Source organism: Gemmatimonadota bacterium (genome assembly GCA_026702745.1).
Taxonomy (GTDB): Bacteria; JAAXHH01; JAAXHH01; order JAAXHH01; family JAAXHH01; genus JAAXHH01.
The window spans coordinates 1-46,621 of record JAPPBT010000007.1 but is presented as its reverse complement, the minus strand read 5'-3'; the positions used below and the strand labels follow the sequence as shown (position 1 = coordinate 46,621).

36 protein-coding genes are annotated in these 46,621 nt (G+C 61.5%); 18 read left to right on the top strand and 18 right to left on the bottom strand.

Translation table 11 applies throughout. The annotated features are described in order from the left end of the window. Positions 1-463: phytanoyl-CoA dioxygenase family protein (locus OXH56_01520; protein MCY3553977.1), on the bottom strand; the 463-nt coding region annotated here is incomplete at its 3' end. Positions 464-504: 41 nt separating this feature from the next. Then, complete coding sequence (locus tag OXH56_01515; GenBank protein MCY3553976.1) at positions 505-1,362, bottom strand: hypothetical protein; 858 nt, start codon at positions 1,360-1,362, stop codon at positions 505-507. Positions 1,363-1,725: 363 nt separating this feature from the next. Here OXH56_01515 and aceE point away from each other — a divergent pair, with 363 nt between their 5' ends. Beyond that, positions 1,726-4,407, top strand: coding sequence for a pyruvate dehydrogenase (acetyl-transferring), homodimeric type (gene aceE, locus OXH56_01510; GenBank protein ID MCY3553975.1), 2,682 nt, complete (start codon positions 1,726-1,728; stop codon positions 4,405-4,407). Positions 4,408-4,517: 110 nt separating this feature from the next. Here the strand turns inward: aceE and trxA are convergent, their stop codons facing one another. Together trxA and OXH56_01500 are read right to left on the bottom strand one after the other, a co-directional pair. Beyond that, positions 4,518-5,333: a thioredoxin gene (trxA, locus tag OXH56_01505; GenBank protein MCY3553974.1), complete on the bottom strand. Its 816-nt coding sequence runs from the start codon at positions 5,331-5,333 to the stop codon at positions 4,518-4,520. 104 nt (positions 5,334-5,437) lie between these two features. Continuing rightward, positions 5,438-6,133, bottom strand: coding sequence for a cytidylate kinase-like family protein (locus OXH56_01500; protein ID MCY3553973.1), 696 nt, complete (start codon positions 6,131-6,133; stop codon positions 5,438-5,440). A 64-nt stretch (positions 6,134-6,197) separates the two neighbouring features. On the opposite strand from OXH56_01500, the gene OXH56_01495 reads away from it, so the two are divergent. Together OXH56_01495 and accD are read left to right on the top strand one after the other, a co-directional pair. Continuing rightward, positions 6,198-7,010, top strand: a complete 813-nt coding sequence (locus tag OXH56_01495; GenBank protein MCY3553972.1) for a purine-nucleoside phosphorylase — start codon at positions 6,198-6,200, stop codon at positions 7,008-7,010. Positions 7,011-7,046: 36 nt separating this feature from the next. Continuing rightward, positions 7,047-7,922, top strand: a complete 876-nt coding sequence (accD, locus tag OXH56_01490) for an acetyl-CoA carboxylase, carboxyltransferase subunit beta (GenBank protein ID MCY3553971.1) — start codon at positions 7,047-7,049, stop codon at positions 7,920-7,922. Positions 7,923-7,995: 73 nt separating this feature from the next. Here the strand turns inward: accD and purF are convergent, their stop codons facing one another. Then, positions 7,996-9,405 (bottom strand): amidophosphoribosyltransferase, encoded by a 1,410-nt coding sequence (purF, locus tag OXH56_01485; protein MCY3553970.1) that lies wholly within the window; start codon positions 9,403-9,405, stop codon positions 7,996-7,998. Positions 9,406-9,635: 230 nt separating this feature from the next. On the opposite strand from purF, the gene ndk reads away from it, so the two are divergent. The 3 genes from ndk (at position 9,636) to OXH56_01470 (ending at position 14,541) form a co-directional block, all read left to right on the top strand. Next, positions 9,636-10,097, top strand: coding sequence for a nucleoside-diphosphate kinase (gene ndk, locus OXH56_01480; protein ID MCY3553969.1), 462 nt, complete (start codon positions 9,636-9,638; stop codon positions 10,095-10,097). Between the two features lie 21 nt (positions 10,098-10,118). Continuing rightward, on the top strand, positions 10,119-12,335 hold the full coding sequence (locus OXH56_01475) for an ATP-dependent RecD-like DNA helicase (GenBank protein MCY3553968.1): 2,217 nt from the start codon (positions 10,119-10,121) through the stop codon (positions 12,333-12,335). A 181-nt stretch (positions 12,336-12,516) separates the two neighbouring features. Then, positions 12,517-14,541: a peptide transporter gene (locus tag OXH56_01470; GenBank protein MCY3553967.1), complete on the top strand. Its 2,025-nt coding sequence runs from the start codon at positions 12,517-12,519 to the stop codon at positions 14,539-14,541. Between the two features lie 19 nt (positions 14,542-14,560). Here the strand turns inward: OXH56_01470 and OXH56_01465 are convergent, their stop codons facing one another. The 3 genes from OXH56_01465 to OXH56_01455 all read right to left on the bottom strand — a co-directional run bounded on the left by OXH56_01465 (position 14,561) and on the right by OXH56_01455 (position 17,782). Continuing rightward, complete coding sequence (locus tag OXH56_01465; protein ID MCY3553966.1) at positions 14,561-15,493, bottom strand: dihydrodipicolinate synthase family protein; 933 nt, start codon at positions 15,491-15,493, stop codon at positions 14,561-14,563. A 122-nt stretch (positions 15,494-15,615) separates the two neighbouring features. Next, entirely contained in the window at positions 15,616-16,713 is a 1,098-nt protein-coding gene (locus tag OXH56_01460) for a mandelate racemase/muconate lactonizing enzyme family protein (GenBank protein ID MCY3553965.1), read from the bottom strand. A gap of 277 nt (positions 16,714-16,990) precedes the next feature. Beyond that, complete coding sequence (locus OXH56_01455; protein MCY3553964.1) at positions 16,991-17,782, bottom strand: MBL fold metallo-hydrolase; 792 nt, start codon at positions 17,780-17,782, stop codon at positions 16,991-16,993. A 226-nt stretch (positions 17,783-18,008) separates the two neighbouring features. Here OXH56_01455 and OXH56_01450 point away from each other — a divergent pair, with 226 nt between their 5' ends. After that, positions 18,009-18,668 carry a protein-L-isoaspartate(D-aspartate) O-methyltransferase gene (locus tag OXH56_01450; protein MCY3553963.1) on the top strand — a complete coding sequence of 220 codons (660 nt, stop codon included), beginning with the start codon at positions 18,009-18,011 and terminating at the stop codon, positions 18,666-18,668. Between the two features lie 649 nt (positions 18,669-19,317). Here OXH56_01450 and OXH56_01445 read toward each other — a convergent pair. Further along, entirely contained in the window at positions 19,318-23,889 is a 4,572-nt protein-coding gene (locus OXH56_01445) for a RecQ family ATP-dependent DNA helicase (protein ID MCY3553962.1), read from the bottom strand. A 27-nt stretch (positions 23,890-23,916) separates the two neighbouring features. Continuing rightward, entirely contained in the window at positions 23,917-24,924 is a 1,008-nt protein-coding gene (locus OXH56_01440; GenBank protein MCY3553961.1) for a hypothetical protein, read from the bottom strand. A 354-nt stretch (positions 24,925-25,278) separates the two neighbouring features. On the opposite strand from OXH56_01440, the gene OXH56_01435 reads away from it, so the two are divergent. The 8 genes from OXH56_01435 to dgoD all read left to right on the top strand — a co-directional run bounded on the left by OXH56_01435 (position 25,279) and on the right by dgoD (position 35,050). Then, positions 25,279-26,193 carry an SMP-30/gluconolactonase/LRE family protein gene (locus OXH56_01435; GenBank protein MCY3553960.1) on the top strand — a complete coding sequence of 305 codons (915 nt, stop codon included), beginning with the start codon at positions 25,279-25,281 and terminating at the stop codon, positions 26,191-26,193. A gap of 53 nt (positions 26,194-26,246) precedes the next feature. Beyond that, a complete protein-coding gene (locus tag OXH56_01430) occupies positions 26,247-27,791 on the top strand; it encodes a D-aminoacylase (protein ID MCY3553959.1) in 1,545 nt (514 codons plus the stop codon). A gap of 20 nt (positions 27,792-27,811) precedes the next feature. Next, positions 27,812-29,614, top strand: a complete 1,803-nt coding sequence (locus OXH56_01425) for a M3 family oligoendopeptidase (GenBank protein ID MCY3553958.1) — start codon at positions 27,812-27,814, stop codon at positions 29,612-29,614. Positions 29,615-29,712: 98 nt separating this feature from the next. Beyond that, positions 29,713-30,462 (top strand): NUDIX domain-containing protein, encoded by a 750-nt coding sequence (locus OXH56_01420; protein MCY3553957.1) that lies wholly within the window; start codon positions 29,713-29,715, stop codon positions 30,460-30,462. 56 nt (positions 30,463-30,518) lie between these two features. Then, the gene (locus tag OXH56_01415; protein ID MCY3553956.1) at positions 30,519-31,925 is read left to right on the top strand and encodes a sulfatase; all 1,407 of its coding nucleotides are present in this window, start codon (positions 30,519-30,521) and stop codon (positions 31,923-31,925) included. 145 nt (positions 31,926-32,070) lie between these two features. Beyond that, the gene (locus OXH56_01410; GenBank protein MCY3553955.1) at positions 32,071-33,066 is read left to right on the top strand and encodes a Gfo/Idh/MocA family oxidoreductase; all 996 of its coding nucleotides are present in this window, start codon (positions 32,071-32,073) and stop codon (positions 33,064-33,066) included. Positions 33,067-33,090: 24 nt separating this feature from the next. Continuing rightward, positions 33,091-33,888, top strand: coding sequence for a sugar phosphate isomerase/epimerase (locus OXH56_01405; protein ID MCY3553954.1), 798 nt, complete (start codon positions 33,091-33,093; stop codon positions 33,886-33,888). Between the two features lie 58 nt (positions 33,889-33,946). Then, a complete protein-coding gene (dgoD, locus tag OXH56_01400) occupies positions 33,947-35,050 on the top strand; it encodes a galactonate dehydratase (GenBank protein MCY3553953.1) in 1,104 nt (367 codons plus the stop codon). Between the two features lie 56 nt (positions 35,051-35,106). On the opposite strand, the gene OXH56_01395 is transcribed toward dgoD, so the two are convergent. From OXH56_01395 to OXH56_01360, 8 genes are all read right to left on the bottom strand, one after another. Further along, positions 35,107-35,874 (bottom strand): sugar phosphate isomerase/epimerase, encoded by a 768-nt coding sequence (locus OXH56_01395; GenBank protein MCY3553952.1) that lies wholly within the window; start codon positions 35,872-35,874, stop codon positions 35,107-35,109. After that, complete coding sequence (locus tag OXH56_01390; protein ID MCY3553951.1) at positions 35,871-37,310, bottom strand: sulfatase; 1,440 nt, start codon at positions 37,308-37,310, stop codon at positions 35,871-35,873. Before OXH56_01390 ends, OXH56_01395 begins: the two co-directional genes overlap by 4 nt. Continuing rightward, positions 37,307-38,089 (bottom strand): aldolase/citrate lyase family protein, encoded by a 783-nt coding sequence (locus OXH56_01385; protein MCY3553950.1) that lies wholly within the window; start codon positions 38,087-38,089, stop codon positions 37,307-37,309. Before OXH56_01385 ends, OXH56_01390 begins: the two co-directional genes overlap by 4 nt. A gap of 34 nt (positions 38,090-38,123) precedes the next feature. After that, positions 38,124-38,687: a PadR family transcriptional regulator gene (locus OXH56_01380; protein MCY3553949.1), complete on the bottom strand. Its 564-nt coding sequence runs from the start codon at positions 38,685-38,687 to the stop codon at positions 38,124-38,126. Positions 38,688-38,909: 222 nt separating this feature from the next. Continuing rightward, positions 38,910-39,731, bottom strand: a complete 822-nt coding sequence (locus OXH56_01375) for an RraA family protein (protein MCY3553948.1) — start codon at positions 39,729-39,731, stop codon at positions 38,910-38,912. A 110-nt stretch (positions 39,732-39,841) separates the two neighbouring features. Further along, positions 39,842-40,663 (bottom strand): prohibitin family protein, encoded by an 822-nt coding sequence (locus OXH56_01370; protein MCY3553947.1) that lies wholly within the window; start codon positions 40,661-40,663, stop codon positions 39,842-39,844. A gap of 148 nt (positions 40,664-40,811) precedes the next feature. Beyond that, complete coding sequence (locus OXH56_01365; GenBank protein ID MCY3553946.1) at positions 40,812-41,840, bottom strand: alcohol dehydrogenase catalytic domain-containing protein; 1,029 nt, start codon at positions 41,838-41,840, stop codon at positions 40,812-40,814. Between the two features lie 19 nt (positions 41,841-41,859). Then, the gene (locus tag OXH56_01360; GenBank protein MCY3553945.1) at positions 41,860-42,888 is read right to left on the bottom strand and encodes a zinc-binding dehydrogenase; all 1,029 of its coding nucleotides are present in this window, start codon (positions 42,886-42,888) and stop codon (positions 41,860-41,862) included. 210 nt (positions 42,889-43,098) lie between these two features. Here OXH56_01360 and OXH56_01355 point away from each other — a divergent pair, with 210 nt between their 5' ends. The 3 genes from OXH56_01355 (at position 43,099) to OXH56_01345 (ending at position 46,590) form a co-directional block, all read left to right on the top strand. Next, positions 43,099-44,190 carry a membrane dipeptidase gene (locus OXH56_01355; protein MCY3553944.1) on the top strand — a complete coding sequence of 364 codons (1,092 nt, stop codon included), beginning with the start codon at positions 43,099-43,101 and terminating at the stop codon, positions 44,188-44,190. Between the two features lie 126 nt (positions 44,191-44,316). Next, the gene (locus tag OXH56_01350; protein MCY3553943.1) at positions 44,317-46,029 is read left to right on the top strand and encodes a peptide ABC transporter substrate-binding protein; all 1,713 of its coding nucleotides are present in this window, start codon (positions 44,317-44,319) and stop codon (positions 46,027-46,029) included. A 111-nt stretch (positions 46,030-46,140) separates the two neighbouring features. Next, a complete protein-coding gene (locus OXH56_01345) occupies positions 46,141-46,590 on the top strand; it encodes an FAD-dependent oxidoreductase (protein MCY3553942.1) in 450 nt (149 codons plus the stop codon). Positions 46,591-46,621: the final 31 nt, after the last annotated feature.

Here is a 46,621-nt window from a genome sequence, read left to right as displayed (position 1 = left end):
CCGTCTTTGACGGCGAGAGGGGCCAGAAGCTGGCGTCCTGGTGCCAGTTGACGATCTTTCCGTCCCCCGGCAGCTTGCAGAAGAAGTGGGCGCCCCAGCCCACGACGTCGTCGCCAAGCAGGTCGCTGATGTAGGCGACGATGCGCGGATCGTTCATGATATCGTGCACCATGCCCGATTTCAGGTGGGCCGAAATGATGGAATAGTTGTGGTCGCCCCGCGCCATGACCTGCTCGATCATGCCGTCGAACTCGTCCCTGATGGCACCAATTTCTTCGTCCGAGTATATTCTGAAGGGCTTCAAGTAGCCCTGTTCGTTGAAGGTATCGATCTGTGCGCCCGTCAGCACCGCCGGATGGTCGTTGCGGACCGGATGGTACCGCAGGTCGCGGGACATGCGGATCAGATCTTCCGGGGTCGGCATCTGCTTGAAACGGGTGTCCTGCAGGGTCGTCTGCGCCATGGAACCGCTCCTTGTGTTGGCCGTCGGCCGGATCGAAGGCCTCAGCGCTCGTTCGGGGTCCTCAGGATGACGTTCTCGGTTTTCTTTTCCCAGGTTTCGTTGTAGACCAGGGGCCGCGGCCTGCGCGGCGGATAGTCTGGAGGGGGATTCTCCAGGTCGTTCAGTTCCAGGCGGTCACGCCCCCGGGGCGCCTCGTACCAGTGTTTCTCCCGCTCCGCCGCCTCGATCTCCCTGCGGAGGATGAACTCCGCGTGATCGAAACCGGAGATCGCCGCGTCGGCCAGGAACACGCGATGCACCTCGCTGCCGTCCCAGGTTTTCAGGTCCGGCAAAACCACGGGACCCGTGCAGACCTGGAACTCGGCGTCTTCCTCGTTAATATTGATCAGATCCACGGGAAACTCAAGGGTTACCTTCACATTCCGGTCCGGTTCGAGGTAAGTGATCTTTCCATTCATGAGATCCCGGCTGATCGTCGCGTTCACGACGGCGCGCGCACTGGTCAAGGTGTCTTCGGAATCGTAATGCCTGATGTCGATATCGTGGCCCTTGAACTGCTCCTCCAGCGGGGTTCCCCCGGTTTCGGCGGGTTCGGTGCTTGGTCTCCTCGATATGGGGATGCTCAGACTCCGGCTGAAGACCATGCGCCATTCGTCGCTGGGAATCTGGAAGAGGTTACGCCGGGCGATCGTATATTCCGTGCGGCAAGGCGCACCAAGGTACAGATCGGTCTTGTTTCCCAATTCGAGGTCTTCCACGGTACAGGACGCCTCCAGATGGAACCGCACCTGGTAGGCCTGTCCCGGTATCCCAACGAACCCTCCGGTGTACTTGTAGACCGGATCGGGTTTCCAGGGCCGGGATCTCCAGTGGAAGGAGGAGCGGTGGAAAGCGATCATGGGTGTGGATTCATTGGCGTTGGGGTACCGGGTCAACCAGGCCTGAAACGGGTGTCTCGGGCTTGTTTCGTTTCCATGCGGCAATGTCCCATAATGACGCATTCGACCCACGCAGGCAATACAAAACTGATGCCTCGCCGGATGGTCCGCGACCGTGATTTCTGTTGCGAGCGAAGTACGGGAACGCTACATTGAATGTACGTTTCATTCGGTTAGAGACGAAGCGCAGACCCGATAAATAACGGCGTGCAACCGCGATAAACAACGACGTGCAGGCCCGAAAAAAAACGCCGCGCGGTTCCGGCACGCCACGGGCGCAGCCATCGTACACAGCCATAGTACACAGCGGTCCACGGACTGGATATGACGCAGGATTCCTCACGCTCGGAGTATGAAATTGACCTGGATCGCGTAGAGTCATTGGAATGGCTCGAATCGCTGGATTACGTACTCCAGCATTCCGGACCGGGCAGGGTGCGCCAGTTGATCGCCCAGCTCCAGGCCCACGCCCGCGGCAAGGGCGTCCGGCTCCCCTTCGCAGAGAACACGCCTTACATCAACACCATCCCGCCCGACCAGCAGCCGCCCTATCCCGGCAGCGACGAACTCGAGCACCGGATCCGCAACATCATCCGGTGGAACGCCATGGCCATGGTGGTCCGCGCCAACACGGCCGACAAGTCCTTAGGCGGCCACATCGCCACCTACGCCTCGGTCTGCAACCTCTACGAGGTGGGATTCAACCACTTCTTCCGCGGACCGGGCGAAGGGTACGACGGCGACCAGATATTCTTCCAGCCGCATTCCTCGCCGGGCATCTACGCCCGGGCCTATATCGAGGGGCGGTTCAACGAACAGCACCTTGACAATTTCCGCCGCGAGTTGCGCCCGGGCGGGGGGCTCTCTTCATACCCCCATCCTTGGCTCATGCCCGACTTCTGGATCTTCCCCACGGCCTCCATGGGCTTGAGCGCCATCATGTCCATTTACCAGGCCCGGTTCAACCGGTACCTGGAAGACCGCGGTCTCAAGCAGGGCAACGGCTGCAAAGTCTGGGCGTTTCTCGGCGACGGGGAAACGGATGAACCCGAGGCCCTTGGCGCCATTACCCTGGCGGCGCGCGAGAAGCTGGACAACCTGATATTCGTGGTCAACTGCAACCTGCAGCGGCTGGACGGCCCGGTGCGGGGCAACGGGAAGATCATACAGGAACTCGAAGCCGCTTTCCATGGGGCCGGATGGAACGTCATCAAGGTCATCTGGGGCAGCGGCTGGGATCCCCTGCTTGCTCATGACGACGAAGGGCTGCTCGTGAAGCGCATGGGCGAGATCGTCGACGGCCAGTACCAGAAGTACACCGTTTCGGACGGCAAGTACCAGCGGGAGCATTTCTTCGGCGTGCATCCCAAGCTCATGGAGATGTCCAGGCTGCTCACCGACGAGCACGTGCGGACCATCATCCGGGGCGGCCACGACCAGGAGAAGATCTATGCGGCGTACAAGGCGGCGGTGGAACATCCGGGCGCGCCGACCGTCATCCTGGCCAAGACGATCAAGGGATACGGCCTCGGCGAGTGGGGCGAGGGCAAGAACACGGCCCACCAGCAGAAGATGATCGACGAGGACGGGCTGCGCCATCTGCGCACCGAACTGGGCATCCCCCTTTCCGATGACGAGGTCCGCGAAGCGCCGTATTTCAGGCCGTCGGCGGACAGCGCCGAAATGGAGTACATCCGGGAACGGCGGGAGAGTCTCGGCGGCTACATTCCGCGGCGCAACGTCGTGAATCCCGGTCTGCCCTCCGCGCCGACGGACGAGGTGTTCGACGAATTCAAGGCGGGAACGGACGGCCGCGAGGTCTCGACGACCATGGTGTTCACCCGGATGCTGTCGCGCCTGCTGCGGGAACCCGAAATCGGCAAGCTGATCGTCCCCATCGTACCCGACGAGGCCCGGACCTTCGGCATGGAAGCCCTTTTCCGCCAGTGCGGAATCTATTCCCACGCCGGCCAGCTCTACGAACCGGTGGACATCGACACGCTCCTCTACTACAAGGAGGCGCAGGACGGCCAGATCCTCGAGGAAGGCATCACGGAGGCGGGCTCCCTGTCCTCCTTCGTGGCCGCCGGGACGGCCTATTCGACCCACGGCGTCAATACGATCCCCTTCTTCATCTTCTATTCCATGTTCGGCCTGCAGCGCGTCGGCGACCTGATCTGGGCCGCCGCGGAAATGCGCACGCGGGGCTTTCTGCTGGGCGGAACGGCGGGACGGACGACGCTGAACGGCGAGGGGCTCCAGCACCAGGACGGCCAAAGCCACCTGCTGGCCGACCCGGTCCCCAACCTGCTGACCTACGATCCGGCTTACGCCTACGAGTTGGCGACCATCATCAAGGACGGCATACGGCGCATGTACGTCGACCAGGAAGACCTGTTCTACTACATCACCGTGCAGAACGAAAACTACGCCATGCCGTCCATGCCGGAAGGGGTGGAAGAAGGCATCCTGAAAGGCATGTACCGGCTCAGTTCGCTGAACGGGGGCACGGCGAAGGCCCACCTCTTCGGAAGCGGTTCAATCATCAACGAATCGCTGAAGGCCCAGGAGATGCTGGCGGAAGACTTCGGCGTGGAAGCGGACGTCTGGAGCGTCACGAGTTACAAGCAGCTGCGCCGCGACGCCATGGAGGCCGAGCGCTGGAACCTGCTGCACCCTTCGGAAGCGCCCAGGGTGCCCTATGTCACGGCATGTCTCGAGGATACTGGAGGCGTGTACGTCATGGCCTCCGATTATGTCAGGACGCTGCCGGATTCCATCGCGCGCTGGGTGCCGGGCCCTGTGGTCTCGCTGGGGACGGACGGATTCGGGCGGAGCGACAGCCGGCCGGCGCTGCGTAACTTCTTCGAGATGGACGCCCGGTTTATCACCCTCGGCACCCTCAACGCCCTCGCCCGGAAAGGCGACCTCTCTCCGGAGGTCCCGGAGCGGGCCATGCGCAAGCTGGAAATCGACCCCGAAAAGGCCAATCCCCTGGACGTGTGATACATCTTTGACCGACGTCCGCGCGTGTGCGACAAGGCGCGAGAGCGTGGGTTAGCGTGTGATCAGGCGTTCGGCCGGGCGCCCGGCCGCGTCCCGCCGACCAGGTGTGATCAGGCGTACAACGCGTTGCTGAACGCTCGGCGGTACTGCCGCGTGGTGGGATGGTCCTCGCCGAGCATGCCGAAAATGGCGACGCAGCTTCTCCTGGCCCCATCGTCGTCATAGGTCCGGTTCTTCTCCAGCACCTCGATGAAGCGCTGCAGGGCCAGGTCGTATTCCTCCCGCCTCAGATGCTCAATTGCCTGGACATAGACGGGCCGGACCGGGGTGTCCTCGAGGTTTTCGGGCGTGTCCAGGTGAAGGAAGAGTTCCGCGATGGTCCGCAGCACAACCGCCGAGTCGTGGTATTCCGTGCCCGGTTCGATGGGCTTCAATAGCTCCAGGCTCTGGCCGGGGTCTTCATCCAGCCAGGTCCGCGCCAGACAGACCGCCGCCTGCTCGTTGTCCGGCTCGGCTGCCAGTACAGCCTCCAGCATCTCGCGGGACGCGTCCCGGTCGCCGGCTTCAAGCAGCCGGAGCGCCTCTTCCAACTGCCTCGCATGGGGACTGGGCAGGGCTTTCCTGAGCCACTGCTCGATCATGGGCTCCGGCAGCGCACCGGTAAACTCGTCCCGCACTTCGCCGTCGACGAACATCTTCACGTTAGGGATCCCCTGAATCCCGTATTGCCGGGCGATGTCCGTGTGCTCCTCCGTGTTGACCTTCACGAGTTTCCACCGGTCCCAGTGGCGTTCGGCGAGGGATTCGATTACGGGACCCAGCATCTTGCAGGGGCCGCACCATTCCGCCCAGAAATCGACCAGCACGGGGACCGTGTGGCTCTGTTCGACCACTTCCTTGTTGAAGTCCGATACTTCGTAATTCATAGCCGTTCCTTACCGGTTTGCGGTCCGCGCTGCAGCGGCCGCCGGTTGACACATATGCTGACCGGGGTTATCTTTCTTGGCGGTTCATCAGGGTGAACGGGCTTTCATTCGTCGTCGCCGAAGAGTCTGCGGCGGAAGTCGATCACGATGTCGGCCATGTTCTCCCACGACGTGCGGGACGTGTTGAAGACCGCGTGGTACAGCGTCGGGTCCTTCCAGTCGCGATGGTAGTTGTGCTGAAGGTACAGCGACCGCTGCCGGTCCTTTTCCTTGATGAGTTCGGCGGCCCGGTCCCGCGAGAGGTTCATCTCGTCCATAATGACGTCGACCCGGTACTCGAATGGCGCGACGAACAGGGTGTGGAAAACGTCCTTGCGGTCCGTCAGGATGCACTGGCACCCGCGCCCTACAATGATGACGTGCTGCCTGTCGGCCAGCGAACGGATGGTATCCTGGAGGATCTGGAGGTATTCGTCCCGGTCCAGGAAGGTGTTCTTCAGGGAGGTGGGGTCCTTCGTCCCCTCGTCGTCGCCGGGAACGTAGGGCCAGATGAGGGGCGGGTATTCCGGGGAAAGGGAGTAGACGGTCGAAGGGGTGAACAGTTCGCCGAGAAAGCGCCGAATGGGCGATTCGCCCACTTCATCCAGTTGCTCGACGACATCCTCCGAAACGCCCGCGGCATGGGCGGTTTCGGCGATAAGTTCCTTGTCCACGCAATCATAACCGAGGCGGTCAGCGACGATCCTCGCAACGTCCCTCCCACCGCTGCCGTATTCCCGGGCGACCGTAATGATGCTCATGATGGACTCCTTGTTGCATTCAGCCGTCGAAGGAGACGAGGTAACCGTTTGAAAGTGCCGCGCCATGCCCCGTCATGATCCGTTGGACGCGACTGCGGACTTCCTGGGTTCGAAGGGGTTCGCGGCCGCCCGCTTCGGCATGATCCTGGGTACCGGATTCGGGTCGTGCGTCCGGGCGGTCGAAAAGAAATCCGTTGTTCCCTACGGTTCCATCCCCCATTTTCCCGTATCGACCGTTAAAGGCCACGAGGGCAACCTGGTCTTCGGCGCTTTGGGCGATGCATCCGTGATTTTGATGCAGGGACGGATCCACCTGTACGAGGGTTACGACGCGCGGCAGATCGCCTATCCTCTCGAGGTAATGCGCCGGTTCGGTGTCGAAGTGCTGCTCGTGACCAACGCCGCAGGCGGACTGAATTCCCGGTACGTGGTGGGAGACCTCATGGTCGTACGGCAACATATCCATCCCATCGGCGTTAAACTGATGGGAGACTTGACATCGGATACGGACGGCGAACCCTGTTACAGTGCGTCTTTGAGGGATTCGCTTCTACAGATCAGTATACAAAGAAACCAGCACGTCCAACAGGGAATTTTGGCTTGGATGCCTGGACCTTCCTTCGAGACCCGCGCCGAAATCGCACTGCTGAAATCACTGGGCGCGGACGCGGTGACCATGTCGACCGTCCCGGAAGCACTGGCGGCCCGGCGACTCGGAATGAGGACCGTGGCCGTATCGTGCATATCCAATGTGTGGACGGGTCAAGCAGGTGAAACCGTCGACGCGGATGACGTGGTGACTACGGTCGAATCGGCGGCAGAGCGATGCTCCGATCTGTTCCGTGGGTTTTTACTCCGGATGGCAACCCGCGTTTAGGTTGGTTTTGGTACCACAGCGTTAAGCGAGTGAACTATGGCCTGGTTTGAGAGAAGACAGCGGGGACTGAGCCCGCAGAAGCGCAAGGAAATCCCGAAGGGGTTGTGGGTCAAGTGCGACAAGTGCGACGCCATGCTGTACAAGGCGGAGCTCGAACGGGACTTCAACGTATGCGCCCATTGCGGTTACCATTTCAAGATCGGCCACCAGGGGTACATCTCCCTGATCATGGATCCGGACTCCTTCGAGGAGACCGACACGGATCTGCGCACCGTCGACCCGCTTGAATTCAAGGAGAAGGAAAACTACCCGGACTACATGAAGCGCTACCAGAAGCGCACCGGCATGATGGAGGCCGTGATATCGGGTACGGGACGCATCGAGGGAAGGCTCGTTTCCCTGTCCATCCACGACGGGTCCTTTCTGGCCGGGAGCATGGGTTCCGTGGTCGGCGAGAAGGTTACACGGTCCATCAGGCGGTCCCTCGACCTGGAGATCCCGCTGCTCGTGGTCGCCACGTCTGGCGGCGCGCGCATGCAGGAAGGCATCCTCTCCCTCATGCAGATGGCGAAGACTTCCCTCTGGTTGAACCGCCTGTCGGAGAAGAAGATCCCCTTTGTCGTCGTGATCACGAATCCGACCATGGCCGGCGTGATGGCGAGCTACGCTTCGCTGGGAGACTTCACCCTGGCCGAGCCGGGCGCCATGATGGGCTTCGCCGGCGGAAGGGTGATTGAACAGACGATAGGATCGAGCCTGCCGGAGGGGTTCCAGACCGCGGAGTTCTTCCTGACCAAGGGTTTCGTCGACCAGGTCGTGCCCAGGACCGGGTTGCGGGATACCCTGTCCACGATCCTGAGTTATTTCCCGGACCGGGAAAAGAAGGAGAAGGTGGAATCGGAAATGTCGTGATGCGCCTGGCGCACGCAGGAATGGCACCTCAGTGCGCAGGCGACCCTGAGCGGATGGGCCGGCGCCGCGGCCGTCACGATTCCAGCATGAGCTTGCTGAGCGAATCTTCCGGGATGACCGGGTAGTCCCCGCTGAAGCAGGCTGTGCAGTAGCCCACCCCGGGCTTTCCATACTCCTTACCCGTCTTCACCATGCCTTCGATGGACAGGTAGCCCAGACTGTCCGCCCCGAGATACTGGCGGATCTCCTCCACCCGGGTCTGCGAGGCGATGAGCTCGCCCCGGCTCTGCATGTCGATCCCGTAGTAGCAGGGATGGCGGATGGGAGGACTGCTGATCCGCACATGCACCTCGGACGCCCCCGCGCCGCGTATCAGCCTGACCAGTTGATTGAGGGTCGTTCCCCGCACGATGGAATCGTCCACGAGGACCACGCGCCGGTTCCGCAGCACGCCCTGGACGGGATTGTACTTCAGTCTCACCGTGAATTCGCGCATCGACTGGTCCGGGTCGATGAAGGACCGCCCCACGTAGTGGTTCCTGATCAGGCCGATTTCGAACCGGATGCCAGACTGCTCCGAGTAGCCCAGCGCGGCGGTCGTGGCCGAATCCGGCACGGCGATGACGATGTCGGCCTCCACCGGGTGTTCCTCCGCCAGCTGGCGGCCGAAGCGCCGGCGGAACTTGTCGCTGTTTTCTCCGAATACCTTGCTGTCGGGCCGGGCGAAATAGATGTACTCGAAGATGCAGGCGGCCGGTTCCGCCGCTTCGAAGGGGAAGAAGGACCGGATGCCCTCTTCGTCGATGACGACCATTTCGCCGGGTTTCACTTCACGGACGTATTCCGCCTTCATGATGTCGAAGGCACAGGTCTCCGATGCGAGCACGTAGGCATCACCCAGGCGTCCCAGGCACAGGGGTCGGAATCCGCGGGGATCCCGGACGCCGATGAGCTGCGATTCGGACAGGAACACGATGGAATAGGCGCCCTCGACCTGGCGCAGGGCGTCCGCGATCATGCCGGGCAGATCGGCTTCGTTCGATCGCGCGATGAGGTGGAGGACGATCTCGCTGTCGGACGAGGTGCGGAAAATGGAACCGGACTCTTCCATCGACAGGTGCAGCGTGCCAGTGTTGGTGAAATTGCCGTTGTGGGCGGTGGCCAACTGTCCGCGCTTGAAGTTGACCATAAAGGGCTGCGCGTTGTCGACGTTGGACGTGCCGGTGGTGGAATACCGGTTGTGGCCGATGGCCATGTGGCCATCGAGGTCGTTCACCCGTTCGCCGTGTTCGTAGGCTTCGCTGACCAGGCCCATGGCCCGGTGGGATGCGATGTGATGGCCGTCTGAGACCGCCATGCCGGAGCTTTCCTGGCCGCGGTGCTGGAGGGCATACAACCCCAGGAAGGTCAGCCGTGCGGCTGCGGGGTCGCCATAAACGCCGAAGACACCGCACTCCTCGCGAATTTCATCGTCTTCCCACATGGCCTTGCCCCGATTGTATGTAGATGAAGTCCACCGACATTATACGGGCCGGATCTCGAAATGTCCACCGCAATTTTGTGCCATCGAAGCGATTTGCAAAGGGGGCATTTCCGTTGACACTCCGGGGGCCGCCGCCTACATTGCACGTGGCTTTGCACAAGGCTTTGCACAAGGCTTTGCACGAGGCTTTAAACCATTGTTTCGACTCACATTTAAAGGAGAATCAATCCGTGGAACGAACGCTTGTTCTCATCAAGCCGGATGCCGTGCAGCGCGGAATGATCGGCCTCATCGCCGGCCGATTCGAAAGCAAGGGGCTCAAGGTCGCCGGTCTCAAGATGATGCAGCTGACCGATGGGATCCTGAACGAGCATTACGCGCACCTGTCCGACAAGCCCTTCTTCCCCCGAATCAAGTCCTTCATGCAGGAAACGCCGGTCGTGGCGCTGTGCCTGGAAGGCGTCGGCGCCGTGGACGTCGTGCGGAGCCTGTGCGGCGTGACGAACGCCAGGCAGGCCGCCCCGGGCACGATACGCGGCGATCTCGGCATGAGCGTTCAGTGCAACCTGGTGCACGCTTCCGACTCCCTGGAAACGGCGCGGGACGAAGTGCCCCGCTTCTTCTCCGGGGATGAACTGTTTACCTACGCCAAGGCGGAAGACGCCGTCGTCTACGCCAGTGACGAGCGCTAGGCGCCTATACTCCGGTCAGGCATGGACATACTCACCGGTACCATCGAGCGCATCACCTACCAGAGCGAGGAGACCGGCTACACGGTGGCGCGGCTGCGCGCCGAACCGGACGCCTGCAGGACCGCCGAGAACCTGGCGCGTGCGGCCACGCGGGACGGCCTGCTGACCGTCACGGGCGAACTGGCGAAGATCGCGCCGGGCGAGCGCGTCGAAGTCTCCGGGTTCTGGGTAACCCACAAGCAGTACGGCAAGCAGTTCAAGATTGTCGAATCAAAGTCGATCCAGCCCACGACCACGGACGGCATGCGGAAGTACCTGGGCTCGGGACTCATCAAGGGACTGGGCCCGGCCAAGGCCGCAATGATCGTAGATCACTTCGGCGAGGACACCCTCGAGGTCATCGAGAAGACGCCCGGCCGGCTGTCCGAGGTGAAGGGCATCGCGAAGAAGACCGTCGACGTCATCCGATCCGGTTGGGAGGAACAGAAGCACATCCAGGATGTCATGCAGTTCCTGCTCGGTCACGACGTGAGCATGGCCTACGCGGTGAAGATCTACAAGGCCTACGGCAACGAGGCCATCAGGCAGGTCACGGAGAACCCGTACCGCCTGTCCACGGACATCTGGGGCATCGGTTTCAAGACCGCCGACAAGATCGCCATGAACCTGGGGGTGGATCCGGGAGCACCCGCCCGGGTCGAGGCCGGCATCCGGTACGTCCTCGATGCGCAGGCTGACGACGGTCACGTTTTCGTGCCCCTGGAAACCCTCACCGAGGAAAGCGCCGCCGTACTCGAGGTCGACGCCGATACCATTCCCGCCGGCATCGAAGCCCTGGTCCGGGCCGAGGTCGTCCTTCGCGACGAAGACCGGGTCTATCTCCAGCCCCTCTACTACGCCGAGCAGGGCATTGCGAGGCATATCGCACGCCTGGTCGATCATCCCCGCTCCCCGCCGCCCCCCGAACGCATCGACGAACACATCCAGCACATCGAAAAGGAACGCAGCATCGCCTTCAACGCGGAACAGCGCGAGGCGATACACACCTCGGCATCGCGGAGCGTCCTGGCGATTACGGGCGGACCGGGGACCGGCAAGACCACCTGTGTGCAGGGCATCGTCTACCTGTTCAACCGCGTGGGCGCGAAGGTGCTGCTGGCCGCGCCGACGGGCCGGGCTGCCAAGCGGCTTGCCGAGGTGACCGGCGCCGAGGCGAAAACGATCCACCGGTTGCTCGAGTTCAACCCGGGGCTCATGGAGTTCGGCCGCGACCAGGACAACCGGCTCGAAGCGGACCTGGTCATACTCGACGAGTCATCCATGGTGGATACGGTCCTGATGAACGCCGTGCTGCGGGCCGTGAAGACCTCCGTCCGCTTCGTCATGGTGGGTGATGTCGACCAGTTGCCTTCCGTAGGGGCGGGCAACGTCCTCCGGGACATGATCGACGCCGGCCGTCTCCCGGTGGTCCGCCTGACCGAGATCTTCCGCCAGGCCCGGGAGAGCAGCATCGTGATGAACGCCCACCGGGTGAACCGGGGCGAGATGCCGGACACGAAGAACAGGAACCAGGGCGATTTCTTCTTCATCAACGAGCCCGACCCCGCGGCCGGCGCGGATCAGATCACCGAGCTGTTGACGGACCGCCTGCCGCGCAAGTACGGCCTCGATCCCTTCAACGACATCCAGGTGCTCACCCCCATGTACCGCGGCGATATCGGCGTGGATCAGCTCAACCAGAAGCTCCAGCAGGTGCTGAACCCGTCGGGCGCCTCGTTGAAGCGGGGCGACCGGGAACTGCGCGTGGGCGACAAGGTGCTGCAGACGCGGAACAACTACGGGAAAATGACCTTCAACGGCGACATCGGACGCATCACGCACATCGACCCGGACGACCAGGCCGTGGACATCGCCTTCCAGGATTCCGTCCGGTACGATTACGGCGAACTGGACGAACTGGTCCTGGCCTATGCCATCAGCGTGCACAAGAGTCAGGGATCCGAGTATCCCGCCATCATCCTGCCGCTCTACAGCACCCACTACATCATGCTGCAGCGGAACCTGCTGTATACCGCGCTGACCCGGGCCCGGGCGCTGGCCGTCCTCGTCGGCACGCCCAAGGCCCTCGCCATCGCAGTGAAGAACAACCGGGTCGTCGAGCGTTACACGGGGCTGCGGGAAGCGCTGGGCGAATTGATCGGCGACCGGACGGGAAGCCTTCCGGGCCTTACGCCGTGAGGTTCGGGCACGAAATACACCTTGACAGAGGTATAAGGCGTCCTATCTTGTCAGACTTGTTATCCGAACTTGCGAAATCCGGTGAATCCCCCGCAGTCAGCGTCGATGTGTATACATTGTAACTACTTGGCGTACAACATGTTGCGTGATTTAACGGCTGTGCCGCTTCAGGAGGCCCGCGTTGTCCGTCCGTGAAGAGGAACTGAGGGAAGACAGTCCGGAACAGTACCAGAATCCGGATACCGCTTTGTTCGGCGAAGCGGACGAACCCTACCTGCCGGGATTCAACCTGAAGACGATCTGGGCCTGCCTGTTCGTCGGGTTCGTCATGCTGCCGGGTTCGATCTATCTCAGCCTGGTGACGGGGGGGCAGACCGGCGCGGCGGACTGGGTCACCGTCATCCTGTTCCTCGAGATCGCCAAGCGGTCCCTCGTCAAGATGACCCGGCAGGAGATCATGATCCTGTACTGGGCCGCGGCGGGGCTGGCTGCCGCGGGGAACGCCATGAACACGGGCATCACCGGCGGTCCCTTCGCCCACCTGATCTGGGAGCAGTACTACAAGCAGTCCCCGGAAGCCACGGGCATCGCCACGCTGATCCCCACCTGGGTCGTTCCGACCCTCGATTCCACCGCGATGGCAAGCCGGACCTTCTTCCACATGGACTGGTTCGTGCCCGTCCTGGTCCTCACCGCGGTGACGCTGCTCTTTGCCGTCAATTCCTACTCGATGGGGTACATCCTCTTCCGGGTCACCAACGACGTGGAACGGCTGACCTTCCCCCTGGCACGGGTGCACGCGGGCGGGGCCACGGCGCTGGCCGAAACGTCGCAGAACCGGGAGGGCTGGCGATGGCGGGCGTTCAGCATCGGGTCCGTGATCGGCGTATCGTGGGGACTCCTGTACGTGATGATCCCCATCCTGTCCAGCACGTTCCTGGTCACGCCCATCACCATATTGCCCATTCCCTTCATCGATTTCACCACCAGCTTAAGGGAAGTGCTGCCGGCGACCATGGTGGGTATCGGCACCGATCTCGGCACCCTCCTGGCCGGGTTCGTCCTGCCCTACTGGGTCGTGATCGGCACTTTCGTGTCGTCTGCGGCGATTGCGCTCGTTGCCAATCCGCTCCTGTACCACAACGGCATCCTGACTACCTGGGAGCCCGGGATGTCGCTGATCCCGACGCAGATATCCAACAATATCGATTTCTGGCTCAGCTTCACCATCGGCGCCTCCCTCGTCATCGGCATCGTGGGGTTCACCGCGACCATCCGGGCCATACTGAAATCCAATCGTGAGCGGCGGGAAGATCCCGACCGGGAAACGGAAGTGCGACCGACGCCGAAGGGCCGGGGTGACCTGCCGATCTGGCTCGTCTTCATCTTCTGGTTCGTCAGCACGGCGGGTTTTGTGGTCATCCTCTACATCCTGATCCCCGATTTTCCCTGGTGGATCAGTGTCATCTTCGGATTCCTCTGGTCGCCGGTGTTTTCCTACATTGGAGCCCGGATGATCGGCATCACGGGTTCGCCCTACGGCACCTCCTTTCCCTTCGTCAAGGAAGCCTCGTTCCTGCTGTCCGGCTACCGGGGCGTCGACGTGTGGTTCGCTCCGATACCGATCTTCGAGCACGGGAAGGTGGCCGAGACCTTCAAGCAGCTTGACCTTACCAAGACGACCTTCGGCAGTGTGGTCAAGCTGACCGCGGTGACCACCATCCTGATGTTCGTCTGCAGCTTCATCTTCTATTCGCTCGTATGGAAACTCAACCCGATCCCGTCGTCGGCCTATCCCTACGTGCAGAAGATGTGGCCCCTCAACGCGGCCATGCGGACCATCTGGGTGAAGTCCACCCTGCCCGGCGGCATCACGTTCATCTTCGATATCATCAAAATCGAGTACATTATCGCCGGCCTGGGCATCACGGGAGGGCTCTTCGGCCTGATCACGCTGGTCGGCGGCTCGCCCCTCTTCTTCTACGGCCTGGTCGGCGGCATGGCCATGCCGCTCTGGCAGACCCTGCCCACCTTCTTCGGCGCGATCCTGGGGCGCTACTACTTCACCAAGCGCTTCGGCGAAGAGAAATGGATGTCGTACGTGCCCATTGTGCTGGCCGGCTACGGGGCCGGCATTGGACTCATAGGCATGATCGCCATCGCAATCGCGCTGATCTCCAAGGCGATTTCGCAGATCGTGTATTAGGGAGTCCGGAACTGGTCGCCTAGTGGTAGGCCCGCAGCGGCTCCACCGCCTCGGCCACGCGGGCGGCGATGTCCCGCGGAATCCGCGGATTGAACGGGCCGCCCTCGCCTGCCGCTACGTCCTCCCAGCCCCCGATGATCATCGCTTCCACCACCGCCGAGTAGTTGTACTGCCGGCCGTTCATGAACCGCAGGTGTTCGAGGTCTGCGACGAGCGCTTCCACGCGGGCCGACTCCGCGTAGTCACCGCGGCGCTGGGCGTTGTTGATCTCGTCGGCCGAACGGGCGGCGACGATGGCCGTGCCCGAGGTGTGCCCCCGGGCGCCCAGTTCGGCGGCCCGGGTGCTCCGGTCACCGATCCCCCACATGACGATGCCGGTGTCGCCGATGCCTTTGATGAGCGGGGTGACTTCTTCTTCGCTCGTACCTACCTTGACACCCACCATGTGGGGCGAATCATTGACCAGCCGGATAATCGGGCTCACATAGTCCGCTGATCGCATGTACAGCAGGAAGCGCGCGCCGCAATCCGTGCCGAGCCGCTCGGCGAAGGCCATGTAGTCGTCGTAGGTCGCCGCGTGGTCGGCCACGCCGGTGAGCGGCATGATGAGATACACGTCCGGCGGACGGGGAAGGACCGACTGCCTGCGTACGAACTCCTCCGCCTGGGAAAGGGGATTCGGCACGATGCCGGACATAAGGAACCCGTCGTCTCCCATCGCTTCCCCGGTGGCCTCTATGACCCGCATCTGGTCCTCGGAGGAGAAGTGGTGGATCAGGCTCGTGCCCGCGATCCCGATCACGCGCTTTCTGTTCCCGTCGAGATGGTTGTGCTCCATCAGGTACCGGATGTTCCTGCGGTGGCCGTTTAAATCGATAGCGCCGCCGCGGAAGGGCACAATAGGAATCGCGGTAACGGAGTCGAGCGTGTTGTAAAGTGCTTCGGTTTGCATGGATCAGATTCCTTTCGTAAGATGACTGTTGTACCAGCGGCGGTGGAATTGGTGGCCGCGGAACCAGCAGTCGCGGAACCGTTGTACCGGGATCCGGTGGCTGTTCAACGCGTAGCCTCGGTTCAGATCGCTGCCGGATCGACGCGGCAGGCCTCCACGACGCCGGGATCCAGGCTCAGGCCGAGGCCCGGTCGCCGGGGGATATCAATCCGGCCGCCTACAACCTGTTCCGCGGGAGATACGAGCCCTTCGCGCCAGGGCACCTGTCCCCAGGCGTATTCGAGGATGAGGAATCCCGGATGGGAGGCCATGACCTGCACGTGCGCCGCGACCGCAACCGGTCCGAAGGGACCGTGCGGCGCGGTCAGTTGCCCCCTGCTTTCGGCGATTGAGGCGATCTTCTTGAGTTCGCCGATGCCGCCCGCGATCGTGACATCGGGCATGAGGACATCCATAGCATCTGGATCGAAGAGGGGCCAGAATCCCTCGATGAGCATGGCCCGTTCCCCGCCGGCGATCCGCCAACCGGTTTCCATTCTGATCTTCCGGTAGCCTTCCAGGTCCCGCTCCGCCACCGGCTCCTCAAGCCAGTACAGCTCGACCCCGCGCAGACCATCCACGATCCGTCGGGCTTCATCCAGCGAGAAACGGCCGTAGCAGTCGAGGAGCAGGTCGATTTCGGGCTCGATGGCCTCCCGCACGGCGTGAACGCACTGCAGTCCATGGTCGATCAGCGCGTTGCCGGCGCCGAATCGGCCGTCGAAAGGCGCGATCTTCACCGCGGTATGTCCGTCCGTGACGGCGCCCTTGGCCTGTCGGACGAAGTCGTCCGGCGTGCCCTCCAGCGCAGCGCGCGTGACATTGGCGTATACGGGGATGCTGTCGCGGCACCTGCCCCCGAGCAGGGCGTATACCGGGACGTCCAGTGACTTCCCGAGGATGTCCCACAGCCCCTGCTCAAGTGCACAGAGAGCGTGCACGGCGGGCCGGTCCTCCGCAGGGGGTTTCAACTGTGCAGTCAGCTGTTCGATCCGTCGGGGGTCCCTGCCGATGACCTCCCGTTCTAATTCCCGCAGCGCGTCCAGGACCGCTTGCCTCGGCGCCGAGGGATTGAGCTCACCCAGTCCGTCCAATCCATCGTCGGTCCGGACGTGCACGAACACCCAGTGATGTTGTCCGTTCACGTCCACTGCGTCGAGATCGATGCCGGTTATGCGCATGGCACGTGCATTGCGATTGCCTTACGATTGCACCGGGATTCGCGGCCGGCCACTTCGGTCCGATGTGCCCCGCCACGGCCGGCCGCGGTCCGCCGCGACCCGCCGCGCTACCCGACTCGGTCCGCCGCGACCCGCCGCGCTACCCGACTCGGTCCGCCGCGACCCGCCACGGCCGGCCGCGGTCCGCCGCTACCCGCCGCGCTACCCGACTCGGTCCGCCGCGACCCCATGTGCGCCGGATGAATGCCGGCCTCAGGGGCTGAAGTGCACCCCGGCCTCAGGGGCTGTACACGGTGGACTGGTTGTACGGTATGATGAGAGGCTCCGGTCCGCCTTCCGGCAGATGGGAAGCCCATTCCCGCGGATCGTAGTCCCGTGCGACGAAACAGGCGTAATGGGCGGGTACGGCGGTCTTCAGGCCGAGGGAAACCGCGATACGGGCCGATCCGTCGAAGTAGGGGAATTCGCCCTCGTCCGGATGATTGGTCAGAAACCCGATCTGCGGCCGCAGGTCCCTTACCGGCGCGAGCAGGGACTCGTGGTCGGCGAATGTGTTGACCGGGTCGCCGGAAATGTATACACGGACCGGTCCCATTTCGACGACGTAACCGAGGTGCTGCACGTCGGGCGGCGCGATGCCGTCCTCGGGCAGTCCCGCCTGGGGTTTGGCCCACACCGTGTGCGCCTTCGAGGACCCCATTTCGGCGGTGTCGCCGGCCGTTACGATCGTCATGTTCCCGGCGTTCAGCCCCGCTTCCTTCAGCGCGTTTATGCACTCGACCGGTCCCACGTAGCGGACCTGCGGCCAGGCGGCCGCCAGCCGCTTCAGGGATTCCACGCAGGTGTGATCGCCGTGGTTGTGTGTCAGGAGCACGTAGTCGGTCTTCAGGGTTCCCTCATCCAGGGGCGGCCGTGTATGGACGAAGCGGTCCGCGGGTCTTTCACGGGGATTGTAGGGATCGACCTGGATCACTGTGCCGTCCGGATGCTTCAGGCCGAATGAGCTCTGTCCGAACCAGTGGATGCCCACGCTTCCGGCGGGCACTTGCAGGTCTTCGAAGGGATGCATGCGGGAGGTCCTTTCTGAGCACAGCAGCTCAAATTGTCCGTTCTTCATGGGCTCACAGGCACCGGAGAACATAGTGTTTCGGCGTGGTCGTGTCAAGCGGGGCACGCGGGTCCGGGCGGTACCGCGCACACTCCGGAATACGTTACGATTCGCCCGGATTACGAGTCGTCGGCCTACCTTGATTTGCCTTGCTCCGACCTGGTGGTCCCCTTAGACTGAACGGACCATGCTGCTATCCCGTTTTTTCAAAAAGATCGAGTCGGTTGTCGTACCCGTTTCATCACAGGAACGGATGATCGAGGAGCAGATCCGTGGTCGCGGTCTCGACGAACCCCGGGTGATCGAGGCCATGCGCGCCGTACCGAGACACCGGTTCATTCCCGAGGCGTGCCGGTCGCAGGCCTACGAAGACTGCGCCGTTTCGCTAGACCTGGGACAGACCGTGTCCCAACCTTACATCGTGGGGCTCATGACCCGGCTGCTCGATGTGAGCGTATCGGACAGGATCCTGGAAATCGGAACGGGATCGGGTTACCAGACGGCGATCCTGGCCCACCTCGCCCGGTCCGTATACACGGTGGAACGGTTGTCCGTCCTCGGCCAGCGGGCCCGGGAGACCCTGGAATCCCTGGGTTGCGACAACATCCATTTCCGGATCGGTGACGGCTACGAAGGGTGGGCCGCGCATGCGCCCTTCGACGGGATCATGGTGACGGCGGCGCCCAATGTGTTGCCCGATACGCTGTTCGGACAGTTGAAGGACGGTGGTAAAATGGTCCTCCCCATTGGCGAAGAGCTGTATTCCGTGACGCGGTCGGGTGATGAGGCGGTCAAGGTACACCACGGCGGCGTAAGGTTCGTGCCCATGGTGGAGGAGGGGGGGTAGAGTCACTTCGACGACTAGCGGGCTAGCTGCCGGTAATCTCCGAAGATTTATTCAAACAGCCTTCGGATCGAATACGAGTTCCGGGATTACTACCTCCCATGTGTCACATTTCAAGCCTTCACGGAAATTAGGATCGGATGCCTCGCGGCTCCAGGACACGATCGCAAATACAGACGCAGAACTGCACACTGTCCCACCTGGAGGATCGAACGTCCTGGCAAGACGCCCAACCACCGTTCCTTCTTGGTCGAGAAGTTCCCAGGCTCCGTGCTCGGTGATCTGTGTTGTAAGTGGATCGCCGTGCGACAGGGCCGAGATTGCATGGTGGACTGTGTGATTGGTATGGAATCGTCCCGCATACCCCAAGTTTACTTCACGCAGACTGGGACGCCGGTATTGACGTGCGAGTTCACGGGTTGGCTTCTGTGCTCCGTCCTTTGGTCGGTAAAGAATCGATCCATTGATCGGAAAGGCAAAAGGCAGTGAACGTAAATCTCCGGCGTATACTGGGGAATCCGGTTCCTGTACGAGATTTCGCTGCCCGGAATGGCCCACTGAGGAAGGGCCTTGAAAACGCACAGTTGCAAGGGTCTGTTTAGCACGGGTCATAGACACGTAAAAGAGCCGGCGAGGTGCATCAGGATCCTCATCATTTATCGACTTTGTCCCATCCGCCGTCAAGCACCACTACATGTTCAAATTCCAGACCTTTTGCACGGTGTGCCGTAAGCAGCAAAAGGCCATGTTGGCGCCGCTGAGCCTCACGTCCCCATTCCGCAAGCCACTCCATGAAGTGATCTAAAGGCACCTCCCCTACACCTGATTCCAACGCGAAATCTTCCAACGCCGACTGCATCAGTTCCTTCCAAGGTCCTGTGGGTACAGTATTCAAGCAGTAAGCAAGGTCTGTACTGCTCACCGATCGGCTTTCTCGGTGATACAACTGGTCGATAAACAGTCGTGTCTCACGCAGGTGCCAGAAACTCGGGATTTCTTCATTTCCCAAGTGTACCGGGATTCCTGAGACCTCGCAGAGCGCCCTTACAGGATCCAGGAATTTCCACTCGCGCGCGATTACTGCACATTCGGACCAATTCCAGTCTGGAGAGAGTGATTCTAGACGTTTCAGTTCATTGATTGCTACTTGGGCTTGCGAATTCGGATCGCGTCTGGCATGCAGTATCTGTACACGGCCTTTAGATACTGGATCGAGTGCATGCCACTTACCACCTTCGGGGACTTTCTTACGAGCACGATCAATTTGGATGGGATGTTGCGTCTTCATCCTGTTACGGGCCGTATTGATAACGGCGTTTGCCGCTGTAATGATATGGCCAGTGGAACGATAGTTTTCGACCAAGAACATCGGTTTTGGTCCGTAGTCCTCCTCGAATCGCCGGATGAATTCCACAGAAGCTCCGTTGAAGGTATAAATGTTCTGGTCGTCGTCACCGACGGCAAAAAGGGTGAGTTTACGGTCCTCATCCTCAAGGGTTCGCCCTGCTAACGCCGAAATCAATTCGTATTGGTCTTTGCCTATATCCTGATACTCATCTACCAGTATCCATCGGAAACCCGCGAGGAGACGGTCCCGTTGATCGTCCGCCTCTTCTTCTAGACCCTCCCCGTGCAGCAGCGCGACCGCCTGGCGCAGGACTTTCCGGAATTCAGCATCGTCGAGCATTTTCCTTTCTCGCTCCCGATAGCTGACACCAACGATTCGCATGGCGAGTGCATGACAGGTGAGCACGGTTATCCCGCGAGCGTCGTTACCGATCAGTTCCTTCAAACGTCGCCGTATCTCAACGGCCGCATGTCGGTTGTACGCCAGAGCTAGGATTCCTCGGGGATTCTCCCGCCTTACTCGTACGAGGTAGGCGATTCGATGTACCAGCACACGTGTCTTACCCGAGCCGGGACCAGCAAGAACCAGCATGTTCAGCTGTTCGTGGTCATCTGCGACAATCCTCTGCTGGCTGGAGTTTTTCAAACTCTCGACGATGGCTCGCCACGATTCCGGCGTGGTCTCCCGCTCGGTTTCTTTTTCACGATCAGGCAGCCAACGCCGTAGGAAATCATCTTGCTTCAGGCTGAAATAGTCCATGGCCAGCCGCAGCGCTTCGGCCATGTCCTCAAGCCCGCGCTGCGCGAATTCAGCCATTACATGGATCTGGCGAACCTGTCCTTTGTAGTGTTGATTAAGTGGTTCGAAATCCACTTTGGCAAAACCTCTTCTGTCATCGGCAAGCTTGATGGTCATGGCGGGGCGGAATACCGCAAGGCCCTTGTGAAGGCGAATGACCTCCTGCTCATGTAGCCAGAGGAGCGCACGGTCCAGCAGCTTCTCCGGCTTCTTACTCTCAAGAAAAAGGTCCGAAGTAATCGCGGCCAATAGCTTGCCCAGCGTAGTTTCGACGAGTAGATCGGTGCCATGTCTTCCGGCTGGGAGACCTGAAAGCAGGCTTTCCAGTAAACTCTTTGCTCCGTTTCTCCTTCTTAAAGCAAGTTCCTCCAGCTTAGACCAAGGGCGCTTTAACGTCACCTGCACGGTATCCATGTTCGTGCGTCTTACGCCTAGGCTGCCACCGTCCCCGCCTTCGCCGCGTCCGTCGAAGGCGATACTTCGGAGTATGCGCCAAATACGTTCAGGGAGCGGGTTTTCAACTTCATTGTCTCTCAGTAGTTCTGAGGCAACACGCAAATGAAGTGGCCACCTTTCCCCTGTTTCAATATCAGGGGCTGTTTCACGCATCTGTGAGATCAGTTTGGTTTCCAACTCGGTAGCCTCATTGAACCGCTTCTGCGACGATCTGACCACGCCTGAATGCACAAAGGCAGTGAGTGCAGTATCGTTGCTGGCGATGCCTACCCGTTCCAGGTCGTACATGGCGCTGCGAACTGCTGCGGCACTTAAACCGGAGATTCCCATGAGTTCGTCGGTAGATATACCTTCGTCCGGGTCCGCATCGATCAGTGTCTCGGCGATGCTAAGCAGTCTTTTTCGATAGTCTTCGGCGATACTCAATTTTGATAATCGACTTTGTGCTTCCTCGACAGAATCCACCCTCAACGACGAAGGAAAGACCTGCACTCTGTTTTCCTCTCGGGTCAATAGGACCGCCTCTTCAAGCCATGAGACGGCCGTCCGTACCTTGGTATCGTCTGTGGTAGAGTCTCTTTCAAATACCTTCTCATCATCCTCGCCAAGTATCTCGCCGGGTGTGGCCACGACTTCGCCATGCAATCGCTTCTTTCGGTCCAGGTTACGAAGTGACCTGAGTACGCCATGGATTTCCTGTCGAGTAAGTCTTGACCGCGCCGACAGCCCGAATTGCCTTTCGATGTCATCCGTAGAATACAGTAGCACGCAAAGTGCTTCCTGACGGTCACGCCCGGCGCGACCAGCTTCCTGCAGGTAGTTCTCTAACGACCCTGGAATGTCTGCGTGGATAACCAGCCTGACGTCCGGTTTGTCAATTCCCATGCCGAATGCATTCGTCGCAGTAACCACACGCAACTTACCACCGGTAAAGCGATGCTGTACGTCCTTCTTGGTCTCCGGAGGCAGCCCTGCATGGAAGAAGTCAGCCGTAGTTTCTTTGTCCTGAAGGAACTCCGCGATTTCTTCGGTCTGACGCCGCGACGCACAATATATGATCGCGCCGCCAGGCTTATCTTGAGGCAAGTTTGATGTCAAAATGTGATGAATGTGCGCGAACTTCTCTCCGCCAGTTGTCGGGATTACCGTAAATCTGAGATTGGTGCGATGGGTGCCGCCGTCAAAGACCTTCAATTCGATACCTAGTTCATCTTTGAAATGCTGTTTGATGTCCGCCACTACATCGGGTTTGGCTGTTGCGGTCAAGCACATTACAGGAGGTATCGACTGCTTTCCGGCTCTTTCACGTATGAATCGTCCCACGTAACGGTAGTCCGGCCGGAAGTCGTGTCCCCACTTTGAAAGGCAGTGGGCTTCATCCAATACCCATCCTCCGATCTCACGCTGATCGATCACGCGCCGGACCGCGGTGCTGCGCAGTTGTTCTGGTGAAATGAGCAGGAGTCCTGCATCGCCAAAACGAACGCGATCAAGTGCATCATTCCGTTCCGGCAGGCTCAACAGTCCGTTAACGGCCACGCACGAACCGACACCCTGTGCCTCCAGGCCCGACACCTGATCTTCCATGAGTGCGACTAATGGGGAGATCACAACAGTTAGGGCGCCGGTCTTGTCATAGCGAGACAAAGCGGGTATCTGATAGCAGAGGGATTTGCCCGTTCCGGTGGGCAGAATGCCCAATAAGTGTCGACGGGACATTGCTTCTTCAATGATGACCTGTTGCATGGGACGACCATCATCGTCCTTTGGATCTGGACGGTATTCGTCAAAACCGAACCATCGTTTAAGTTCCTTTCGAGGATCGTGTCTTTCGCCGCACCAGTCACAGTCCGATTTGCCGCAGGGTGTGTCCCTGAGTAACCGTACATATTCACCGGCTTGCGGAAACTGGTGTCGTACCCAGGGCGGCATTACCGAATTACCTCCCGATACCGACAACCAGGCCAAAGCGTAAGCAAGGGACCATCCATTGGGATTTTCCTGGTTCAGAACCCTTTGACCGTGGTTCGCGCATGCGTTTCCGTCTAGCTGATTTTGGATCGCCTCAAACGCCGCCGCACGGGTTGGCAGTTCTGCACCGCGTATGTCGGTGAAAACGTCCTCAAAACCCGTACCATTGGAATCTATGGAAGTCAGGTAATGCCAGGCGGCAAGCAATTCAGGGGACAAGTTTTGAAATGCGTTGTATTGGTTACTTAAGACTTCTAAAACAAGACGGGCATCCAGTTCGGGGTTATTTACTCTACCTCGTTTCAGTTGAGCATTCTGATAGTGTTTGACGAGGTGGTGATAGGGATTGCGGGGAAAGGCAAGAGGGTTGAGCCATAATGTGTCCACCGCCGGTAAACTCAACACGGCAAGATCCGGTTTTACAGCCCGGAGATGTGGAACATCGAAATCGATAAGGTTGTGTCCAATCAGAAAATCCGCAGTTCCGGCGAAATCGTCAAGCTTCGCCAGAGCCGAGTCTAAACTGCCCCGTTCGAAGATCAGAGTTTGATCGACACCGGGACGCACTGCAGCAAATGAACGAATACGTCCGCTTTTTTTGTTTACTTCGAGATCAAGAGAGAGACAGCGAGGGAGTAAGGAGGAGTCCATGTTCGATGCGATTCGCAGCAGCTCCGATCAGGCGGCGCCCAGCACCTCGCGGGCGGCATGCGTGGTCTCGCGGACCTGGTCCAGGGTTCCCATTCCGAACATCGAGGCCGATACGCCGATCTCGTTGAAGACGTATTCGAACGCCTTTTGTCCGAGGTAACGGCCGCCGGCCATCGGCTTGATGGCGATGACGGGCTTAGCAGCCTGTCTGATGGCGTCTATGGCCACGTCGCGCGTGGGAAACATGAAGGTGCCCGGGGCGTTGACCGTGGTGAGGTAGCCGTCGACGGGGATGTTCTCAGCCTCGAGCAGCGGCAGCGTGACCCCGGCGTGGTGGACGCTGGTGATCACGGTGTCGAAGCGTTCTCGCAAGAACCCCAGGTACTCGCGGATCAGGTCGAAGCGCCCCGTCATGGCGAGCAGGTCGATTTCGGCGCCCGGATCGGCGACGAGTATATCGCACCCCGCGAAGAAACCCAGGTACTGCTCCAGGACGCTGTAGTCGATCTCGAAACGGGCGGCGTCTGCTTCGGTGTACGGCGGCACGGTCTCCGGGGTAACGATCCCGTCGAAGGTGTCGCCCAGGTTGTAGCGGATGATTTCGTCGCGGTGGAAATGATCGCGGAAGGCCTGGCCGGCAAGGGCTTCATTGCAGCCGTAGAAGGTCGAATGCGCGCGGTCTGAGTACGAAACGATTTCACCGTCCAGCGTAACAGGGATCAAGATATAGGCCACCATGCCCATCTGAGTGCCGGTCTGTTGCTCGGTTTCCCAGATGGCCTGCAGGTGCAGCCGGTCGAGTTCGGGCAGCATGTGGTCCACCTGGACGGCCGTGATGCCGCCTTCTTCCACGGCATATCGCAGCACTTCGGCTACCGATTGGACGCGGCTGAAGGTGCGGTAATTCTTCGCGTCCCGCGCCTTATTTTGATAGGAACAGCCGTCGTAGGGGTGGATCCCCATGATCAGGCGGGGTACCTCGGCCTGGCCGATCCGTGTCGTGGGTACGCCGCAGCCTTCCAGGTAGGATTGCATGACTGAACTCGTACGTCAGAAACCGCAGATTCAAATGGATAGTAATGACCAATGTAGGTGCTCGCGCAGCAACAGGACAACGTGTGGTACCACCGTTAATATAGTCCGTCAAGCAGCCTTTACGCAAGTCCAGGACGTCTCGCCAAACGTGTACCGAGAATACCACTTCAGTCCCTCCGGATTTATACCCATGTCCCGCCTTGACCCGTGTCATCTTTTGGATTATATACTTGCAATCCCGCCGAAACGACCTTCCTCGGCGGTATCGCACGCGTACATTACAGTGAAGTTGCACGACACAGATAAGCGGCACGTCTTGTGCTGCCTTCGAGTTTGTTCAACCGGAGCAATGCCATGATGGCGACCATTGAGAAGATCGCGGAAGTCGAGGCTATGGTGGGCGAGGGACCGGTCTGGGATCCGGACAGCAGAACGCTGATCTGGACCGATATCCGGACCGGCCGGTTCTTCACCTATGACCCAGCCACGAACCAGAATCGCCAGGTGCACGACGGCTTCAATGTCGGTGGATTCGCCTTCAACGAATACGGAGGTCTTGTGGCCTGCATCTGGGACGGGGTCGTGCTATGGAAGTCGGACGACGAGTGGGTGCGCGTTTTCGACGAGATCCATGAAGGAGAACCGCTGCGATTCAACGACGTGACGGCCGATCCCGGCGGGCGGATGTTCGCCGGCTCCCTGATCGACGACGGCCTGGGGAAGCTGTACCGTTTCGACCCGGACGGCACCGTGGAAGTCATCGAAGAAGGGATCGGGTGCAGCAACGGCATGGGGTACTCGCCGGACGAATCGATCATGTACTACACCGATTCCGCCGTGCGGACGATCTACGCCTATGATTACGACCGGACGACCGGTTCCGTCTCCAACCGGCGCGATTTCGTCAAGCTGCCCGATACCGCGGGGGTTCCGGACGGGATGACGGTGGACGCCGAGGGATTCGTCTGGACGGCCGTCTGGTTCGACGGATGCATCGTCCGGTTCGACCCCGTCGGCGTGGAGGAGCGGCGCATCGCGCTGCCGGCGATCCAGACTTCGAGCGTCATGTTCGGCGGCAATGACCTGACGGACATCTACGTAACAACCGCCGGGACTTCGCTGGAACCCGGCTCACCCCTCGATCCGAAGGACTACGACTGGCAGGCATATGGCGAGCATTACCGCGGCGGCGGACTGTTCCGCGTGCGCCAGGACATCCAGGGGAAACCAGAATACAAGGCCCGTTTTCCGTGGCCGGACAAGACCTGATAGACAAGACCTGATAGACAAAACCTGACAGACAACCCTGACTGGAGGAATGCGTGGCCTTCGATGTCGTCATTCACGGTGGTGAGGTAATCGATGGTACAGGCAGGACCGATCGGTACCGCGCGGACGTTGGGATACAGGACGGACGTGTGGCGGGGATCGGCGATCTGGCGGATGCCGAGACCGCCCGGACGATCGACGCCGGCGGCCATGTCGTGTGTCCCGGCTTCATCGACGTCCACGTTCACTCCGAGAATTCCCTGCTGGGCGGACGGGACCAGATGGGCGGACTCCGGCAGGGCGTGACGACCCATTTGCTGGCGCCGGACGGTTTCGGCTGGGCCGGACTGCCGCGCGAAGAGGCCCTGCCGCTCTGGCATTACACGCAGTTCGCCTACGGCGAGCCCCTGGAGCCGGTCAACTGGCCCACCATAGCGTCCTACCTGGACCTCTTTCCGGGCCGCTCACCCGCTAACGTGTATCCCCAGGTGCCGCACTGCGCCGTACGTGTCAAGGCCATGGGCTGGGACCCATCGCCACCCACGCCAGACCAGCTGAAGGTCATGGAAGCGGAGACCCGCGCCTGGTTGGAAGCCGGCGCCGGCTGCCTCTGCCTGGGACTGGACTACCAGCCCAGCGCCAACGCGCCCTTCGAGGAGCTGGTAGCGCTTTGCAAGGTGGCCGTGGAGTACGACGGGCTCTACGCCGCTCACCTGCGGTACCAGATCCTGGGGCGGGAACGGGCCTGGCAGGAGATCATCGACCTGCACCGGGCCAGCGGCATTCCCGTGCATGTATCCCACGAGCGCGTCGACGACATGTCGGGTCGGATCCTGGATCAGGCCGTGAAAGACGGGGTGGACATCACTTTCGAATCCTATCTCTACCCGGCCGGCATGACCCATATCACCATGCAACTGCCCATGTGGGTCCAGACGGGCAGTCCCGACGAAGTGCTCGAGCGGATGCGCCAGCCGGATACCCGTCGCAAGGCCCTCGAGTATCTGAAGTCGACGAACCTGGCTGATCGCCAGTACATCGGCTATACTCGTTCAGGCAAATTCGCGGGGATGACCCTGGGCGAGGCCGCGCGGAGCGTGAACAAGACGAACGAGGAATTCGCCTACGACCTCGTGCTCGATGAAGACGGCATCCAGGCCTTCGTCATGTTCTGGCCGGCGCCGGAAGCGGAAGTCGACGCCGTGCTGAACCGGACGGCGCCCCATCCCCTCATGATGGTCGCCAGCGACGGCGTATATGACTGCACCCATCCCCATCCCCGGGGACAGGGGTGTTTCGCGCAGATGCTCCGGAAATTCGTCCGGGAGCGCGAGCTGCTGTCCCTGGAAGAGGCTGTCTACAAGATGAGCGGCTTTCCGGCAGAACGTTACCGGCTGAAAGACCGGGGCGTGCTGCGCGAAGGCGCACCCGCGGACGTGGTCGTCTTCGATCCGCAGACCGTGGCCGACCGGGCTACCTTCGAAGCGCCGATTCAGCCTCCCGACGGCATTCCCCACGTCTTCGTCAACGGCCTTCCGGTCATCGAAAACCACGAGCCCACGGCGCACCGCCCGGGCCAGGTCCTGAGCAGGGGATAGGAAGGACGCGTTGTAGATACATGGATTGGGATCTGGCTGCTTACTTTCCCGCATTCGACGGACCGGAGATGCGCCGTTTCAAGGCCGATCTCCGGGACGATCTGGACGCTTTGCTGACCGATGCCTCGGGCACGGCCGCCCTGAATCCCGGCAACCTGGAAGTATGGGAGCGCATCGTCCTGTCCTTCGAAGACACCGTCACCCGGTTGCGGCACCTGGGCTCCTACGTTTCCTGCATAACCTCCGCGGACGCGAACAATGAGGATTACGCCGCGGAGGAAGGGGCATTGAGCCTGCTGGACGCCCGGCTGTCCAAGATCCTCGTGGAACTTCAGCGGGGGTTCAAGTCCCCTGCCGGCGAGGTATTCGAAACTTTCATTTCCCGCCCCGCACTCCGGGACGCCCGGTACCGCATTACCCGGATCAGGGAACAGTCCCGGCATACCATGTCCACGGAGGAGGAACACCTGGCATCGGACCTGGGCGTGGACGGGATCGAGGCCTGGGGACGGCTATACGACAGGATCTCGGGCAAGCTGACTTTCGAGATGGCCTATCCCGACGGCCGGCGGGAGCAGGTGCCCATGTCGCAGCGCCGCGCCCTGATGGAACACCCGGACCGCCGCGTGCGCCGCGCCGCCTTCGAGGGGGGCAACGAAGCCTGGACGTCGATCGAGACCGTGCCGGCCGCCGCGTTGAACGCCATCGGAGGCACGCGGTTGACCCTGTACCGCCATCGCGGCATGGACCATATCCTGGACAAGGCCCTCTTCCAGGCGGCCATTTCTCGCGAGACGCTGGACGCCATGTTCGAAGCGGTGTTCGCGGAAATCGACGTAGCCCGCGATATCCTGGCGTACAAGGCGCACCTCATGGGCGGCGACACACTGGGTTGGTACGACCTCTCGGCGCCTTTGACGGTGGAGCACCAGTACGAACCTTCCTGGGAAGATGCGAGGGTATTGGTGCATCGGGCTTTCGCTGCCGGATATCCCGCACTGGCGGACTACACGAACGAGACCTTCGAGCAGAAGTGGATCGACTGGTCGCCCCGGCCGGGCAAGCGTCCCGGCGCTTTCTGCACGGGATCTCCCCTGACGAAAGAGTCCCGGGTCTACATGACCTATAACGACAGCATGGGTGACGTGTTGACCCTGGCCCACGAGTTGGGACACGCCTTTCACGGACATCTGATGCGGGGAGAACGCACGCTGAACCGCGCCTACCCCATGACCCTGGCCGAATCCGCTTCCACCTTCGGCGAGATGCTGCTCATGCGGGGCCTGCTGGAGGAACCGGGCGTAAGCGCCGAAACCAGGGCCTACCTGCTGAACCTGGAGGCCAGCGACGGCGCGACCTACCTGATGGACATCCCGGTGCGCTTCGAATTCGAAAAGGCCTTTCATGAAGAACGGGCGGACGGCGAAGTCGGCGTGAGCAGGCTTAAAGAGATGATGGTCGATACCCAGCGCCGCGTGCTCGGCGACGTGCTGGACCCCGAGGGCGGCGATCCCTATTTCTGGGCGTCCAAGCTCCATTTCTACATCACGGACACCACCTTCTACAATTTCCCCTATACCTTCGGGTACCTGCTCAGCCGGGGCCTGTTCGCGCAGTATGAGAAGGAAGGTCCGGATTTCCTGCCGAGATACGAGCAGTACCTCAAGCTGACCGGCAGCGATACGGCGGAAAACGTGGTGCGGAAGACCATAGGCATCGAACTCACGGAACCCGAGTTCTGGTCGGATGCCATACGGGGGTTGGAAGGCGTGCTGGATCAGTTGAAGGTAAGCGTGGCCGAGAGCCGGGCCGTGTTGAACTAGCCGGTGTCGGGTGGACGCGCCATGCTACATGCGGGCAAGGTCCAGCTGCATGTAGGCCTGGCCCGACGGACCCGACCCGACTCGGCAAGGAGAGCTTCATGACCGTCATCGAGGGGGAGCGCAACCGATTCCACGGCGTGGAAGTCGACTCAGGCGCCCTGCCGGACAACCCGGACGGATTCAGGGAGCGCCTGGACCTTTCGATACGGACGTGGAAGGGAGAGGATCTCCAGGTCGCCTGGTTCAAAGTCCCGCTGGACCGCGCATTTCTCATTCCCGCGCTGGTGGACGCGGGAAGCGTGTTCCATCACAGTACCACCGATTACCTGATGTTGACGCTCCGCCTGGCGAAAGACGCCTTCGTACCGCTGTACGCGACCCATTACATCGGCGCCGGCGGCGTGGTGATCAACGAGAAGAACGAACTGCTCGTGGTCTGCGAGCGATTTCGCGGGGGACGCGCGCCGTACTACAAGCTGCCTGGCGGCGCGCTGCAGCCAGAGGAGCACCTGGCCGAGGGCGTCGTCCGGGAAGTGTTCGAGGAAACGGGCGTGCCGACCCGCTTCGACGGCCTGGTCTGCTTTCGCCATTGGCACGGCTACCGGTACGACAAGTCGGACATCTACTTCGTCTGCCGGTTAAAGCCGCTCCACCAGATCATTGAGATGCAGGCCACGGAGATCGAAGAGTGTTTCTGGATGCCCGTGGAGACCTACATGGGTTCGGAGAACGTCAGCCAGTTCAACAAGCTCATCGTCAAGGCCGCCGTGGAGAACCAGGGCCTGAAGGAAACGTGGGTCGACGGTTACGGAGATCCGGAAAGGTACGAGTTCTTCATGCCGGAGTAGATCGTATTAAAAATAGTACAATATCAATAACTTAACACATCATCGAGGACTGACCCATGGCAAAGACGCGCCGGCGACGCAAGAAGCATCCCAATATCGTACTGTTGGGCGTGGATTCCCTTCTAGCCGATCACATGAGCTGTTACGGCTACCACCGACAGACCACGCCCCACATCGACCGTTTTGCCGAGGGCGGCGCGTTGTTCGAGAAGACGTACAGCGCCCATATCCCCACGACCAGCGCCTATGCGTCCATGCTGACCGGCCTGGACGCCTTCGGCACCCAGGTGGTGGCCCTGCGGCACAAGGGCGGCTTGCGGGAGGACGTGCAGACGCTGCCCGAAATTCTGCGGGAACAAGGATATGCAACCACATCCGTCGGCTTCGCCGGGAACCCGTCGTCCCGCGGTTTCGACAAGTACCTCGAGTATCCGAGCTGGGGAAGCTGGAACGAAGGGCGCAGTCCCAAGGCGCAGAGTCTGAACGACGTAGCCATCCCGGAACTGGACCGGCTCGCCAGGCGGCGCGGTCCTTTCTTTCTGTTCCTTCGCCACATGGATCCTCACGCGCCGTACCTGCCGCCGGCGCCCTACGAGCGCATGTTCTATCACGGCGACGAGTGCGACCCGAAGAACCGGTCCATGGATCCGGTCAAGGCGTTCAAGCCCTTCTGCGATTTCTTCGCCCAGTGGATGCCACCCGGCATCACCGACAAGGACTACGTGATCGCCCAGTACGACGGCGCGGTGGCGTACATGGACGCCTGCATCCAGACGATCTTCAACGCCCTCGAGGCCCACGGCATCATGGACGAGACGATCGTGATCCTCAACGGCGACCACGGCGAGACGCTCTACGACCACGAATGCTGGTTCGACCACCACGGTCTCTACGACGTGACGCTCCACGTCCCGCTCATCATCCGGTATCCGGGAAGGATCCCCGCAGGCGGCCGCGTCAGTGGGTACAACCAGCACAAGGACCTCGTGCCCACCATCCTGGACCTGGCGGAAATCGACACGGGGATCGACTTCGACGGCGACAGCCTGATGTCCCTGGTCGACGGTACGGTGCCTTCCTTCGACAGCGATTTCTACATCACCGAGTGCACCTGGATGCGCAAGCACGGCTGGCGAACGCCCCAGTGGAAGCTGATGGTGGCCCTGGAACCGGATTTCCACTTCAAGCCGCCGGTCGAGCTGTACAACCTGGTGGAGGATCCGGATGAGAACAATAACCTGGCCGATGAGCTGCCGGACGTGGTAAACCTGCTCAAGCGGCGCATGAGGAACTGGATCAGCAAGCGGGTGAAGGAGACCGGGAAACGCAATCCCATGCTGACCCAGGGGGACTGGCACGGCCACGAGGGAGTGGGGGCCTTCAAGTCCTCGCAGCAAGCTTACGACACGATGCATATCGGCGATCCCAACCAGGCCGCGAGCCTGCAGGCCCGCAGCCGGTAACGGGGTCGCCGCGCCGCGTCGCGTGGTATTAAAACCGCTTTTTCTACACAGGTATTTAGTGGACCGATCCGTGCAACTTACTGAAATATCGTAGTTTAACACGCGAGAATCGATAGTCGGAGATTTAGCAAAGGAGCGTTTCAAGATGGGGCTGAATATCGCGGTGGTGGGCATGGGCGGCATCGGAAACAACCATGCACGGAACTACCAGGCGCATGAAGCATGCACGATCGTGGCCGTTTGCGACGCCATCAAGGAAAAGGCCGACGAGGCGGCGCAGACTTACGGCTGCCGGGCATTCTACAGCGTCGGCGACCTGCTGAACAGTGGGCTTAAGGTCGACGCGGCCAGCGTCTGTACGGCCGGCGTGGAGAACGGCGGGGATCACTACGCGCCGACGATGGAACTGCTGGGTGGCGGCATCCCTGTGCTGGGCGAGAAGCCCATATCCAACGAGATCCCGAAGGCCCGGGAGATGGTCGCACTGGCCCGGGAACGGGGCATACGCTACGGGATCAACCTCAACCACCGTTTCACACCCGCCGCATTGCGGGCGAAGGAGTGGGTCGAGGCCGGCCGATTAGGCGAACTGAACATCATCAACATGACGATGTGGATCAACAACCCCAACGAAAGCTCGCCCCATTTCCACATGCGGGCGCTCCACCCCCATTCCATCGACGTCATGCGGTATTTCTGTGGCGACGTGGAGAAGGTACAGGCCTTCTTCAAGAAGGGCCGTGGACGGAAGATCTGGTCCAACGTCCAGGTCAACATGCTGTTCGAAAACGGCGTCGTCGGACACCTGACCGGGAGCTACGACGCCGGTGGAAGCTATGGCCTGGAGACGTGCGAGGTCGTGGGCTCGGACGCCCGATTCGTCATACGCGAAGCCTGCGAGCAACTGGAGTTCTATCCCCGGCATTCAAGAGAGGTGGAATCCTACCAGTACCTGGGCGGTATGTTGGGGTTTTCCGAAACTTTTGAGTCCCGGATTACCCGCTGGGTCGAACAGAACCTGGAAGGCGCGGCGCCGGAGGACATCGACGCCAGGGCCGAGGACGCCCTGCGCGCCCAGTTGATCATCGAAGCCGCCATCGAATCATGGGACACCGATTCCGTCGTGACGGTTCAATACTGACGGCAATACCGACAAGGAGAAATCATGAAACTTGGCGCAAACTCGGTCCTGTTCGGCGGCTACGACATGGAGACGGCCTTCAAGTACCTGGCCATGGCCGGGTACGACGGCATAGAAGTGTCGGCCATCGGCGGCATGAGCGAGCATCTCGTCCTGTCGGACTGGCGGGCCATCGCGCCGGAAATACGGCGTCTGACCGAGGAATACGGCCTGGAATTGCTGGCCATGGAGCAGCCCTCCCAGGACGTAGAAGTCATGGAGTCTGCCTTCCAGGCCGCGGCCGAGACCGGCATTCCGATCATCAACTGCGGGCCCGGCGGCACGTCCGGAGACGAAGAAAGCCTCCAGGCCACCATCGATTCCCTGGGCAGACTGGCGGACCGGGCGGAGACCCACGGGGTAACGCTCTGCGTCAAGGCCCACGTGGGCGCGAGTATCTACGACACGCCGACGACGCTGCGCGCCATGGAAGCCATAACGTCACCGTCCTTCGGGATCGACATGGATCCTTCCCATATCCACCGAGCCGGCGAGAACACCGTGGAGGCCATCAAGGCCGTGCTTCCCCGGGTCCGCCACGTGCACATCCGCGACTGCAAGGGCCGCCAGGCCGGTCCCGGCGCGCCGGAGGACCAGGCCAATGGCAGGGGGGATATCGACCTGGTCGGGTATATCCGCGCACTGCACGAGGGCGGCTACGATGGCCCCGTCAACCTCGAGGTCATCGGGGCAAAGGAGTATACGCTGGAACAGTGCTGCGTCATCGCGGCGGAGACCCGGGGCCACATGCAGGCGTGCCTGCAGGCCTGCGGAGCGCGGTAGGGGGGTAGGCCGGAGCGCGGTAGGGCGACAAAACGGCAGATAACCGGAGAGGCACACCATGAAAATCACCAAGCTGGAGACCTTCCTCGTCAAGCCCCGCTGGCTCTTTCTCAAGATCCATACCGACGAGGGCCTGGTGGGACTCGGCGAGCCCATCCTTGAAGGCCGGGCAAAGACCTGCGCCCAGGCCGTGGCCGAGCTGGAACCCTACCTGGTCGGCAAGGACCCGACCCGGGTGGTCCACCACTGGCAGGCCATGTACCGCCACGCCTTCTACCGGGGCGGCCCCATCCTGACCAGTGCGCTAAGCGGGGTGGAGCAGGCGTTATGGGACCTGTCGGGCAAGGCCCTGGGCGTGCCGGTGTACAAGCTGCTGGGCGGTCCCACGCGGGACCGGATCCGGCTGTACAAGGGCGGAGGCGACCCGGCCACCATCAAAGATTGGATCGCGAAGGGTTTCACCTGCTTCAAGACCGGACCCTATTCCGAACGGCCGGCCCGGATCATCGAGAACAAGGCCTTTATCGACACGGCCGCCGGCCATTTCGCCCGGCTCCGTGAAGTCGCCGGCCCGGAAATCGACCTGGCCATCGACTTCCACGGCGCGATCAGCCCCCAGACGGCCAAGCTGCTCATCAAGGAACTCGAACCCTACCAGCCCTTTTTCGTGGAAGAGCCCGTCCAGTGCCAGAACGTCGACGTGCTCGCCGAGATCGCCCGGGGCACCCACCTGCCCATCGCCACGGGAGAGCGCGTCTTCACCAAGTGGGGGTTCCGCGAGATCCTGGAGAAGCAGGCCGCGTCCATCCTGCAGCCGGACCTGTGCCACGCCGGCGGCATCTTCGAGGTGCGGCTCATCGCGGGCATGGCCGAGGCCTACTACGGCGGGATCGCGCCCCACAATCCCCTCGGACCCATTTCCCTGGCCGCCTGCCTGCAGCTGGACGCCTCGATCCCCAATTTCGTCGCCCAGGAGCACACCACGCTGGGCGAGGGATACCTCAAGCAGCCCTTCGTCTTCAAGGATGGATTCGTGGATCTGCCCACCGGACCGGGTCTGGGGATCGAGTTGGACGACGATGCCATGGAGGAGCAGATCGACCACGACTGGCGGAACGGCGAGAGTTACCTGGCCGACGACGGGTCCGTGGTGGACTGGTAGGACCAGGACGGGTAAGACTAGGACGGTCAGCGGGTACACACCAGCCTGAAACAGTGCTAGAGGACGCGCACCAGCCTGAAACCGCTTTCTATGGCCGCCAGGGGGTCGGGGAGTCCGGGGTTCATCTCCAGGCTGACCGGGCCGTCGTATCCGATGTGGTCGAGGGTAGCCAGCGTACGCTTCAGCACGTCCCGGGTGAGCACCCCGTCGCACAGGGCCCAGTGGAGATCGGACACGCCGTCGTTGTCGTCAAGGTGGAAGTAGCCGAGACGGTCGCCGGCCGCCGCGACACTGTCGGCCGGATCTTCCTTCGAAATCTGTGCGTGACCGATGTCGAACAGCAGGTACAGGTTGTCGTGACCCAGCTTCGCGATGTAATCGAGGGTGTCCCGTACCGTCGCCAGGGCCTTCCCCGGAAAATGCTCGATGCACAGCTTGATGCCGTACCCGGCCGCGACGCCGGCGAGGCCGGTCACGGACTCCCCGTACCGGTTCAGCGACTCCGCGTCGCCGATTTCTCCGGGCAGCACGTAGGCCCTTCGGATGCCGGTCTCGTGGGCGTATTCGAGGGCCCGGCGGGTGTGTTCGATGGCCGCGTCGCGCGCGTCGGCATCGGCCGCGTCGAGCGCCGCGTGCTCCGGCATACCGAAACCTGTAGCCATGCACGCCGGCGTGAGCTCCAGGTCCGAGATCAGCCGCCGGGATTCGGCGGACCTGAAGTCGAAGGGACGGTGGTCGATTTGGCGCAGTCCCGTCCCGGCAATCGCCGTCAAAGCGTCCGCTTCCGGTCCATTTAAGGCCCAGGTGCAGCAGGAAATCGTCATCTTGCCGGTCCCCCTTGCGCATACATTTCGTGATTAAACCGCTGTCCCAGCCGCAGCATACCGGTCACCGGGTCGCGGGGCCCGGTGTCGAAGGGATCACCGGTCTCGTCCATCCAGCGTTGTAGCCGTGCTTCACACTCGTCCTGAATCCCCCGAAAATCTGGGACACCGGCCAGGTTTTTCATCTCGAAGGGATCGTCCTGCCGGTCGAAGAGCAGCGTGTCCCGTTGATTCTCGTGCCAGCGCGCATAGACCCATCGGTCCGTCCGGATCCCGCGCCAGAAGCCGACCCATTCGCCCCGGTGCGGCCAGCCGGGTCCAAGGATCTGCAGATAGACCGAATCGCTGCGCGGTCCCGGAATGCCGGTCAGCACGTGCGAGTGATCCGTGCCCTGCACGCCGTCGGGCACCGGTACGCCGGACATGCCGAGCAGCGTGGGCATCATGTCCACGCTGCTTACCAGGGCGTCGCTCCTCGTCCCGGGTGCGATCCTGCCCGGCTTCCGGGCGATGAAGGGCACATGGATCGATTCCTCGTACGGCGTCGCCTTCGAGGCGCGGAAGGAAGGATGCATCCAGCGGTCCATGGGCTTTCCGTAGCCGTGGCTGCTGAGGTGGTCTCCGTGGTCCGAGGTGAAGACCACCAGGGTGTCGTCCCGGATGCCCAGCCGTTCCAGCGCTTTGTCCAGCCGGCCGAACTGGTCGTCCAATGCGGTCACGTTGCCGTAGTAGTGGGCGATCTCCCGCCGGGCGAAGGCGGCGAACTGCTCCGGTACGTTGGGCGGCAGATCCACCTTGTCCGGGTCGTAGAGGTCGTACTCGGCCGGATACGCATCGTAGGGCCAGTGGGGCGGTCCCCAGCTCAGCACGAGGGCGAAGGGCCGGCCGGCATGTTCCCTGGCATGTTCCTCCATGAACCGGATCGCCAGTGAGGTTTCCGTTTCCGGCGCCCATCCCGCCATGTCGATGGGACCCTGCTCGTTCTCATGATAGGACACGTCGTAATAATCGTGATTGCAGTCGTAGGCGGCCATGTAATCGAAGCCGTATCGGCCGTCCTCGCCATAGGGACCGTAGCCCAGGTGCCACTTGCCGATGTAGGCCGTGCGGTAGCCATGGTCTCCGAGTACGGCCGGCAGGAAGTCCTGGTTCCCGTGAAGGAGGTACTCGTTGTCCATGACCCCGTTGACGTGCGAGTACCGGCCGGTCATGAGCTGGCCGCGGTAGGGCGAGCAGATTGGACAGCTGGAATGCACCTGGTCCAGCACCATGCCTTCGGACGCGAATCGGTCCAGGTTCGGCGTTTGCACGACGGGGTTGCCGCTGGTACCCATGGCGGAGTACCGGTGCTGATCGTCGAATACGTAGAGGATGTTTGGGCGGGACATCATGGTCTCGGCCGGCGCGGGTTGGCCATGGTCATGGTCGCCCGTCACGACCCGTCGAGCGCCTTGCGCATATCGTCGCCTTCACGCCGCCAGTAACCGTGCAGCACGTGCACGTCCGTGCCGATGCAGAAGTGGCGCACGCCGAGATCGAGATAGTACCGGGCCTCGTCCGCGGTGTTGATTTCCGCGCGGGGGTTCCTGCCCGCGGCCAGGGATTTGTCGATGACCACGCGTTCGACGGATTTTACCGCTTCGCGCTGGCCGATCTTGCCTACGTTCACGGAATAATCGGCCGGTCCCCACTGGATCATGTCGATCCCGTCTATTTCCAGGATCTCGTCCAGGTGGTCCACCGCGGGTCCCTTTTCGATCATGACGGCCACGACGATCTCGTCCAGGGCGTCAACATAGTCCTGGCCGCCGCCGTATCCCATGTAGGAGAACCTGCGCGTCGCAACGCCGTAGGTACCCAGGGATTCCGGCGTATCCGGGCGCACGATGTCCACGCACGAACGGAATTCGTCCGGGGTCCGGCAGTCGGCGAAGAGCACGCTCTGGAATCCTGAACCGATGGCCCGCTGCGCGAGGAAGCCCCTTGGCTCCTGGTCGACCTTGATCATCAGGCCGAGGTCGTGCAGTTCGGCGGCGCGGCCCAGGTTGTCCAGGTCATGGAGGTCGTAGGGTCCGTACTCTCCCACGAATTCGACGTAGTCGTACCGGCCGGTGTGCCCCACGAGTTCGACCACGGAGGGCCAGACCGTGTGTATGTGGGTCGCCAGGGACGGACGGCCCTCGTTCAGGATACTTCTGAGCTTGTTCGGTCGCATTGATCTCGTTTGCCTTTCCGGGTTCCGGGTCGCATTACGACCCGTTTGGCTTCGAAGCTTCGAAAGCCGTCATGGCCTGGTCCGCCCATTCGATATGCATCTGGATCATTGAGATCTCCCGCTGCAGTGAAAGGGCGAAATGGAGCGAGCTTTCGGCCTGCGTCCTGGTCTGAGACTTGAGGATGCTGGCGTAGGTCCTGGCCTTTCGCCTGAAATCCTGGAGGAACCGCAGCGTTTCCTGGTCGCTAGCGATGTCTTCCATGAACCGGAACCTGAGCATCAACTCGGAGAGGTTGTCCCTCAGATCGGATACGGCGAGCCGCTTGTGCAGCCACGCGCCGAGGGCTTTTTTACCTTTCTCGGTCAGGTGGAACACTTCCCTCGGCTTCAACCGGGAGCGGTGGATGACCTCGCTGTCGATGAAACCGTTTTTCTTCAGCAGCTGGAGCGCCGGATAGATCGAACCGGGACTGCTGCTGAAATGGGCCATGGGCGTTGATTCCATCTCCAGGCGGACGTCATAGCCCGACCGCGGAAGCTGGTTCAGCAGTCCCAATAGTACGTATCCGAGGAGGGTGGGCGAATAGGGTCTGGCCATCGGGCAGTTCAGATAAATCGTGCGGCTTAGATAATATGGAAAGAAATAGTACGAACCGTTCTAATAGATTATACGGACATCACCCATCGTCGCCAAACACAAATTGTCCGTCCGGCGCAAATACTGAAATGATGGTGACCGTTTTGGGATCTGATGTCCGTGATTCCAGCTTTCCGGCGTATCATTGCAGGTGTAACGAAGGTACCTCGCTACGGCATCACACTACGGGTCGTCCGAGGCCTGCCGCTGCCGCCAGGCCTCGAATTCGGCCGTCATCTCAGGGGTCCATTCGCGGTCGATCTCGCCAGGCGTGTAGGTGCCCTCGCGAAGCTGCTGGTGGCCCCAGGCGTCCCGCATCCTGGTTTCTTCCGATTCGATGACAACCTGTTCCGCCAGGTGCGGCGGAATGAAGATGACCCCTTCCCGCGTTCCGAGGACGATGTCCCCGGGTACGCAGGTGGCTTCGAGGCCGATACGTACCGGAACGTTGATGCCGAGAAGAGTTACGTCGGCGATGGCCGTGGGATCGACTCCGCGGATGTAGGAGGCCATGGGGATTTCGTAAAGCCTCTGCAGGTCCCGGATGCCTCCGTCGATGACCATGCCCGTTCCGGTCTTGGCATAGATGGAATTGCCGAGATTATCGCCGGCGAAGGTGCCGAACTTGACCTTTCCGAAGAGGTCGATGACGATCACGTCGTTGGGTTCGAGCGTATCGATGATCCAGGAGTTCTGGCCGCCTATGCAGCCATGTTCAGCGCCGTCGGCCTGGATGGCCGATTCCAGGTCGGGGCGGATGGGCACGTAGACGCCGGTCACCGCGCGGCCGACCAGGGTGCGATCGGGGTGGAGGATCTGCCAGTCCCCCGCGAACTGGTAGTTGTATCCCTTTCCTCCGATGACGCCCCATGCTTCCTCAATAGTTACTTTCTCCATCCGTTTCAGGATGCTGTCAGGCACGACGGGGCGCCCGTCCGGACCCCGTTCGCCGTCCCACTGCGAGGTGACGGCTTGCGTGAACTCCGGACTGTTCAAACCGATCATGTAGAACTCCTGTCTCCTTTACGCCTGCGGGGATCGTTGATGAAGCGGTATTCGAACGTCGCACGCCTGAGAGGACAGTCGCCAGTCTGCGTCGACGCGTCCCTGCAGGCCTACCTGGTCTGGGGTCCCAGCGTCTTCAGATCGATGAAGGGCATGGCCTGGCCGATGACCTGGGGGAAATGTCCGTCCCACTTCTCGATCGCACGCAACTGCAGCAGGGTCGGCGTGATCGTGGCGCGCTGCAGGCGTTGTGCCTCGGCTTCGGCCTGGGCTTGCGCCACTTTCTGCTCGGCCTCGATGCGGATTCGCTCCAGGTCGCGCTGGGCCTTCAGGGCCTGCTGCTCTGCCGTCTGCTTGGCTTCGATCGCCATGTTGAAGGTCTGAGAAAAAGCGAAGTCGACGATGTTGAACTCGTCTACGATCATGTTGAAGGTTATCAGCCGAGTCGTGAGGGATTCCTTGATTTCATCCTTGACGTCGGCGCGGCGCGTGATCAGTTCCTCCGCGGTGTACTGGGCGGACACCGCCTTGACGGCTTCCTGCACTGCCGGATCGATGACCCGCTCCTTGAAGAAGATGCCGATTTCCTGGTAGACCGTGTTCACCGCGCCGGGATCCACGTGATAGTTGAGCGCAATTGTGGATGAGACGGTCTGCAGGTCCTTGGTGGAGGCCGTGGCGGCCGTTTCCGACTTCTTGATCTTGACGTCGACGGGGATCACGTCCTCGATGAAGGGCAGCTTGAACTGCAGGCCTTCGGACAGGACGCGGTCCTGGACGCCACCGAACTTGCTGAACACGACGCCGCGCTCGCCGGCGCCAATGACGGCGTATGAGTTGTACAACACCAGCAGCACGACGATGCCGATGGCAATCTTGAGATAGGGTATGTTGCTGCCGGGCAGCTGCTCCCGGATATCATAGTCAGACATTTCTACTCCTCCTTCTATTTTGTGGACGGACGGTCCGGATTGGCCGGACAGACCGGAATGGCTCGATTGGCCGGAATGGCTCGACTGGCCGGAATGGCCCAACCGGCCGGATAGGCTCGACCGGCCGGAATTCGCATTGGCGCGGTCTTCACCCGTTGATCTGGATCAACACTTTCAATGAATCCTGTGCGGCGGCGGTAATCTCCATGCCCCTCCGTGTCTCCGATAAAGGAAAGCGGTGCGTAACGACCTGGTCGGAAGTTACCACACCGGCCTCGATAAGGTCCAGCGCCATGCGGGTATCGCGAGGACCGCAGGAATAACTGCATACGATCGATACGTCATTAAAGTACAGGTCAAAGGGCCTGAAGGCAAGCACATCCTCCTCCGGCGAGGACATGAAAAGCAGCACGATCCCGCCCTTGCCCACACAGGTCAGTCCGGTCTCCATTGCCGCGATGCTGCCGGGACCGACGATCACCACGTCGGCCATCACGCCGTCCGTGAATTCACGTACCGCCTCCGCGAGATCGTGCTCCCGTACGTCCACCACGTGGTCCATGCCGAGTTCGAGCGCCTTGTTCAGTCGGTAGGGTACTCTGTCGGCCCCGATGACCGTCTTCGCGCCGTAGTGCCGGGCTACGATTCCGTTCAAGACGCCCATCAAGCCCAGTCCGATGACGAGCACGATGTCGCCGGGGCGGACACGGGACCGTTCCACCGCCTTGACCGAGCAGGCAACGGGCTCGATCAACGCGCCGTCGTCGAAGGAAACCGAATCAGGCAGGACCAGGGTGTCGTGGCGGAGGTTGATCTCGGGGACCCGCACGTATTCGGCCGCGCCGCCGGGATCGAGCCGGGTCTTCTTCCAGGTGGCGCACATGGTGAAGTTTCCGCGGCGGCAGTGGCGGCACCGGTAGCAGGGCGCGTGGTGGTGTATGAAAACGCGGTCCCCCGCGGAAAGCCCTTCGACCTCGTCGCCCACGGCTTCCACGACACCGGACGGCTCGTGCCCGATGACGATGGGCGCCTTGCGCCGGATGTACCAGGGGGTGACGTCCCCGCTGCAGATCCCGCAACGGTGCATCCTCACAAGGGCGTCCCGCGCCGTGATGACCGGCGTATCCATCTCCTCGATACGGATATCGTCGATATCGTAGACTTTTGCTGCTTTCATGGAAGGTACCCCCGCCGAATCAGGGAATGATCGCGTACTTCAGCGTATCCTTTCCGCGGAAGGTTCGGAAGGTCTCCGGAACATCCTCCAGCGTGCGGTCTCCCGTGATCAGGGGCGAAACGTCGAGCCGCCCGTCCGCGAGCAAATCGTAGGCGATCCGGACCGCCTTCGGCGTGAAATGAAAAATGCCCTTGAGGGTGATCTGGTCATAATGAAGCCGGGCCGTATCGTACGTGACTTTCGTACCGCCGGGGCAACCACCGAAGAGGATGACGCATCCGCCCCTGCTGACCATGGTTACGGCTTCTTCCCAGACCGCGGGCAATCCCGTGCATTCGAAGACAATGGGCGAACCGTGGCCTCCGGTGGCGTCCATCACGGCTTCCGTTGCGTGCTCGCTGTCGGTGTCGATGACGAGGTCCGCCCCGACTGCCTTCGCCATTTCGAGCCGGTATGCGTGTCGCCCCGTGACGATGACCTGCCCGACCCCCATTTCCTTCAGCACCATGACATGCAGCAACCCGATGGCGCCGGCGCCGATCACGACCGCGGTATCCGTGCGCGTCGCCAGCGTCTGGCTGATACAGTAGGTGACGCAGGACAGTGGTTCGAGCATGGCAGCTTCGCGATAGCCCAGACCATCGGGCTTGGGGTACATGTTCACGTCGACCACCGTGCCGGGAACCCTCAGGTATTCGGCGTATGCGCCCAGGGCCATCGTCTTCGTCAGGTGCGGGCACAGGTTCTGAAGCGATCTCTTACAGTAGACGCACTTTCCACAGGGCGCGGTATGTACCGACATGACGGGCTGTCCGACGGAGTAGCGCTCCACCTTGCTTCCTACGTCGTAAACAACCCCCGAGAACTCGTGTCCGAACAGGGTCGGCGGCGGCATGAGGTGATGCCCCCTCCGGTATGCCTTGAGATCGGTCCCGCAAGTCAGGGCGGATTCCACCCGCACGACTATGTCCGTCGGTCCCGCGACTGGAAGATCGACATCGTCGCGGGCTTCGATCCGTCCCGGTTCGACCAGCACACATGCGCGCATAGGGAAGGTATCCGTAGCTTTGTGGGTACGTTCGCCGTGAACGTAAACGCCTTTTCCGGTAAGACGTATTGACTACGATACAAGTTTCACGGACGCCTATTATACGTCCATGACGAAGCAAACGCAAGGACAGGCGGTCAGCGCGAATACGAACGGATTACCGGGGTGAATTGTATTGACACCCCAGGTGCCGGCCGGTATCGTTTTCCCATGCTCATTTTCGACGGTGACTATCCCATGGCCTATGGCGGCGTGGAGTTGAACCGGGACCTCACGCTGCCCCTGGCCGAAGTGCGCGCGGCCGACGGGGATTCGGGCAACGTGGCCTTTGCATGCCTGCCCGAAATGCGTCGGGGCCGGGTGGCGGCTGCGCTCATGAAGTTCACCGTACGGCGAAAACGGGAAAACAGCATACTGGCCGGTCTCCGCGGGAGCGCGGCGGTCTATGGTGCGGCCCGTGGCCAGTTGGCCTACTACCATATGCTGGCGGAACAGGGGGAAGGCGTCGTACTCACGCACGGGGAAGCCCTGGCCGGCCATGTGGAAGTCTGGGAGAAGGCGGAGGTTACCGAAGGTCTGCCTGTCGGGTTCATCATCGGCATGGAAGGCGCCGATCCCATCCTCCGGCCGGACCAGGTACACGAATGGTTCGAAGTCGGGGTCCGCGTGGTGAGCCTGACCCACTACGGCCCGAGCACCTACGCCTACGGCACGGGTTCGGAGGGCGGCCTCTTCGCGCCCGCGGCAGACCTGCTGCGGGAGATGGCCGCCTGCGGCATGCTGCTCGATCTCACCCACATTTCGGACGAGAGTTTCTTCGAGGCCGTGGACTTGTATGAAGGTCCGGTGCTGGCCAGCCACCAGAACTGCCGCGCCCTCGTGCCCGGCCAGCGCCAGTTCTCCGACGAGCAACTCCGGATCGTCATCGAACGGGGCGGCGTCATCGGCGCATCCATGGATACCTGGATGCTCTGTCCGTGGTACACCCTCGACTGGGCGAACACCGGGGGATACAACCGCCGGGACCACTACCGGCGCGAGGACATAACACTGAACCACGTAGCCGATCATATCGATCACGTGTGCCAGCTAGCCGGTAATGCCGATCATGTGGCGATCGGCGGCGATACGGACGGGCAGGGCGGCATAGACGGTGCGCCTTGCGAAGTCGATTCCATCGCGGATTACCAGCTGCTGGTCCCCTTGCTCGAAGGCCGCGGTTACGCGCGGGATGACATTGAGAAAATCATGTACCGGAACTGGGTGCGATTCTACACGGACCACCTGCCAAAGAACGGCTGACGTTACAAGGACGAGGTTCCTGCAATGAACGCTTTCATCCGAAAAAAGTGGTTACGTGGACCCCTGCTGCCGGCACGGCGTCCGGGACGCATGCTGCCGGCGAGGCGTCGCGGAGCCATCCTACCTGTGCGGCGTCACGGACCCTTGCAGCCCGTGTTTTCCGCCTGCATACTGCTGGCCGTGGCGGTACTTTATCTGAACGGTTGCGCAGGCGACGAAAACGGCTCGCGGCCCGACGGCCAGGCCCGGGTCAATTCCATAGGCCGACAGTTGCCGGACGACGCGGCCCCGCCGGAACAGCAGCGGTTTCGTTACATGTTCCGCGAGCCGTCCACGCTGGACATCAGCGTGGCGGCCTACGAGGCCGACGGCACATACTTCGCCTTCGAGCGGCTGGTGCTGCTGGACGAGAACAACGAACTGGTGCCTGCCGCGGCGGACCGGTGGGAATCTTCGGAGGACGGAAGGACATGGACCTTCCATCTCCGGGAAGGCGCGCGGTGGAGCGACGGCAGGGACGTTACGGCCCACGACTTCGAATATTCCTTCCGCCGCATGCTGGATCCGGCCAGCGGGAACATCTACGCCTTTCTCTACTACGTAATCAAGAACGGGCGGGCCTTCAACCAGGGTGAACTGACGGACGTGGAGCAGGTGGGTATCCGCGCGGTGGACGATCTGATCTTCCAGATCGAGACCGAAGGACCGTGCCCCTACCTGCCCTATATCGTTTCCTTCATCACGTCGTCGCCCGTGCCGCGATGGCAGGTGGAGCGATTCGGCGCGGAATGGACGGAACCGGAACACATCGTGTCCAACTTCACCTACCGGCTTGCGGAGTGGAACACGGGTTCCGACATGACGTTCACACTGGATCCGAACTACAACGGCCCCCACAAGGCGCTGCTCGAGGAGATCATCGTCAAGTTCATCGGTGCCCAGCGGCCAGGCACGCTGCCCTACGAGAACGGTGAGGTCGACGCCTACCGGCTGGACCCGATCGACTACGAACGCGTGCTTCAGGACGAACAGCTTGCGCAGGAAATATATCGGATGCCGGAGTTCACCACGTGGTACCTGTTCTTCCAGACCCGGCAACCGCCCTTCGACGACACCCGGGTGAGGCAGGCCATTGCGCGTGCCATCGACCGGTCAACGCTCAGCACGACCGTCCTCAACGATCTCGCCATCCCGGCGTACTCCATGCTGCCGCCCGGTTTCCCAGGGTATTCGGCGGAGCAGTTCAGGGCATTTCAAACCTTCGATCCCGATGAGGCGCGCCGGCTGATGGCGGAAGCCGGCTATCCGGAAGGACGGGGTTTCCCGAAGACGGAGCTGTGGCTGCGGGTGGCCGATACGGGCATCAACCGCATCGCGGGTGAAGCGGTGCAGGCCATGCTCCGGGAGACACTCGGCATCGAACTGGAAATCAGGTACCAGCAGCGCAACGTCTTCAACGAGAACCTGTTCCAGTGGCAGATCCCCATGGGCATGCTGGTCTTTGTCTACGACTACCCCGACCCTTCCAATATGCTCGGCCTCCTCTGGCGGTCCCAGCCCAGGGGATATGCCCGCCACGACTGGCTGCACGCGGAGTTCGACGACCTGCTCGACCGGGCCAATACCCATATGGATCCCGCGGTCCGCTACGACCTGTACGCCCGGGCCGAGCACATCATGGCGGAGGAGGCGGGCGCCGTATTTCTCTTCCATCCGGTGATCACGGAGTTGCGTAAACCCTATCTCCGGGGCGTCAAGCAGGACCGTGAAGGCCGCGTGGTGCCGATCATATCGATACAGACCGTGAACTTCACGGAAATGTATATCGCCCGCCACTGATTCGCCGCGAGATCCACGGGCAGCCCCAACGGATTTCATGTCGCCCGCCACGGATTAGCATTGGCCATCCACTATCTTGACCATCCGTCACCTTGACCATCCGGTTTCCTTATGGACAAGACCGACGTATTGATCATCGGAGGCGGCGCGGTCGGTGTCTGTGCCGCATTCTACCTGCGTGAGGCGGGATACGAAGTCACCCTCGTGGATCGCGGGGAGATCGGATCCGGCGCTTCCCACGGCAACATGGGCCTCGTCGTGCCCAGCCATAGTGTGCCGCTCGCGGCGCCGGGCGTCGTGTCCCAGGGCCTGAAGTGGATGTTCAAGCCGGACAGCCCCTTCTACATCAAGCCGCGCCTGGACCCGTCGCTGATCCGCTGGCTATGGGCCTTCTGGAAGGCGAGCAGTGAAGGCCGGATGCACAGGGCCATACCGCTGATCCGGGACATGAGCCTGCACAGCCTTTCACTCTTCGATGAGTTAAACGGTCTGGACGGGGTGGATTTCGACTATCATCAGCGGGGCGTGGTGGCTGTGTACGGAACGCAGGACGGCCTCTAGAAATTCTCCCACTGAACGGGATAACCGCGTA

Coding starts and splice junctions, on each gene's coding strand:
- OXH56_01405 (MCY3553954.1), top strand. CDS start 33,091: ATGAAACTTGGCGCAAACTCGGTCCTGTTCGGCGGCTACGACATGGAG.
- OXH56_01425 (MCY3553958.1), top strand. CDS start 27,812: ATGGATTGGGATCTGGCTGCTTACTTTCCCGCATTCGACGGACCGGAG.
- OXH56_01465 (MCY3553966.1), bottom strand. CDS start 15,493: ATGCAAACCGAAGCACTTTACAACACGCTCGACTCCGTTACCGCGATT.
- OXH56_01355 (MCY3553944.1), top strand. CDS start 43,099: ATGCTCATTTTCGACGGTGACTATCCCATGGCCTATGGCGGCGTGGAG.
- OXH56_01410 (MCY3553955.1), top strand. CDS start 32,071: ATGGGGCTGAATATCGCGGTGGTGGGCATGGGCGGCATCGGAAACAAC.
- OXH56_01435 (MCY3553960.1), top strand. CDS start 25,279: ATGATGGCGACCATTGAGAAGATCGCGGAAGTCGAGGCTATGGTGGGC.
- purF (MCY3553970.1), bottom strand. CDS start 9,405: ATGTGGGAAGACGATGAAATTCGCGAGGAGTGCGGTGTCTTCGGCGTT.
- OXH56_01370 (MCY3553947.1), bottom strand. CDS start 40,663: ATGTCTGACTATGATATCCGGGAGCAGCTGCCCGGCAGCAACATACCC.
- OXH56_01395 (MCY3553952.1), bottom strand. CDS start 35,874: ATGACGATTTCCTGCTGCACCTGGGCCTTAAATGGACCGGAAGCGGAC.
- OXH56_01380 (MCY3553949.1), bottom strand. CDS start 38,687: ATGGCCAGACCCTATTCGCCCACCCTCCTCGGATACGTACTATTGGGA.
- OXH56_01415 (MCY3553956.1), top strand. CDS start 30,519: ATGGCAAAGACGCGCCGGCGACGCAAGAAGCATCCCAATATCGTACTG.
- OXH56_01360 (MCY3553945.1), bottom strand. CDS start 42,888: ATGCGCGCATGTGTGCTGGTCGAACCGGGACGGATCGAAGCCCGCGAC.
- OXH56_01445 (MCY3553962.1), bottom strand. CDS start 23,889: ATGGACTCCTCCTTACTCCCTCGCTGTCTCTCTCTTGATCTCGAAGTA.
- OXH56_01385 (MCY3553950.1), bottom strand. CDS start 38,089: ATGCGACCGAACAAGCTCAGAAGTATCCTGAACGAGGGCCGTCCGTCC.
- aceE (MCY3553975.1), top strand. CDS start 1,726: ATGACGCAGGATTCCTCACGCTCGGAGTATGAAATTGACCTGGATCGC.
- OXH56_01515 (MCY3553976.1), bottom strand. CDS start 1,362: ATGATCGCTTTCCACCGCTCCTCCTTCCACTGGAGATCCCGGCCCTGG.
- trxA (MCY3553974.1), bottom strand. CDS start 5,333: ATGAATTACGAAGTATCGGACTTCAACAAGGAAGTGGTCGAACAGAGC.
- OXH56_01375 (MCY3553948.1), bottom strand. CDS start 39,731: ATGATCGGTTTGAACAGTCCGGAGTTCACGCAAGCCGTCACCTCGCAG.
- OXH56_01460 (MCY3553965.1), bottom strand. CDS start 16,713: ATGCGCATAACCGGCATCGATCTCGACGCAGTGGACGTGAACGGACAA.
- dgoD (MCY3553953.1), top strand. CDS start 33,947: ATGAAAATCACCAAGCTGGAGACCTTCCTCGTCAAGCCCCGCTGGCTC.
- OXH56_01455 (MCY3553964.1), bottom strand. CDS start 17,782: ATGCATCCCTTCGAAGACCTGCAAGTGCCCGCCGGAAGCGTGGGCATC.
- OXH56_01365 (MCY3553946.1), bottom strand. CDS start 41,840: ATGAAAGCAGCAAAAGTCTACGATATCGACGATATCCGTATCGAGGAG.
- OXH56_01495 (MCY3553972.1), top strand. CDS start 6,198: ATGCCCCGTCATGATCCGTTGGACGCGACTGCGGACTTCCTGGGTTCG.
- OXH56_01420 (MCY3553957.1), top strand. CDS start 29,713: ATGACCGTCATCGAGGGGGAGCGCAACCGATTCCACGGCGTGGAAGTC.
- OXH56_01440 (MCY3553961.1), bottom strand. CDS start 24,924: ATGCAATCCTACCTGGAAGGCTGCGGCGTACCCACGACACGGATCGGC.
- OXH56_01450 (MCY3553963.1), top strand. CDS start 18,009: ATGCTGCTATCCCGTTTTTTCAAAAAGATCGAGTCGGTTGTCGTACCC.
- accD (MCY3553971.1), top strand. CDS start 7,047: ATGGCCTGGTTTGAGAGAAGACAGCGGGGACTGAGCCCGCAGAAGCGC.
- OXH56_01475 (MCY3553968.1), top strand. CDS start 10,119: ATGGACATACTCACCGGTACCATCGAGCGCATCACCTACCAGAGCGAG.
- OXH56_01500 (MCY3553973.1), bottom strand. CDS start 6,133: ATGAGCATCATTACGGTCGCCCGGGAATACGGCAGCGGTGGGAGGGAC.
- OXH56_01345 (MCY3553942.1), top strand. CDS start 46,141: ATGGACAAGACCGACGTATTGATCATCGGAGGCGGCGCGGTCGGTGTC.